A 54,364-nucleotide genomic window follows, 5' to 3' on the forward strand; every position below is an offset into this window, starting at 1 on the left:
TTTTCTATTCTGCGCTCCCAAAAACTATTTTTTGACTTATCATTAAAAATCTTCCCACCATTCCCATTGTTATAACCAGCACTCCACATCTCAGCATGACATTCTTCTTTTGATGCTCCATAATATATTGTAGAAAACGCTCCTCCGCATATACCGGACCATTTATCTGGTTGTGACCAACCCACTTGCAAATCATTTAATACCCATGCTTCATACTCTGGATCATTCTTCATTGCTTCAAAACCCGCCTCTGAAATTGTAACAGATATTGACTCGCCTGCTCTTGTGGGGTGCATTGGAATTTGAGATATTTTATTGTAAATGTACTGCTTGTATTCCACCATCGTCATATCTTTAGCAGACACAGAACCTATTTTTGAATTGCCCACTATACTTCCACTAGCTTCGCTCTTTTCTCTTACACTATCCGCAAACCTTGTATCTTCCTTCTCCTGATCTTTAGCCGCATTTTTCTGTTGGTACTGATTGTAAGCCCGTGTCATATAGTTCACATTAATTGTATTACTCATAGTAACCTCCTTTGCTTTCTTTATCGGATAAAATAACCTGTTCTCCTAGTCCCATATCATCAAACGACCATATTACGCATACAAAGACCATCTCTTTACAAGATGACCACTGCCTTAAATTCATTTTCATCGCAGGAAAGCACCATATCACCGCCATATTTATCCACAACTGCTTTTACATTTAACAATCCAATGCCGTGATGATCCCCTCTTTTGCTCTTTATTGTGTCATTTTCAATTTCCACCTTTTCTGTCACCGGATTTCTCACCGCAAATATCAGTTTATGATCTTCGCACTCTAATTTCAGATGAATGACCGCTTTTCCGGTATTTTTCAGTACTTTTTCACTCTCCCGGATTGCATTATCCAGTAAATTGGAGAGCAGGATCACGATCTCTTCCTCCTCCAGACAGATCTCCTGCAGATCCCCTACTTTTAGGATCACTGCTATGTGTTTCTCCTGCATGCTGCGGTACTTCTGATTTAAAACAGCATTGACCACCGGATGGTTCGTGTTGATTGCCGACATCTCGACAGCTATGCTCTCTGTCAGCTTCTGCGTAAATGAAAGTGCCTCATCTGTGTATCCATTCTTTATCAATGTCTGGATTGTGGAAAGCTGATTTTTATAATCGTGCATTTTTCTTCGCTGACGCTCATAGATTTCTTCCCGGTCCTGATAATCTGCAATACGATTTTTCTGATTTTGTTCCGTAAGTACCGCAATTTTTATTCTCTCTTCTTTTTCAATGGTATTCTGCATGAACTCCATAAGGATAAGGTTAATCGCAACCAGTCCCACCGAAAGAAATAAAAATACATTCTGCATGTCATCGTTTTCTGAATAAAACATAAGAATGAAACCGACCACCGTAAATACAGGAACACAGAAAAACTGAAACCACTCTTTTCCTGTAATCAGACCGTAGCTTTTTCTTGTCTTGCTAAATCTTCTGATAAACAACATCAGAATGATAAAAGCCGTCTTTGATATCAGTGCCTGTAAAAACCATTTTTCTTGGATTGAACCTCCTCTTCCCAGCAAAACAGTCACATAATCAATCAATACAAGCATTGTATAGTTGATGATTGAAAATAAAAAACTCTGCCGGAAGGAAACTTCATAATAAGCCAGATTCAGGAAAGACATAACCAGTATAATCGGGATACATTTTAACATTCCGATCCATGCCCCTGTGACTGTTGCCAGATAAAGCGCTCCGCAATAAACAAAAAATCTGTATCTGTTCCTATACCTGCCATCTCTTTTTTCCATAAAAGTATCAAAAAAGTATAGCGTTCCTTTTACTTCCAGCATTTCCGCAATAAATGCCAATACCCAGAATGTCATGTTATTCTTCTCCCTTATACAGCATATATTCCCTCTTCACCTGTGCATATCGTGCCTTGGGAACCGGAATCTTTTTTCCCGTGGTAAGTGTCATCACATAACCGCTGATTTTTGTGATGTACCTCATATTTACAAGAAAACTTAGATGTGCCCGCACGAATCCCATATCCTTGAATTCATTTTCCAGTTCATCCAGTTTTTTATAAATCTGAAATGTCCCTTTTTCTGTATAAAATACATTTTTGTGAAGCTCTGTTTCTATATAAATGATGTCATCTGCATAAAGTTTTATCGTTCCTTCCACAAAACGAAATTCGAGAATCCTACGGTTTTTATTAATTTCTGCTATCAAATCATCCATACATTCTTCTATAGTATCTGCAAGGTTATCTTTCAGCAGAAAACGGCTTGCTTTCACCTTATATCCATCCAGTGCGTAATTCATGTATGCCGTCACCAGCACAACCGGAAGTTTTGGATATTTTTCTTTGATCCTCATAGCTGTTTTCAGCCCATCCATCCCCTGCATATTGATGTCCAGAAATAATAGCTGACACGCTTCCAAAGCCGATTGTTCTTCGCATAACTGTTCTCCAGAATCATATTCTGTAATAGCAAACTCATAATTCTTTTTTTCACCACAGTCTGACAGCAAATCTGATAGATTTTTTCTGTCATCTATCCTGTCATCACAAATAATAATGTTCATATTTTTCATTCCTGTCTTTGATTGCTCTCATACCTGTAAACCATACAAGTCTCACCTAGCACTCTTTATTATATCAAACAAATCTTCCACTCGATCATTCTCCGCATCAAATGACTATTTTCCGCATAGAACGACTATCTCCTATAGAAACGCAGAAGCACTGTATCTCAAACTCTTTGAAATACAATGCTTCCCTGCATTTTCTATATCGTCATGTTGATATTATTACTTTACTATCCTGCACACTCTCTGGGAGTGACTGTATCTATCAAAAAAGAAGCCAGCAGTTTATTCACACACTACTGACTTCCTATATTATTCATTTTATTTACTTCGCTGCGTCTCAGACAAGTTTTCCATCTTTAAACACAATCTCTTTTATTTCTTAATATGCTTAAAAAGTTTCGTAACAAACAAGGCTTTCAAGCGCTTTTCTATCCTTTGAATGTCTGTCTGGTGATGCCTTTTCTGTGTCAGCATATCCCAACGCAATAATTGCTATTGGTTCAAGGTTACTTGGAATATTAAACTCATTTCTGATAATCTCAGGATCAAAATATGTAAGCCAACAAGAACTAAGTCCTAAATCCTCTGCTTCTAATACTATATGATCCGCAACTATTGTTGCATCAACACTTACCATATCCTTTTTATCAAACGGACGCACAAAAACATCTGAATGATCCCCACATACAATGATAGCCAACGGGGCGCCATGATAATTTACTCCTTTAGACAATTTTTCTTTTGCTTCTTGGCTACTAATTACTAACAGTCTCTGCGACTGAGCATTTGCTGCTGTTGGAGCAATTCTGGCAGCCTCCAGAATTTTGTCCAATTTTTCCTTTTCAATCTCATCAGTTTTATACTTTCTTACAGAACATCTCTGTTTTGCTAAAGATAAAAACTCCATAAAAATATTCCTCACTTTCATTTTTAATACATTTTTGTTGTGCCTGCTCAACAAGTACGCTATAATGCTATCACAGTATTTCTTTTTTACAAGTATGCACTTTTAAGTGCCATACTACCCAAAATGATACTATGGATTCAAATTTCAGGAGGTCGTATATAATGAAACCATGTCAATCTTTCCAATGTCCAGTAGAAGCAACCCTTCAGCTTATAGGTGGTAAATATAAGTCACTTATCCTATGGCATCTCATTGGAAAAACACTTAGATTTAATGAATTAGGAAAGCTCATTAAATCTGCAACTCCCAAAATGCTTACCCAGCAACTTAGAGAATTAGAAAATGACGGATTAATCAACAGGGTCGTTTATCCTGTAGTTCCTCCCAAAACCGAATACTCATTAACACCTTTTGGTGAAAGCATCATTCCTGTTTTGGAAGCTATGTGTAATTGGGGAAATTCCTACTTAGAAGGAACTGCTACATGTGTCAATTCTTGTTCTTCTATATAAATATCGTCTTTCTACCTAATTATACCTTCATTGTCTTTGCCAATGATGTAAGTAGCGCAGCCATCTCCGGATTTCCCAACACTTTCATCAACAACTCTGCATCCACTCCATCCGGCACCGTAATCGTACTGTTTCCTTCATCCTGCGCTTTCATCTGCGGATTGAGATTTTCCTTATTATAAAAGGCATTCTCCATAAGCTCCGCATTCTTCCTTCGGTCTTCATCAAGGATATGACCATACACTTCCGTTACCATATCTGCCTGAGCATGGCCGGAATCTCCCTGGACTGCTTTAATATCTCCTCCACTGAGTTTCAACTTGTAGGTGACACTGGTATGACGCAAACTGTGAAACACTACATCAGGCAGTCCCAGTTCATCTATGATGTCCTGCATCTTCGTCCTCAGATAGCTGTCCCCTATAGGAAGTCCGAAAGTTGTAGCCATAACCAGATTATAATTCTGATACTCATTTCCCAGTGCTTCAATGATTTCTTCCTGATCCTTTTTCAGATCGATCAGACATTGTGCCACAGATTTCGGAATGAACACTTTTCGCTTGCTGCTATCCGTCTTTGGTGATTTTAACACCCGGACTGTTTTATTATTTTTCTTCTGGCTTGGAAATATCATGATAATTTCTTTTGAATTGAGTGCTTCTATTGCATCCTTTGATACTCTCTCTACCTGTTTATTGATGATGACATAGGCTTTGTTATCTGCAATCGCCTCTTCCGAAATATCCATATCATCCCAGGTCAGTCCCAGAAGTTCACCGATACGAAGTGTTGCCGTAAATGCAAGATGAAATGCTATTTTGAGCATTTTGTTATCACAGGCTTCCAATGCCTGCATAAGCATCTCTGCTGTCCAGATCTCACGCTCCTGCTTCTTTGCTTTTGGAACGGTTGCATCCACAGCCGGGTTCTTTTCCATCATATCCCACTTTACCGCCTGGCGGAAACAGCTCCTTAATACCTTATGTATCTCATTTACTGTACTTTCCGTGATTGTTCCTGTACCATCCGGATTCTTTGTACTCTTTACCGCCGGCATTTTAAGAAGATCCTTATAATACTTCTCCATAAAATGTGTATTGATGCTTGCAAGCTTGGTATCTCCGATTGTGGGAAGAATGTAATTATTTATCAGAGCCACATTACCAGAGTAAGTGGAAACACCCCACTTGTCATGTCCATATATCTGCACATATTCTTCAATCAGTTCTTTCAATGTTGCACACTTTTGAACCTCAAATTTTCCGATAGACTGCTTGTACTCAATTTCTTTTTTCCGTTTATCTGCTTCTTTCTGCGTAGCAAATGTTTCAGATGTTGTATGTTCTTCTCCATTCTCATCCAGGATTTTATATACCACAGAGTATGTCTTTCCCCGGTGCCTGATAAATGCCATGTTATATCACTCCTTCCCTGTGCTCATTCAACCAGTTCAGGAACTGCTGTCTGTGAACCCTCAGAACCTTTCCGGCTCCGACACACTGGAATTCTCCTGACTGCATGACTAATAGTGACAAACGCGATACTTATCAAAAACTAATATTTGCATTTTAGAAAAAGTTCCCACAAAAATCATCATCTATATTAACCTCGGTTATTTCACTTTTTTATAGACGAAATAACCGAGGCTATTATTATGTTTCCAGATTAATTTTTCTATTAAAACTCAAACTTCGCACATAAATTTTAGCTATGCACCTTGAAAATTCAATACCTGGCAGATATTCAGTTGTCAATGTTCAGTCCTTAAGCGGTTTGGAGTTGCGTTTTCAACAATGCAGGAAGCGCATTCATAAATGCATCCACCAATTCAGAGATTTTTTCATCTGATAGCTCGGTGCTTTCCGTAAGCATGGATCTGAACATTTGGAGCAGCATTTGGAAAGCCTGTATCCATGTGATATCAGACATTTCGTCAGAAAAGTATAAAAATAGCTTCCCAAGTGACCGGTTATCATTGGATTCACGGCTTTCCAGTGACAACATCATATATCGGGTAAAGACAACTGCGGTATGTGCAGTCATTGCATCATAGGCCGTAAGTACGTAATCATCTGTACCTTGCCTTTTTAAAAAACATGCCGCCCATCAGGGCGACACGTTTTATTTCTTCTTTTTGGTTCGAAATCCTTCCGGTAATTCATTTGACCATGGCAAAAGCCGATTTAGATCATCCGGATTTAGAAAAGGTCCCATTTTACGAAGCTCGTCTAATACATAGGAAAGATATACATACGGCTTCAGACCATTCAGCAGGGCTGTTTCTGCGATACTATAAACAACAGCACTGGCATCTGCACCACGGATACTCTTGGCAAACAGCCAATTCCGGCGGCCTACTGCAAAATTTTTGATTGCACGCTCCGCACTATTATTATCAATGCTCAGATGCCCATCATCCAAGTACCTGCGAAGATAGTTTTCCTGATTCAGCGTATATAAAATGGCATCACCAATAAGGGAAGATCTGTCTACAGAATCTTCCATCGAATGCAGCCATTCAAACAGGGCTTCCACTACTGGACGCGACTGCTTCTGGCGTTCCTGATACCGTTCTTCCGGTGTCTTATCTTTGATCAGTTATTATTGAATTTTCAAGGTGCATAGGCACTTATTCAAGTGCGAAGTTTGAGTTAAAACCTATAAATAGCTTACTTGTTATTGTGGTCATACGGAATAGTGGATTCTGCAACCTTTGCGGTATTTACCAGTATATCGTAGCACAATTTATTATCTTGCTCTGGAATATCGTTACCACTATAATAAACTCTATTTCCTGGTAGTTTAATATTAGGAATCCAAATTTTTTGACCATCCCACCCTTTATTTCCCGTAACTTTATAGAGAGTTAGTACAACCTCATCATCATATTGATCCCCCAATTTTCTGTCATTCGGTGATAACAATGTTCCTGTTCCTTTTGAAATATCTCGATCTCTTCTAACAATTATTTTACCTTGTTCCGAAGAATTCTCTGCCAACATGGAGTTTATAAAACCCTTAAACACTTTTGCATTCCAATCTGTTGTTTCTGAGTCTACTAAATCTAGTACTTTCGAAATCAACTTTAGGCTTACGGTATATACCTCATCAGCAAATGCTGCTAATATTTCATCTATTGCAACAATATCTTTATTAACTGGATAAAATGGAAAATAATTTACTCCTCCCGAATATATACCAACCGCCTTTTTATCAATCACATTTTTTCTTGTTGGATTTAACCCTGTTGAATAAAATATCTTTATATCGTTTCCATTATTCGATTTTTCTATTTGGCTTATTATAATATTATTAGTCCTATTTATATCTGAAAACAACTTGAATAATTTAGGTGGCATAAATACTCGCATAAGTTCCGAATCTCTATCATATCCAAACATTCTCGCATGCTGCCACATAGTATCTGCTTGTGGACTTTTGGCAACTCTGCAATAATAAATAGTCTGTAGCTGAGGAAAGGTCACTCCTCGTCCAAGGCTATTTCCTCCCACTAGAATATTAATGCCACTTTCATACTGCGCATTTTCTTCATATGAAGAAAACGAATTTAACACTAGTATACTAATTTTATCGTTTTTCATTTGATCAATTATATACTTATATGCTTTACTAAAATCAATCATATCATGTTTTGTTAATTTTAATCCGTCATATATTGATTTAAAATAGCCTCGCGTTACTTCTTCATCATATGAATATATAATTTCATTCAAATATTCTCCTATTTTTTCAGCAAACCCTGTATGTTGATCCGTCTTCATACTTGGATGAATTAGAAAATTGCATACACTTCCCCCACTTAGCATAATGTGCGCAGATGTTAATAAATGTGTCACTAATGCTGTTTTTAATCCATTTTCTGGAAATTCTTCGTCATTTAATATATCAGTTGCCTCATCATTATCAGTTAGCACTATATATGGTGGCACCTCTGGAGGGAAAAAAAAGTTTCCTCCTAAATATCCTTTACCCGGTCTAAAGTAATAAATAAAATATGGTTTCCAACCACTTCTTATAGTCTGTAATAGAATTGATTGAGGTGTTCCAGTTACTTCCATATAGATACTACTGGTTGTTGTTTTTTTAATTTCCTCAAGATTCTTGTTAATCGTACTTTGAGCATTTTTATTCACTTTCGTATTTAAACTTGCTGCATCTGCCTCATCATCAATAATAAATAAAGGATTTCCTGCAACAAAATTTGTAGAAGAAAGATTATTTTTCCATTGTTTTAAAATTCGTCCGTTCTTTTTCAAAACAATTACTGCTGGTTTTCTCATATTGTTTTGAACAAATTTTAAATAATCATTTTCATCACATATACAGAAATCACATAAATCAGCTTCTGCTCTCTTGAACGTCTGTTGTTGCAATAATATATTATCTGTTGTAAGCAAAATAAAATTCACAAATCCCTCATCAGCCGCTGCGCACATAAGTCCAAACATATGACTTGTTTTTCCGCTCTGCACATCTCCTACCAATAAACTTACAACATGCTCTCGAAACGAAAAGTTAGAAATGTACTGCGGTACAACATCTGATACTGTCTTAGATATCGCATCTGCTAACGTTAAATTTCCTTTTCTTTTTATTCGTTCTAGATAATTTTCTAAATATCTCATCTTACTACCCCAAAATCAAGATACCAAATACCCGGTCTAATTGTTTTTGTTAAAGTAAACGTATCTCTGCCATATAGTTCTAAAGTTTCTTTAGTAACAGGATCTCCAACTTTCAAAACACCCGCATTCTCTAATCGTCCTTTTAACCATTTTCCTAAAATCTTCAAATCGCCTTCTGATCTGAAATTTTTACTATAATCGCCACTTACTTTACATTTAAATGACCATCCATCATCTGTAATCACATCGAAAATAGCATCATCCGTTTTTGCCTTTGGATATCCATTTTGTTCCGTAATATTTTTTGGAACAATAAGTTCAACCTCATACCAATGACGTGGTTTTACCAATCCATTTTTTGCTTCTCTGCCTTTTCCGAAAAAAGCATTAAGATTACTTTGTGGGGATACCTCATAAGGCTTTATGGGGATATCAAATGAAATATTCGTTCGCTGTAACATTACCTCAGCAACTTCATGTGGATCTACTCTTTTTACAAATTCATGTCCTTCTAATAGCGGATTTACCTCACGAAAATTATCTATATGTAAATCTCGGATATTTCCTGTAGACGTTTGTACAAGTTCCCTAATGAAATTATTAATTTGACATGCCATATTTTTATCGTCTAAAAAAACAGCACTTTCATATACCCTCGTTCCACCTTCAACTATACTGCTCAAATTGTTTGAACCTATAATTCCTGCAAAAGCACCTTGCTCATCGCTGTATGAATATAATTTTCCATGATATCTAAATGGTGTTACCAATCTCACCTCACCACATTTATTTTCTGTCAAAAAATCATTTAACTTTAATGCAGCATTATATTCAACTTTTGTAAAACGTTCTAAATAATGCATTCCAATAGTTAAATTCAACGCTTTTAATGTGTTTAGCTCAACTATTCTTTGTAGTTCCATCAATGAATCTGATGTTATATATCCGACCGCAATATCCAATTCCGTTGATTTCGGAACCATGCTATAAAACATATCTGAAAATGTACGACATTTTGTTTTCATAGGTGGGTAATTAGACAATAATAATTCCATAGTTATTTCCTCCCTAATTCATCTGAGAAGTTACATACTCTAATCTTTCTTTAACCGTCATTTTTTTCATTTTTTCATACTCAGGAATTAAATCAACTGGCTCATATTCCCCTGTAAATAACGGAAGTAATCTCTTTGCAACCAGTCTTACTCCTTCTGGTGGAACAGCATTTCCAATTTGTCGTCTAACTTCTGTAACACTTCCCTCAAATAAAAAATCATCTGGAAATGATTGTAGCCGAGCCCTCTCTCTGTTGGTCAATGGTCTCGGTTCTGGATAATGATATCCCCAAGTTCCACCACCGCCAGCAGCAATAATTGTTTTTGCCGGTTCATCTAACTTAAGTCTTCTATAAACATGACTAATCATTCCCTTTACATGATAAGGACTGTCTTCTGGTATATCCCTAAAATTTCCACCTTCTGGAATCATTTCCAGCATTTTTTTTGTTTTCTCTTTTATATTAATTAATTCATTATTATAAGAAACATCTTTAACCCCAACCAATGCTTCTCCAGCTGTAACATATGGTAATTTACCATTTGGTCCATGTGTCGGTAACGGATGATTAAAATTAAATCCAGTGTCTATTCTTACGCCAACAAATAATATTCGTTCTCTAAATTGTGGAACTCCATATTCTGCAAAGTTATATAGATGTGGTTTTACTACATATCCTGGAGCAATACTCTCAAAATCTTTTATTATTGTCTCTATTGCTTTTCCTTTATTAGCAGTTATTAAGCCTTTAACATTTTCTGCAACAAACGCTTTAGGGTTTTTTGCATCCACAAATTCTGCAAAATGTCTAAAAAGACCTCCTCTGGTTCCATTTAATCCAGGCTGCTTCCAGATTATAGAAAAATCTTGACATGGAAAACCTCCAAGAACAATATCGCATTTTGGAATAGTTTTATCCGTATATGGATTAATCTTTGTTATATCTTTAAGATGAATAACTTTTCCAAAATTTTTTTCAAAAGATTTTACAGCCCATTCCGCAAAATCATTTGCCCAGATAGTTTCATATCCTTCCAAGTGAAATCCTAGATCAAGCCCTCCACATCCAGAAAAAATTGAAACTACTTGAGGTGAATAACCTTTCTCATCTGTATTGCCCATTGTCGTCCTCCAAATTTGTTTTACCTTTCAGTTCTTTCTTTTCAAAAGTTAAAAGTGTTCCTACCTCACATCCAAATAGCTCACATAATTTAGTAATTGTTTCATAATCTATTCTCGATGCACGATCGTTATATAAACTACTTATTGTACCTCTTGATAATCCAGTCATTTTATGTACGTCTTGAATAGAATATCTTCTGGATCCCATTAAAGTAGATAAATTACATCTAAGCTTCATCCTCTTAAAATCCTCCTAGATTCAAAACAGCATTTCCTATTTTTAATAAAAGTATATCATCTGCTCTTCTTTATGTAAACAACATCCTGTTCATTTCAAGCATTAAATAATGTATTTTGTTCATAATAGCATATAATTTAATCTACTTTTTCAGACTAGATTATCTATATATTTTTTTAAGCTAATGAGCTCAATGCTTTTCTTTCCCAAATTATGGTCTACCTGACCACATTTTCTTCTTCCTGCCTTCCTTTTGATTGCTTCATACTTCATTTTGTAAGCAAATGCTTTTTCGCTTGGACTAATCATTTCCCGTTGTAAATTTGAATCAACCATAGATACAACCGCTTCATCATCTTTTAATACGCGAATGATCACAGGTACCTTACGATAACCAATCTTTTCAGCTGCAAATTTTCTTCTGTGGCCTGAAATGATCTCATAAGTTCCATCCTGCCTAGGTCTGACTATCAGAGGATTTAATATTCCATACTTCTTAATACTCTCCTGCAATTCAATCATCTGACTGTTCGCCTGAACCTTGAATGGGTGGTTTACAAATCCCCGAAGTCTTTCCAGCTCAATCTCTACAACTCTTTCATCCTGATCCAGCAATTCCTTCTTTTCTTCCATAGGCAACTTCCTTTCCCTGAACGCAAAAAAGCCCGTCCAGAATAGATTGTTTTTATCTAATCTGAACGGACTCTTCCGACAGGCCTGATATCACAGGCAAGAATATAGTGTTTTGTCTCACTGCTTTTCCTAATTTTACACCCCAAAACTCATCCTACACTGTAGTTAATCCCTTTGGGTGACAGACCGAAAAATATGAATCGGTGACAAGCATCCATCCCCGCTGACAAAATCAGTATTTTCAGCCTTGTTTCGCTGACAAATTTGTCACTGAAATTACAATTCTGCATGAAAAAAGCGGCAATGAAACTATCTTCATTACCGCTAAAAATGAGCGTCTCCTATAGGAATCGAACCTACAATAGAGTCTTAGGAGAGCTCCAACCTATTGTCACTCTCTGTCAATCTGAGGTAAGGTAAACCCATATGGGACACTATATAAAACTGTTTCCGATTCAATTTGAGTTATTCTGAATACCCCCTCTGTAAAGCTCTGAAAGTTAGCTGATTGTTTGCTCCAGCTAATAATCGGGGAATGCCTTGATATTACCATCGACATCTGTTATATGACCACCATGCTTCGTACGTTCGATCATGGTAAACAGTATTCAATTAAACTTCCTATCGTAAGTACAAGATATTTTCTTGTCTACAATTAATATACCGCATACGAGACGGTTTGTCCATGCGTTTTTGACTGGCAAATTTTATATTTTATTACGATATTTTTTTCAAAATCTTTTTCGCATTTGTCTTTGAAAAATCACTTAACCGATAAGATCGGACTCTTGTCTTTACAATGATTGGAATTAACAAACCATTATTTACTAGCTTTGCACATCGATTAATAATCGTTTTGTTGGTTACACCTAGCATTTTGCTGACTTCAATTGGTGTAAACTCATATAATCGCTTTTTTAACAGAAATGCTAAGAATTCCTTTTCTTTTGTATTTAAATAAGATAGACTTCCATCTAATTCATCGTTTTCGGATGTTTTTGATAATTCATATACCTTTTTAGAATACAATTCCATCATTCTCAAGAAATAATTGATCCAAATTTCCGGATGAGGAGGATTTTCTCTTCCTGAATAATATAATGCCGGTAACCCCATTTGCAGTGATGCATAATACTCATCTGGATCATAAGCAAAATATTCTTCCAGAGAACCTATTCCATTAAAACCATATCCATAATAATCAAGAATATATCCTGACATTAATCTGGCGGTTCTTCCATTTCCATCTTCAAAAGGATGAATAGTAACCAATTGATAATGAACTACAGCAGCAATAATCAGCGGATGATCATCTGTAGTATTTACATATTCAACAAGTTCATCCAACAAGTCTGGAATATCAATATACTCTGGTGGAATATATTCCGCTGCGCCTGTTTCGGAATCATATACTGCAAATAACATTCCAGGCGGCATAGGGCCTCTTAAGCCTATCTTTTCTTTTGACGCACCTTTTTCAACCATTGCCTGCACTTCTAAAATCATTTCTTTTGAAAAAGCTTCTTTCTTTTTCAGTTTTTCTTCTAAAAAATTTAAAGCCAAAAAGTAATTACGAACTTCCTGTTCTGGCTTTAAAAAATGTTTGTGAGGATCACTATCAATAGCCTCATTTGCCTGTTTTTCAGTTAATGGATTTCCTTCAATCTTATTAGAAGCATAGGAACTTTTTTTCTTAGAGTTTTTTCTAAGTCTGTTTTTTATAACAGGTGGCATTTCTATCGTACTAAGAGAAAAACGCTTTTCGTCTATTTTCGATATTTTTTTTAAAATTTCATTTGTTAACGTAACCTTAATCACATGATCCACCTCCATTTCATCCATATATTATATCGTTTTATGAATTGTTTTTCCACTAAAATTACACTATTTTTTCACTATTTTTCATTACTTCATCGTCTTCGCCAGTGAATTGAGCAATGCCCGCATCTCTGGATTAGCCAACACTTTTGCCAAAAGTTCCGGATCGACTTCATCAGCAACAGGTGCATTATTATTTTCCTGCTGTACATGCATCTGTGGATCCAGATTTTTTTTCTCATAAAATGCTTCTTCAAAAAGCTCTGCATTTTTCCTTCGGTCATCATCCAGAATATGAGAGTACAGTAGAAAGTAAATCCCAGAAAGTCAAATGTTTCCGGTTTATGTTCCCCTTTTGCCCTGCAATTCTGCTCTGCAAATCTTCCAAATTCAATCAGTCTGCTTTTACTACTCTCAAGTTCCAGACCAAACTTTTCCATTCGTTCTTTTAACTCTTTATAGTATCTTTCAGCTTCTGACTTATATTGAAATCCTGCAACAAAATCATCCGCAAAGTTGACAAGAAAACACTCTCCCTGCATTTCCTTCTTCACTACATGTTTGAACCACAGCGTCAGCACATGATGCATGTATATATTCGCAAGCATCGGACTCATTACGGAGCCTTGTGCCGAACCTTCCTCTGTTGGTTCAAATTTACCTTGTTCCATTATTCCTGCTTTAAGATATTTACGTATCAGCCACAGTAAGTTCTTATCCTGTATGTTCCATTCGAGAAACTTCATCATCCACTCATGGTCGATATGGTCAAAGAACCCTTTGATGTCAGCATCTACAATATAGCTGATTTTCCCATAACTTATCCGTTGATATACCTCTTTTATCGCTTCGTGACAACCTCTGTTCGGTCTGAATCCATACATACAGTTTAGGAATCTTGGCTCATAAATAGCACCCAATATTTTCTTCACTGCCATTTGTACAATCTTATCCTCATAAGAAGCTATCCCTAATGGTCTTTTCTTTCCATTTGCTTTGGGAATGTATACCCTCAGCGATGGAAGTGGCTTAAAGGATTTGTTTTTCAGCCTTTGTACTAAATCCTTGATATTTCTGTCAAGGTTCTTCCCATACTCATCTTTGGTTACCTTGTCGATTCCGACTGCTTTGCTCCCATCTAATTCCTTATGACATTGCTTTAGCATATCTTCATTTATCAAGTGGTACACTGATGTAAATATAGGATGTTTTGATATTGCCTATGCAAGATGATACACTCTATAACATGACAGATAACACTGAATACCAGGCCAATCTATTCGCTGCCGATCTTCTGATTAATGATGAGGAGATCAAAGATATTGTTCAGAACGAAGACCTGGATTATTTCGGACTCTGCAGTTCTCTGAATGCAACTCCGGAACTCATGAGCTTTAAACTATACAGCCTAACAAAACGAGGCCAGGCTTATCATATGCCAATGGAGATACAGAGTAATTTCCTGGCAAAATAAATACACAAAGATCCTGTTCTTTATAGCATAGTTTGAACAGGATCTTTTTATAATGCTTTATTTTCTATCTAAAATTTTATTAAACCGACTAAAGAACGTTGAAGTTGTTATTATCGCTGCCAAAATATCACTGATTGGCTCAGCCAAAAATACCGCAAATACTTTATTCTGGATAAAATGCGGTAGGATAAAAATCAACGGAATCAACAGAATCAATTTTCTTAAGCAGGCAAGTAATAAACTAACTTTTGCTTGGCCCAATGCCATGAAACTCTGCTGACAAGCAACTTGGAATCCAAGAGAAAAAATACCTGCCATGTAAATTCTTAACGCCCATGCCGTATACGTGATTAATTCTGTATTATTTGAAAAAATACCTGCAAACATCTTCGGAAATAGAAGCATAATCAACCAGAAGCATCCCGTAAAAATTGTACAAACTGTAAATTGAGTAAAAAATGCTTTTTTTACTCGATTTCTATTTCCTGCACCATAGTTATAGCTCATGATTGGCTGTCCACCCTGACAAATTCCCTGTAATGGTAATGTTGCAAGCTGGCTAACACTGGTAATAATTGTCATAGCCCCTACTGCGAGATCTCCGCCATATCTTGACAAACTGGAAGTAAAACTGATAGACAAAATACTTTCCGTAGATAACATGACAAATGTAGATATACCAAGAGCAAGGCATGGTAAGATGATTTCTTTTTGCAGTTTAAAGTTTTCTTTTTTAAGATGCAGAATCGTCTTCTTTCCTGACAAGAAACGAAGGATCCATATTGCCCCTACAGCCTGACTCAAAACAGTTGCGAGTGCAGCTCCCTTTACTCCAAGATGAAATACGAAGATAAAAATCGGATCAAGAATGATATTGATTACAGCACCAATCACTGTTGTCATCATGTTGATCTTCGCAAATCCCTGTGTCGTAATAAATGGATTCATTCCCATCACGATCAAAACAAAAATACTTCCAAGAATATAAATCCTTGAATAATCCACGCCATAAGGAAGTGTCTTATCGCTAGCACCAAACATCGTCAGTAACTGTGGCGCAAAAGTAAAGAATATCACCGTCAAAGCTGCGGCCATAAGCATGAGGATTGCAAAACAATTTCCAAGAATCTTTTCAGCTGTCTTATTATCTTTCTTTCCCATAGAAATCGCTGCACGCGGTGCACCTCCGGATCCTGCCAGCATGGCGAAGGCATTGATCAGCATGAGAATTGGCGTAAACAATCCAACACCTGTTAATGCTGCGGCACCGACACCTGGAATATGTCCGATATAAATACGGTCAACAATATTATATAAAAGGTTGATGATTTGAGCCACAACAGCCGGTATTGCAAGCTGGGCCAAAAGACGTGGTATTTTTTCTGTTTCCATAGCTTGTGCGTTTGACTTACTGTTCATGTCTGTGTTCTCCTAAATATTATCTAGTCATCTCAATATAATCAAATTGCTTATGCAGTCTCTCCCCTAAGTGTTCTGGTATTCTTGATAATGTACAAAACAACTGATACAACCATCATTATAGCACACAAACCAATTAACAGATCTGACACCATTGGTGTAATGTGGAACCATATAATATGCACAGCCACAGTTCCATATAATAAAAAGGTTACTATTTTTCCATGCCAGTCTGCACCATGCACTTTTCCTGTTTTTCGTATCACAAGGCATCCACTAATCGCCATATAAAGTTCCTTAACTGCCATTATAACGATCAACGGGAGCATATGTGGAAAGCGAGTAAACGAGCAAATCAACATTGCTGCCTGTGTCAGCTTATCGGCAACCGGATCGAGAATCTTTCCTAGATTGCTAATCATATGAAATCTTCTTGCAATATATCCATCAGCGAGATCCGTAAGACCGGATAGCAATAAGATTTCTCCTGCTAACAAAGGATTTTCCTTTACACAATAACTCCATATAATTACTGGAATCAGACAAAACCGAAAAAAAGAAAGTAAATTGGGTACTGTAATAATTCTATTCAAATTTTCTTTCTGACTTCCTTCACTCTGCATGTACAGTCACATCACTTTCCTTTTGTTTTGACATAAACCAATAAAATACAGCACAAAATGCCAATGCAAATACAACACCAAAAACATTCTGAATCACTCTAAGACTAACTGCTCCTTTTAATCCATAACTTTCCGCAGCAATTGCGAGAGCGCCAAAGGTATTAAATACAGCCTGCCAGCCGTATTGCGCTGAAAATCCTACACCAATTCCACCAAGAATTCCTATATAAGCATAGATGGATGATGGAAGCAGAAAATATAATACGGTGAAGCATATAACACCTACAATATTTCCGACAATCCTTTTACGGACTCTGTATTGCATGTCTTCCACAAACGGCAAAATTGCTGACATAGCTGCAATACCTGCCCACATTGCACGTGGCATATTGCAAAGTTCTGCAATGCAAAGGACAATTGGTACACATATAATCTGGCATAACTGCCATTTTGTTCTCGATGAAGTGATATCAAATTCCTGGATTAGATCTTTCAAATTTCTTTTAAAAGTTCTATTTTTATGATTTCGATAAAATACAAAACAGGTAAGAACTGCGCCTAAAGCCATTCCGACTAATCGCATCTGATAGCTTTTTCCCGTAACATCATAACCATATAGCAGTAGATACCCAAGAACCAATGTAGATTGGTTAAACATGAATGGATTATGACATCCAAAAAATATCAACACTGCCAGTGCAGCAATATTTAACAGCATTCCCAGTACCGGTGAAAGCTGATTTGCAAGATGCGGACATACGACCATTATTACAAAGAACATAGCCAAAAGCATCGTAGATTGTCCAGTGTGGATTCCCAAATCCGCATTTCGAAATACCATAAGACATAATAAAACTACCACACCAACAATACTGTTTTCATTTCCAAACAGGATGCTGAAAACAGTAACAAATAAAAAACAAAAAACCATTGTAACAGCTATCTTAATCAGATATACCAGTATATGATACATTTTTTCTTTCGTGGTTTCACTCTTTTTCAACAGGTTTTTCGATCCTGCCTGATTTAACTGTAATTCCTGATAAAATGTCATATAAATCCTCCCATCTTCTACTTTTATATTATATTCTCATTTGTCTGTATCGGAAGTTCTACAACAAATCTACATCCGCCATATTCCCGGTTTTCTGCTTTGATCGTTCCTCCCGCACTATCTACAATCCGCTTTACAAGTGCAAGACCAAGACCGTTTCCTTCTGCCTTATGAGAACCATCTACCTGATAAAACTTGTCGAATATTCTAGTCTTTACATCTTCCTCGATTCCTGGTCCTTCATCCTCCACAATGAACTTCACAGAATTCTTTTCCTGTTTCAGAAACATCGTAATTGTTCCCTTTGCCGGACTAAACTTGATTGCATTATCTAAAAGATTCATCCAGATATGCATAAGAAGTCCTTCATTTCCAGTATATTTGACTTCCTCCAATTCTACCTGGAAGCCAATTTCTTTTTCTGTCCATTTTGATTCCAAAGAAAGAAATGCCTGACGAATCTGTTCATCCAGTCGATATTTCGTTTTTTTCATTGGTATATTCTGATTCTCCAATTTAGACAACAACAAAATATTTCCAACCAACCCAGAAAGCCTCTTCGTGTTAAATAAGATTTTTTCTACATATCCCTCTTGCTCCTGCGATAATTCTTCTCCCTGAAGAAGCATTGTATAACCTTCAATGGCATTGATAGGGGTCTTAAACTCATGAGAAACATTAGATACGAAATCCATCTGCAGCACTTCTGTTGCACGAAGCTCTTTTGTCATCACGTTGAAACTTTGGTAGGATTCACCAACCTCTGCTATACGACTGTTCGTTTCCAAATGCTGTTCAAAATCTCCTTGAGAAACTTCCTTCATTGCTTTACTGAGTCTGGTAATTGGCTCCAGTAACTTTGCATTAATAAAAGAAGTAATGAGCCCTGCGATCAGTGTATTAAAAATCAAAAGCCAGCCAAGCACAGGTATACTCCCCGGTAGCTTAAAGAAATGATTTAAAAATGCAAATAATAAAGCAGATATCACTGTTGAAAATACGAGAGACAGCCAGATTGCACCAGTCAGACAGGATCGGATCCGCAATCCTTTTTCTTTCTTTTGTTCCATTATTTTTTCACCACCTTGTATCCAATTCCACGCATTGTTACGATTTCAAAATCAGGGTTATCTTTCAAACGCTCTCTGATTCTTCCTATATGTACCTCTATCGTATGTGGGTCTGCCTCCGTCTCGTATCCCCATACTTCATCCATCAACTGTTGTTTTGTAAATGTTCTGCCTGGCGAAGCTGCAAGCTTATATAAAAGCAGGAATTCTTTTTTAGGCAAAACAAGACTTTCCTTATCAGTTGTAACCGTCATTGCATCATAATCAAACTCTGTTGAACCGATCACAATTTTGTGTTCATTCAGTATCTGTGCACGGCGAAGCAGTGCTCCGACTCTTAAAACCATTTCATTCACATTTACCGGTTTTACCATATAATCGTCACTTCCCGAAAGAAATCCCTGGCGCATATCATCAAAGGAACCTTTCGCAGTGATCATAAGCACTGGTATCTGATATCCTGCTGAACGAAGTTCTGACACCAGTTCATAGCCATCCATAACCGGCATCATAATATCAGAAATGATCAGATCAATATATTCCTTATCCAATACTTCTAATGCCTGTGCTCCATCCGATGCACTTTTGACCTGATATCCATTCTTCTCAAGCACTTTTTGGAATAGCTGGCTTAATTCTTTATCATCTTCTACAATCAATATTTGAAACACGTTTTCCTTCCTCCTTATTAAAACAGATACCTTGCCCATCCAAGCAGATGCTGTACCAAAAATATTTTTCTCTGACGTTTCTTTGTTAATTCGATTGGCTCTACATGATATGGATCACGATAGGTTCCATCTTCCAATACCTGGCGGGACACTCTTTCATATTCCATCATGCCCTCTTCCAACTGTTTATTAATATCTTTACTGCGAATTACAAGCATCAGTTCCGTATCCAGATATGCACTTCTCATGTCCATATTAAAGGAACCGATTACAGACAGATCATCGTCAATCAGAATACTTTTTCCGTGGTATGAATAACCGCCTTCATATTCCCAGATATTAATTCCTGTACTTAAGATTCTATTTCTGTTTTTCGCATAATCGGCAGCCCCAAATGGATTCCCATTATTCGCAACTGAATTTGTCATGATAGAAAAATCTGAAATGTTCTCTGCAATCTCCTCCCATGTATTATACATCATATCATTACAGATAATATATGGCGTGTGGATCTTCACACGATTTTTTGCATTTTTCATCAATTCTCCCAACTGATACCACACTACTGGTTCTTTGGAACCTGTGTGAATAGGATTTGACACTAATGCAATCTTTTCTGTCTCAAAAGTTTCGTCCGTGTAATCGGTATCGCAGATTCTTTCCTTATTCTCTTCAAAATATTTCTGATAGCCGTTCTGCAGCTCTAAAACTGCGTTCTTTACAGATTTTCTATTTGCCAGTTTTTTATTGTCATGAAAATAACCACTGTCTTCTTGTTCCCATATCGTTTCAAAATACTCTAACAACTGGTTAACTGAATTTTCTTTCTCAGGTTCATCGCAAACCACTAACACGTCTCTGTCATAGTTCTTATGTCCCGGAAAATCACCCAGGAAATAATTGTATGTATTTCTTCCTCCAAGAATATATCTCTTTCCATCTGCAATCAAATATTTATCATGCATTCTACCCATCATCTTCCATGGTTTCAACGGATTGGCCTTATTATATAGTTTAATTTCAACATTCTCATGGGAAGATAATCCATAGAAATACGGATTTCCTTCCATATCAATCCAGCTCTCCATTCCATCTACTAACAGACGAATATGTACACCTCTGTCTGCCGCATCATGCAGTGCTCCTAAAATCAATTTTCCACTTTCATCGGATTGAAATGCAAAAGTAGAAAGAATAATTTCCTTTTTTGCATTCTTGATCAAACGCACTCTTTGTAAAAGCGCTTCTGGATTCTTTTCTATGATTACTGCCCGTTCTGTATTTTCACTGCATTCGTTCCATAACCCATTTTTTGTTTCTTTTTTGGTTGTATTGGACACTTCCGGCTGCTTTTTATATGCAACGCAGATTCCGAGCAATTCATAAAAAGCCACACATAAAAAAATTGCCAGTATAACAAGAAGGATTTTACATATTTTATACTTTTTCATTGTACATCACCTGATTTCTTTTTATTTCATACTTATACAATACAAAGTCAATCTCAATTTAACCTCAACAAGGTTTGTTTTTTCATCCATGCAAAATCTTCTTTGTACAACAGACTGTTAGATATAGCAAAAACGGCCTTTCAAAAACAGTTAACTTCTAAATCAACTGTTTTTTGAAAGGTCGTTTCATCAGATTCTTATAGCAATCCAGCAAATAATCTCATAAATAATTGTCCTAGTCGCAAATATGCACTTCGTCCGGTTTGATATTGGTCTGTCACATCACGACATTCTCCCATCGTTCTTATCAGATCATTCTTTATTTCCACAACTGCCTGACAATCTGCCATAAAACAGCCGTTTTCAAAATGGTGATATAAACTTCGATAATCCAGATTAATTGTTCCACAAGTTGCCATACAGTCATCTGCCACACTCATTTTTGCATGACAGAAACCAGGAGTCCACTCATAAACACGAACACCATGTTTAACTAATCCATGATAAAAAGAACGCGTTATATTATAAATGAATTTTTTATCAGGGATACCAGGTGTGATAATTCTTACGTCTACCCCTCGCTTAGCAGCCAGACATAACGCATGCGTCATTTCATCTGTTATGATTAGATATGGAGTCATAAACCAACAATATTTTTCAGCTTTATTTATCATACTGATATAAACTTCTTCTCCTACCTGCTCATTATCCATAGGGCTGTCTGCATAAGGTTGAACAAACCCAGTTTGCTGTGCCGCATAATCATAGTGGAAAAGGTATTTACTAAAATCAGGATCATTAGCATCCTTAGCACTTACTGCATTCCACATTTCCAAAAATGTCACCGTAAGCGACTGAACAGCATCTCCTTCTAAACGAATACCTGTATCTTTCCACTGTCCATACGGGTGTGTGTAATTAAAATATTCGTTTGCTAGATTATATCCACCTGTAAATCCGACTTTTCCATCAATAACTGTTATTTTTCTATGATCACGATTGTTCAAAAACAGATTTAAACCTGGCATAAACGGATTGAATACACGACAATGAATTCCTATTGCCTCCATCTTTTTCACAAAATCTGTGTTAATAAAGCCTATAGAACCCATATCATCGTAGAATACTCTAACTTCCACACCTGCTTTTACTCGCTCTTCCAGAACATCTTGAATCTTATGCCATGCTTCAGCGTCTTCTATCGCATGATATTCCATAAAGATAAACTTCTGTGCTTTCTCCAAATCCTTAAGCTGTGCCTCTAATCCTTTCACTGCTTCATCAAAATACACAATATCCGTATTCTGATAGATTGGATACTGCGAATTTCTTTGTATGTAACTTGCTATATTTCCTGCTTTCGGAATTGTTTCTTTTATTCTGCTTAAACACTCCTGATTATCGGAAAGCATTGGTAACAATTTGCTATCAATTTCTGCATATCGCTCACGCATTTTATGTGTGCCACCATTCAAACCAATCAATAAATATAGGCCTACACCCATAATTGGGAAAATTAAAATTAATATAACCCAAGGCATTTTCATGGAAGATGTCTTATCTGATGCATACAATCTCAAAACTAAAATTCCACTTAAAATCCTTGTAAATAGATTTATGATTTCTGCATATTCATTTAAGCATGTTACAATAGTAATAATAAAAACTACTTCTAGAAGAATGCAGATTATGGAAAAACACAATCGTTTTACTCCGTTTTTTGTTTTCGCTTTTCCTTCTAAAGTATCTTGTTTCATATATATTCCAACCTTTCTACTCAATCAAATTTCTGCTTAAATTTCGTGGAACATACCAATTTTGTCTTTTATTCTCTGCATTTCATTATCTGCTTCAATGACAACTCTTGCAGAATGAAGTAATTCTTCACTGATCTCTTCATATCCAGGCATTTCTTCAATGCCTTTTTTATAACCAAGCTGATGTTCCAACGTTGCCCAGAAATCCATACCATTGGTTCGAATCTGTAATTCTACACGCATAGGTGTTTTACCCTTAGCAAAAAATACTGGTATTTCAACAATCATATGATAGCTTCGATAACCATTCGATTTTGGATTTTTTATATAATCTTTTATTTCAATAACTTTAATATCATCCTGTTGGGTAATCAAATCTGATATCATATAAATATCGTCAATAAACGCACAAACTATTCTAACGCCTGCTACATCATTGAGATATGTCTGTATATTTTCTGTTGTAAATTCATATCCCATCTTCTGCAGTTTATCGTAAATACTATTGGGCTGCTTAATTCTTGTTTTTATAAAAGAAATAGGATTTCGATTGTTCTCAACTGAAAATTCATCATCCAAAACCTCAAGTTTAGTTTGTATCTCCCGAATAGCACAACGATACATCATCATTAAATTATAAAATTTTGTAGCATTATTTAAAAACTGTAGTGATTCCGGACTGTTCATCCTGAGTTTTTTTACTTCATCTTTTGTCATGGAACTTTCCTTTCTACCCATCCCTGATTTCAAAACATTATTTATTTTGATAGTTGATTCGTTCTCCTTGAATTACTGGATAACAAATCATTTTATCACTATCCAGATTTTCTACATGCATATCTACTGCACTGATCTGATGGTTTTCATAAGTATTGTAATAATAAATACCTTTTGTAACATTACAACACGACGTATACAATGTGATTTCATATTTTCCATCCGCTACTTCGCAACATCCTCGTTGCTGATCCACAGATCCGAGAATGTGGAAGAATTGGCTAACGCTTTCTTCCTCTGATTCACCTGAAATTGCATTTACCTTTGTAAAAGCTACACGTACAAAGCGTGAGGAAGATGAGAGATCTCCCGGAAGACCTAATCCTCCCATACCTCTACTATATGCATCAAGAGCCAAATTTTCGCAGAAAGTATTTCTGGGCTGTTTAGGAGATAAATACATATAATTATTTAGTTGAAACATCTGCTGTGGAAATGGCGGATTATTCGTAAGCACTCCTACTGGATTGTCATAAATATGCAAACCATCTGACATAGATTCTACCGTAATTGACTCATTCTCATCAGAAATGATCCAGTGTAATTGTGCTAATGGTAATTGCTCGCTGAAAGGAGTATTAACAATATTAATTCGTTCAAGAAGCTCGCGAACTTCAACTAAAGAAGAACACTGACTTAAAATCCACGGAATAAATTCAAACTGTGCAATATTTTCCACATCTGGCTTAATCGCGGCATAAACAGCATTTCCGACAAAATTCAGTCCTGCCATTGCCACTCCTTTTTCATTCATAGCATCATAATACAAAGGATAATCTTCTGCAACATGAGCCATTCCAATAATTGCATAATGATTTTTCATATCGCCAACATGGCGAAAATTAAACGCATAATTACGTGGTGTAATTACTATCTGATCACCATAAGAGAATTCATAATCGAGGGTTCGTCCAAAGTAAAAATCTTTTGTTTTATAAGTTGCTGCTGTACACATGATCGTTTATCCTCCTAAATAGATTGAAATATGTCAATGAGTTTTTTTCTTGAACAATATTATAGCACAATTCTTTTATTTTGTTCCAACTTCATACATGATCATAACATGTAAACTTTAAACTATTTTCCTAGATTATTTCTCCATCAGTTTTTCAAACCAGGTATCCATAGCTAGGATGAATTGACCTACGTCTGGCAATTCTTGCAGCATTTCGTTTAGGGTTTTGTGCTTCACATATTTCTGCACATACACCCAACAGGCAACGCTACTGGCTTCTGATACAATGTCAGCTATGGTTTGGCGCATAAGCTCTTCAAATTCAGCAATTTCTTCTTTCGGAACAACATCATACAGTGTTGGTGCCTGATGACTTATTTTTGCTCCATTTTCATTTGCATCTTTAAGCAGATTCTTAACTTTTTCTCTTGAATCCTCCGGTACTTTCATGTATTCCCACATAAATGCTACCACATCGTCTGGTGTGTCTTTTTTAAGTGGTGGTAGCTGAATATAATCATTGTTTTCGCTCATTTTCATATCCTCCTCACGATATAATAAAATCAATAATACAGTCTCTTGTCATGTCCAGTACAGTATCTACGAACACTCCTGCAAACAGGATCAGATATAGAATAACACTCAGCGCAAACAGGAATGCAACCTGTACCCAGTCATGGTAACAGTATGCAGTTGCTATAATCAACAAAGTGAATATAAATCCAAGGATTCCTCTGACAACCGCATAAGTCTGTACTGTCATCTTCACTGCCAGGCCGATCACAAAAAGGATCAGCCATACCGGCAGTAATAATATCTTCCCAGCAAGTTTTAAAATAAACATGTGCACCTCCTATCTTACCAGTCCTGGCATATCATGGTTCACCTCTGCCTGATAATACCCGTTCATCGTTGACGGTGCATTAAACAGGGCTGCTAATAAATATTTCTTGATGTTCTTCACTTTGGTGGTGTTACTACGCATACAGTGTAAGACATACTCGATATGTGAATAGGTCAGCATCAGAAATTTTTTCTTCACCAGTGATGCCGGATACCACTTGCTGGCAATCAATATTTTGTCATTTTTACACATCACAGTCTCTACGATCAGGTTCACGATTTCATCTACCTGTCGCATATCGTCATGATGGGTTACTTCCAGTGATTCATAATCAATGGTCTCTTTGACAAGGTTTTCATAAGCCTGATAATCCTCAGAGCGATTATCGCTATCAAATCTTTTCTCATCCACAGATATGATAGGATTAGATTTATTATCATTCATTTCAGTATCACTAAGATTAGTATTATTAGGGTTTGAAATGTAAACTTCTTGAAGTTTGTTTTCGGGACTTCTAGAAGTTTGATTTTGGGACTTCATGAAGTTTAAATTGTAAACTTCTGCAGGCTCTTCATTTTCCACAGAAGTTTGTTTTTTAAACTTCTCTAATCCCTCTCCAAATTTTTTCTCATCTGTTTTCTCAGGCATAAAGGTTTTCACGTAGATAACGTTCACCTTTCCAAATCCCTGCCTGCGTTTCTCAATCAGACCAATTCCTGTTTCGTCATCCAGTTCTCTCATGGATTTGATGGCTTTATTTCTGCCACAGTTCAGTAATTCCATGATATCTTCGATGGAAAAGTAGATATATGCTCTGTTTTTGTCGTCAAACCACTGATTTTTGATGGAAAGAGACATTCGATCCAACATCAGTCCATATAAAATTTTAGCATCGCTTGATAAATCTTTAAAGTAACTGTCTGTAAATAATGCTTTTGGTATGCGGTAGAAGCTGAACTGATCAGCTTCGGTACCGTAAAAATAATTAAATGTCATTTTTTTCTCCATAACTGCCTCCTTTCGTTTTCTGCTAAGAAGTCCTCTTTTTAAACTTCTTTGACTTTGTTTTCTTAACTTTTTCTATCCTTAACAGGACTGTTCCTGCATCCGTTTTTCTAATAATGATTCAATCACCTGCTCCATATCTTTGGCTGTATAATCATCCGGAAAATACTTTGTCAGTTTCTTTTCTGAGAAAGTGAGAGACCGGGATACTTTCTTTGCCATCACACAGTTATTGAAAATTGATAACATCTGAATCTGATTAATTGGCCCATCATTCAGTTGATTTCTAAGTGCTGCAATCTGTTTGGGCTTGATAAATCCAGTGTCGCTGATATATTCGTAGATCCATTCCTGTACTTCCTTATCGATGTAGGAGATATCAATAGCAACTGTAAATTGGAGCTTTTTCTTATCTACCAGATCTAAAAGTTCTGGTATTAATTCCGTGAGACGAATATATCTTTGAACCTGTCGTCCACTTTCTCCATTATCCTTTCCAATGAGATCTGCCGTCTCATAATTCCCGACATTTTGTCGGGGATTTTCTTTTGTCGGACGACCTGCTGTTCTTCTCATAGCATCCATTTTCATCTTATATGCAAATGCTTTCTCACTCGGTAACAGTTCCTCTCGCTGAATGTTAGCGTCCACCATCGCAATCACCGCATCATCATCCGATAATTCTCTTACGATTGCCGGAATTGTCGTCAGTCCTGCAAGCTGTGCTGCATGCATTCTTCTGTGACCGGATACCATTTCATATTCTTCATTTTCATCCATACGTAGCAGTACCGGAGTCAGTACTCCATTGATCTTTACACTTTCTACCAGGTCCTGCATCTTTTCATCATCCAGCACCTTGAACGGATGATTCTTAAACGGATGGATCTTACTAATTTCTATCTCCATTGCTGACTCTTCATTTACCACACCAAGCAGTTCATCAATACTTGCCAGTTTAATCTTTTCGCCACTTCTATTTTTCATTATTCAAAACCTCCTGTGTCAATTTCATATATGCCTCGGCAACTTTTCCTTTCGGACAGTGCATGTAAATACTTTTTCCCTCTGCACTGGTCTCAGCCGCTTTTACAGACATCGGGATCACATTTTCAAATACTTCAATCTGGCTTCCGTAGGTTGTATGTACTCTCGATGCAATGTCTCTTGCGTAATTGGTTCTGAAATCTACCATAGTCAAGAGAATGCCCTCAATCGCCAGTTTCCGGTTCAGTCTTTTCTTTACTGTGAGAATGGTCTTGATCAGCTGCTGAAGTCCTTTAACAGGCAGATATGCGGCCTGTACAGGTATCAGCACGGAATCAGAGGAGACCAGTGCATTGATTGTCATCATACCAAGGCTTGGCATACAGTCGATCAGGATATAATCGTATCGGCATCTTATCGCATCGATATATTCCTTCATGATCATTTCTCTGCTCATAACATTTCCCATCGTTACTTCCAGGGCAGAAAGCTCAATATTTGCCGGAAGTAAATCTACATTTTCCTGGTGATGTAAGATACCATCTTTCAAGGAGATTTCTTCTTCATTGATGACATCCATCATGATCGTTGCCAGTGTAATGCGAAGATCATCCGGTTCCTCATATCCAAGACTTGCTGTTAAACTTCCCTGTGGATCCGCGTCGATCAGCAACACTTTCTTACCTTCTCGTGCCAGTCCAATGCCTACATTTACGGTTGTGGTGGTCTTTCCAACGCCGCCTTTCTGGTTTACTACGGATATAACTTTACACATGATTTCTTTCTCCTTTAACTTTCCCATGATTCTTTTTTCCATAATTTCAACAATGCCAGTATTTCCCACTTCATCATTGCCGGTGTATAAGAATTTGGAAAATACTTGTGTAACTGCTCGTTTGTAAATGCCACTCTTGTGATCTCACCCTTTTTCACTTCACACGTGATTTCTTCCATCTTTTCCAGTGACAACTGTTTTTCTTTACTCAGTTGCCGGATTCTCTGTGCCTGTGAGAGTGACGGGATCGCCTGTGCATACTCCATTGCTACAAGCAATTCCTTTTGCTCTTTTTCACTTAATGCTGCTATCTCTACAGCCGGACAAAAAGAAATAATCTCATCATCCAGTTTCTGCAGCATTTCCGGTATCAGTTTTGTCAGTGAGATATAACGCTGCACTTGTTTTGGACTATCACCACAATCCTCGCTGATGATCTCTATCGCTCACTTTCTTGGTGTTTTGTGGTCAACTTGGCTCTTTTTTCGACCACTTTTTCTTTTCAATACGTCATTCTTTAATTTGTAAGCAAAAGCTTTTTCACTGTAGCTGATCCGTTCTCTGTGAAGATTGGAATCTACCATGCTTAAAATGGAATCATCTTCACTTAATACCCGGATGATCACCGGTACTTTACGGTATCCAAGTTTCTCCGCAGCATGTTTTCTTCTGTGGCCGGATATGATCTCATAGTAGCCATCCGGTACTGGTCTGACGATCAGCGGATTTAATATTCCATACTTCTCAATGCTTTCCTGCAGAAGAAACATTTCCTTATCATCTTTCACCTGAAACGGATGCTCTTTGAACGGTCGAAGACGCTCAATCTCAATTTCTATGATTCTTTCTTCGTTTTCTCCTGATTGTCTGTTTGGCTCAGTCATCTTGACTCCTTTCCTCCAGGATTCAGGAAATAAAAAATGCCTGCCTGGAACTTTTATAGATAGTAAAGTTCCAAACAGACATTGCTGTTTGACCATTAGCTGTAGCTAATAGAATTGAATACTGTTTCAGCTAATTTATGTTTGCAGGTTTGGGAGAGATTGTTTCTTTTCCCGCCTTTTCTCTGATTTACATCCCCAAATAAGGGGTGACAACAGAGTGGAACCCAAATGTTAGCTGGACTTCTTAAAACCCATGTTTGCAAAACGGTAATTTTGATTAGCGGTCAGCTAACAAAAATCGGATTGCGTTAGCTGGAAATTGATCATTTTGAATGGAAAATCATGTCACGAACGTGATTAGAAAATAACAAAAGCGTTCGCTGTCAGCTAATCCAGCTAACATTTTCGAACGCTTTGAAGCCCGTCGCCAAGAGGATTTGAACCTCCGACCCCTCGCTTAGGAGGCGAGTGCTCTATCCAGCTGAGCTATGACGACACATGCCGTAAACCCTTGATTTTACTGGGTTTCTGGGATTTTTCCCTTCGGCCATATATAAGATTATCAACTCTTTTTTGAGTTGTCAATCTACAGATTTTTTCGATTTGGTAACATTAGAACGTTCCCCAATTTGGGGAATGCTTTGTTGTCACCTTTGACATTTTTCAGAATAGATTCGAACTGAAAGTTGTTTTTCATTTTTTCCCTTTGGGGAATGCCTCGGCTTTCTCTTAGGAGGCACTTGTTATATCCATTTAACTATGAGAACAAAATATTGGCAGCTTAGTTCATATAGCGGATGCATCCCTGCATCCAAATATTCCCTTTGAACCTTCTTCCAATCTGAGGCTCTCCAAGTAAATCTTCTTTATTAATACAAACATCATAAACCAGACCATTTGTATCAATCTTCATAATGTAAATTTCTTCTTCTGTTATTTTATTCACAGTCTTTTTGTAATCGAGGATTTCTCCTATTACGGAATACTGGTCACTCTCTACACCATATGGCATAAAACAGGTGTCCACGATAGACAGAACATCTTCATAAGCGATCCGGCGTGATAACATGGAATAAGTATCCATATCTTCTAAAGTCAGATTTTCGATTGCATCCTCATCCCCATCTCTTGCTGCTGCAATCAGGTGGTTCCGGTTCTGCATATTTTTCTGGATCGTTTTTTTCTGCTTTTCATTTTTCATCATCGGAAGAATAATCTTACCGCTGATGGACAATGCAGAAAGTGTAACACTTCTTCCGACGATTCTTGGAAAATGTTCCTCGTTTAAATACTCCGCTACATTTTGCAGATAAAAGATTAGGGACACACCTAAACGAACCTCATCACAGATTCCGGCATAAGATTCTTTTTCTGCATGCTTTTGTACTTCTGTCTGTTCCTGTGAAGTAATTCCATGTCCGTAAAAATACGGAATGTAATATTCAATTCTGAAATTGTCGTGGTCAGTAAATTCTCCACGAACTATAATTCCCATGGAATCCGCAAATTCTTTTGTGAATTCTGCGTACTCGTTTCCTTCCGAATCTCTCGCTGACATATAGTTTGTCGGAGAGGATACAATGCTCTGGAGAAGTTCGTCTAACTCTTTTTGATCTTTTATATTTTTAAATCCAACTGCTCTTAAAAAATCATGCATAGAACTCCTCCTCACTTCTTTTGAAATTAATCTTATTATATTATATGTTATTACTTTTTTCTAGGTATAGATTGCAATTTTTATTTTTTATTAGAATTTAATGCCGTGTCCAATGCTTCCTGCTCTTCCTCGGAAAGAGTGATCACAGAATTTCCATCAATAATTTCTTTGATGTATGTATAGCATCCTTCACGGCTATGCATTGCATTGATGATAAATCCATCGTTGGTCTGACTTAAGAGTGCAAGTGAAAAACTCAGCTTTCCTCCCATTTCGTTAAAAGCATCGTATTTTACAAGTCCCACTTTTTGGAAGGTATATTTCATGTTTGAAAAAATACGGTTGATGTTTTTCTCATTTTTCTCATTGGAGTCCATCAGCTGCTCTACCTGATCCAGTCTTTTTAAAATGGTGTCCTCTAAATTTTTCGCATCTTTTCCTGTCATAAAATTGTTGTATGCTTTTTTCAGGGAATGCATTTTTGCTGCATTCACGATCATTACGATGATCAGTATCAGTACAAGTGCTGCCAATCCGATCACGATATAATCAGAATCAATTCCTAAGTATTCAGATATCATATTTTCTCCTTCCAGAACGTCTGTTCTATTTTAATATCATGTCAATTAATCGGTCTAAATCTTCTTTATTATAATACTCGATCTCGATTTTTCCCTTATTTTCATCTTTTGCATTGATGGATACTTTTGTTCCCAGAATCTGTTTCATTTTTTCTTCCAGATCCTGATATACGATTTCAAGCTGTTTATCCATCTTTGTTTTTTCTACTTCTTCTTTTTCCTTCTGTACTTTCTTGACCAGCTTCTCTGTTTCTCTTACGGAGAGTTTTTCATCGAAGACTTTTTGTGCCATATTATACTGTTTTTCTAAATCTTCAATTCCAAGAAGTGCTCTTGCGTGTCCGGTTTGTATCATATCATCAATGACCATCTGCTGTACTTTTTCATTTAATTTTAAAAGACGTATAGAGTTGGTAACTGCAGTACGGCTCTTAGACACACGCTCCGCTACCTCATCCTGTTTCAGATTGAATTCTTCTAATAATCTCTTATAAGCAAACGCTTCTTCAATCGGATTTAAGTCTTCACGCTGGATATTTTCAATCAAGGATATCTCTACAATTTCCTGCTCTGTATAGTTCTTTATGATAACAGGTATCTTTTTCAAACCTGCCTGCTTTGCAGCTCTCCATCTTCTTTCTCCTGCAATGATCTCATAATAACTATTTCGATCCTGAACTACGATTGGCTGGATAATTCCCATCTGTTTGATGGATTCGGATAACTCTAAAAGTGCATCCTCATTAAAATGTTTTCTTGGCTGCTCCTTATTTGGTTCTACCTTATTAATAGGAACCATAACTGCCTGATCTTCTGTCGGTGTAAGTGAAGCATCTTTTGCAGCCCCCGGTTTATTCACTTTGTCTGTAATCAGAGAATCCAGACCTTTGCCAAGTCCTCCTTTTTTTGCTGCCATCTCTTACACATCCTTTCTATTGATTACTTCTCTTGCAAGATCACGATAACTTTCCGCTCCTGCTGATTTTGAATCATATAATGTAATTGGAAGTCCGTGTGAAGGAGCTTCTGCAAGACGAATGTTTCTCGGAATAATTGTCTGGTAAATAGTTGTGTCTAAGTTATTTTTTACATTTTCTACAACCTGAGTTGAAAGATTGGTGCGGGCATCATACATAGTAAATACTACTCCCTCCATCTCCAGATTTGGATTCAATCTTTCCTGTACCAGATGAATCGTATGCATTAACTGGCTCAAACCTTCCAACGCATAATACTCACATTGGATTGGAACTAAGATTGTATTTGCTGTTGTCATGGAATTGATCGTCAGCATATTCAAGGATGGTGGGCAGTCAATAATAATAAAATCAAAATCGTCCTGGATATAATCTACAGAATTTTTTAATACATATTCCTTTTCTTTTACATCCAGTAACTCTATTTCTGCTCCTGCTAAATTTACATTTGCCGGTATGATTGTCAGATTTTCTATATCTGTTTTCTTCATACTTTCCTTAATGCTGCATTCATCCAACATTAATTCATATACTGTATTTTCTAATTCATCTTTATCAATACCCAGTCCACTTGTTGTATTTCCCTGTGGATCTAAGTCAATCGTAAGTACTTTTTTTCCGGCTTCCGCAAGACAAGCTGACAGATTAATTGCTGTTGTTGTCTTACCTACACCGCCCTTTTGGTTAGCTATTGCAATAATTCTTCCCATGTTTTTTCCTTTCTACTATACACTTATCCTCTGTACTTTTCCTGTAAATCTATGTAATTTTGGTACTTTGTACAGATATAATTCTACATTTTTCAGTAATATAGAATACCTAGAACATTATAACATTTATTCTTTTTTATTTCTATAGTAAAAAATGTTTCACGTGAAACATTATTGCTGATTTGCTTTAAAAATCACAATTTATAGATGTTACTATATTTTTTTAATACAATATCTTGTAAAAAATTTTATAAAAAAATAGAAAATGTTTCACGTGAAACATTTTCTATTTCATACTTTTTATCTTATGTGATGTAGTAAGTGCAAACGAGTTAACATCTTACATGATTAATAGGTAATAAGCGTTTATTATGTAATGGTTTTGTACATAACACAATGAATGCAAGTGAGTTAATATGCTCGCATAATTAACAAGCGACAAACGTTGATCATATGCTGGTTTTGCGTATAATCTAATAATTAAAAATATATCAAAGAGAAATTTCTTATTCTTGACGAACAGTGAAATTATTAAGTAAGTGATACTTATGATATAGTGAATGCAAGCGACTTAATATACTTACATACTTGCATAATTAACGGGTGACATATATTGAGCATATGCTGGTTTTGCACATAATAATAAATACTTTATTTACAGAGAATTTGTATGACCGCCAGTAATCAAAGTAGAACAAAACCGGGACTACTTTTGTGACTTTGGAAGAAAATTAGTAACCCCAACTCAGGCAGACTTAGATTTTCTTATTTTCGTACAACGGAACAAAATAGACCCGGCTTTGTATATTACCAATCAAAAAAGTTCAAAACTTCATTACATAAATTTATCATAATATTTATTTCAAAAACTCAATCTATAACAACCCAATAACATTATAAAGACAATCCAAAGCAGACTTCATCTCTTTTTTGCACTGCATATTACTAGTACTCTTTTCTTCATCCATTAATCTCATACACTTATCTATAGATTGAACAGCATGATTCAGTTCAGAAATAATCATATCATAAGTATCTTTTGGAATCGATACCTGATCTGTACTCTCACTCTGCTCCACAATTTTTATAATATCTGATATCTGTGTCAAACGATAATCTACATCTTTCAATTCTGCTTCTACTTTTTTCTGTTCACCCAAAAGACTTTTCTGTTCTGATTTTAAATCTGATATTCTTTCTTTATGATGCGGATATATCGTTCTGGGTGTAAACGGTTCACAATCATTTTCATCTTCTTTTTCTAAATACAAAATAAATTGTGTTGTCTCACGGATTCGGATATGTAATTCATCCTGCTTATTTTGCAGCATTTTTTTCTTTGCTTCTTGCTCACTTTGATAATTTTTTAAAAATTCTTTTAACATAATAACCTCAAGAACATATGTTTGTAATTTATTTACTATCTTTATTTTATACTAATTTTTTGCAAAAGAAAAGGCGGATCTTTTTCTTTAAATTTGAATTGTATAAAAATAGAATTTCGTCTATAATAAACTTAGATAATAAAACAAGGGGGTCATTATATATGAAGAAAAACATCAAACATTTTCTGTTTCTTGCAGCAGCAGCCGGAACAGGAATTCATCTTATGAACCGAACTGTCAACAGAACTGCATGTATGAAAGAAATTCTTTCTTCTCATCCGGGTCATTACTATGATTGGAAACATGGAAGAATTTACTATACCAAGACAGGAAGTGGTGCACCGCTTTTACTGATCCATGATCTTCATCCGGCAAGCTCTTCTTATGAATGGTCCAGAATGATGAAGAAACTCGAAAAAACAAATACGGTCTATACCATTGACCTTCTTGGATGTGGACGAAGTGATAAACCAAATATTACCTATACCAATTATCTGTATGTACAGTTAATTGATAATTTTATCAAAGATGTTATTAAAGAAAAGACAGATGTTGTAGCAACCGGAAGTTCTGTTTCTTTTACTGTGATGGCATGTAATATGGAAAAGAATCTTTTCAAAAAAATCATTTTGATCAATCCAGAAAAAATGAGTGTATTAAACAGAACTCCTGATAAGAAGAAAAATGTTGCAAAGTTCCTGCTTGATTTTCCTGTCATCGGAACCTTCTTATATAATACAACGGTACACGAATTAAAGATCAACCGGATGTTCCGTGAAAAATATTATTATAAGAAACAACTGATTTCTACCAAGGCACAGGATGTCTATTTTGAAGCTGCACATTTAGGTGAAGGTGCCGGCAGATATCTCTATGCAAGTATCATCAGTGACTATACAAACATCAGTATTACTCATGCTTTAAAAAATATTGAAAATAAGATTTGCATTATCGGAAGCAGAGAACGTCCTCACTCCGTAGAGATTTTAGACGAGTATACAGAATGTAATCACAATATTGAAACAGCTTACTTATCCAATTCCAAGTATCTGCCTCAGTTAGAGACACCGGATAAAGTAAATGAGATTCTTCAGGTTTTCTTAAATAACCAGTAATCTCTTAACTTAAAAATACCGACCTCTGATTGTTAGATCTATTCTAACTTTCAAGGTCGGTATTCTTATCTTATTATTTTCATTATCATAAAGGTTTCTTCGATGGTGTTCCTGCTTTTCTTGGATAAGTTGCAGGTGTCCTTTTTTTCTTTTCGATAATAACAAATGCACGGTTCATCTCTGAATCAGGTAATTGAAATTTCTGGATATCCACACATGCCCCACCTAACACTTCTAAAGCATGTTCTGCCTGCTTTGTCTCTTCTTCCACTTCATTTGCCTTATAGGAGATAAACTTTCCACCTACTTTTACAAACGGCAGACAGTATTCACTTAAAGTTGATAAATTTGCCACGGCACGAGACACGCATAGGTCAAATTGTTCACGATATCCTTTTTGTCTTGCAAGCTCTTCTGCCCTTCCATGTACTGCAGATATTTTTTTCAATTCCAGTTCTTCTATGACTTCATTTAGAAAAAGAACTCTTTTATTCAAAGAATCTGCAAGACAGATTTCTAATTCAGGAAAAGCAATCTTCAATGGGATTCCCGGAAATCCTGCACCTGTGCCTAAATCAATAATTGATATATCTTGATTTAATTTTTCTACTTTTATTAAAGAGATACTGTCTAAAAAATGTTTTTGGACTACTTCTTCGAATTCCGTAATGGCAGTCAGGTTCATTACCTTATTTTTTTCCACCAACATCTCATAATAAGTATTAAATTGCTCTAATTGCAAATCTGACAATTCTATTCCCATCTTCGCAGCAGAGTCCTTGAAATACACAATCTCTTTTTTCATAAATTCTATGATTCCTTTTTGCTGTTCTTTTGTCGCATCTGTTCCATATAAACTAAAAGCACGGAAATATCCGCCGGTGATACTCCTGAGATTCTCGAAGCCTGTCCGATGTTCACCGGCTGGTACTGTTTCAACTTTTGTCTTGCTTCAATGCGAAGGCTGTTAACATCATCGTAATCAAAATTTTCCGGTATTTTCTTTACCTCTAACTTTTTAAAGTTTTCAACCTGTTTAATCTGACGTTTAATATATCCATCATATTTAATATTGATGTTTACCTGTTCCGCAACTTCATCCGGAAGCTCCGGTCTGTCCTCATCAATTGGTGCTAAGACTTCATAATTCAATTCCGGTCTTCGGATTAACTCTGCCAAAGAGGTTCCTGTATTTAAAGGTGTACTCTCATACTCTTCCAGTAAAGCCTGAACTTTTTTGTTTGCTCCAATGTTTACTTTTTCCACACGGGCAATCTCTTCTTCAATTAATCTCTCTTTTTCTAAAATCCAGTCATATCTTTCCTGAGAAATCAGTCCTACACGATATCCTTTTTTAGAAAGACGTAAATCTGCATTGTCCTGTCTTAATAAGAGGCGATATTCCGCTCTTGAGGTCATCATTCGGTAAGGTTCATGGTTTTCTTTTGTCACCAGATCATCGATCAATACTCCGATATAGGATTCTGAACGGTCTAAAATTAAAGGTTCCTTTAACAAAACTGACATTGCTGCATTGATTCCGGCAACCAATCCCTGCGCTGCAGCCTCTTCATAGCCACTGCTTCCATTGAACTGACCACCACTGAAAAGTCCTTTTATTTTCTTAAACTCCAGACTTGGATATAACTGATTTGGATTGATACAATCGTATTCAATTGCATAGGCATTTCTGACAATCTTTGCATTTTCCATTCCCGGTAAAGTCCGGTACATCCGATACTGTACATCTTCCGGAAGAGAACTTGACATTCCTCCGACATACATTTCATTGGTATTCAAACCTTCCGGCTCAATAAATATCTGATGTCTGTTCTTATCTGCAAATTTTACAACCTTATCTTCTATCGAAGGACAGTATCTTGGTCCTGTTCCCTCGATCACACCGGAATACATTGGTGACCGGTCTAGATTTTCACGAATAATTTTATGAGTCTCTTCATTTGTATAAGTCAGCCAGCAGGAAACCTGTTCAATCTGAACATCCTCCGGATTTGTTGTAAAAGAAAACGGTACAATCCTCTCGTCTCCTTTTTGCTCAATCATCTTAGAAAAGTCAAGAGAACGTTTATCCATTCTTGCCGGAGTACCGGTTTTAAAGCGGAACATTTCTACTCCATGTTCTTTTAAAGAATCCGTAAGGTGCGTTGCAGCCTGTAAACCATTCGGTCCTGTATAATTGATGACATCTCCATAGAGACAACGTGCATTTAAGTAAGTTCCGGTACAGAGAACCGCAGCTTTACATTCATAAGTCGCACCGGAAAAAGTTTTAACTCCGGTAATATGATTTTCTTCATCGGTTATAATTTCGGCAACCTCTGCCTGACGGATCGTAAGATGTTCGGTATCCTGCAAAGTTTTTCGCATTTCCATACTGTAAGCAGCCTTATCTGCCTGGGCCCGAAGAGAATGTACTGCCGGTCCTTTAGAACGGTTCAGCATCTTTGACTGAATAAAAGTCTTATCAATATTTTTTCCCATCTCTCCACCGAGTGCATCGATCTCACGGACCAGATGCCCCTTGGAACTTCCCCCGATATTCGGGTTACAAGGCATCATTGCAATACTGTCCACACTGATCGTAAATAAAATTGTTTCAAGTCCAAGTCTTGCACAGGCAAGTGCTGCCTCACATCCGGCATGTCCTGCACCAACTACCACTACATCATAGTTTTCCTTTACAAAATCCATAACAATCCTTCTTTCCTACTTTCCGGTACAAAATTTTGAAAATATCTCATTGACCAAATCTTCTCCTAAAGATTCCCCTAAAATATTTCCAAGTTCTTCATAAGTGTTCATCAGATCAATCGAGTAAAAATCTTCCGGCATCTCCATCGCAATACTGTCAAGCACCATATTCAGGCTGTCCTTTGCATTACTTAAAGCTGCCTTATGTCTCGCATTTGTAATGTAGACCTCATCATTCAACTCTACTTTTCCATGGAAAAATAATTCTTTGATCGCATTTTCTAATTCATCGACTCCCTGATTCTCTTTCATCGATACTTTAATGATCTTCTGGTCTAAATGAGAAGCGATCATCTCTTCCGTCGTTACCGTATCTAAATCAGATTTATTCAAAAGTACAAGAGCTGTACGATCCTTTATCATCTCCATGATCTTTTCATCATTTTCATCTAACGGAGTGGACGAATCTACAACATAAATTATTAAATCAGCATTTACTAAATAATCTTTTGCCTTATCTACTCCTATTTTTTCTACTATATCTTCCGTATCACGGATTCCGGCAGTATCAATAATATTAAGAGTGATCCCATTCAGGTTCATCTGCTCTTCTAAGACATCTCTCGTTGTTCCGGCAATATCCGTAACAATTGCCCTCTCTTTTTTCAAAAGAACATTCATCAAAGAAGACTTTCCTGCATTCGGCTTTCCTACAATGACCGTATCAATTCCTTCTTTTAAAATTTTTCCATTGTCGGCGGTATCTAGGAGATGTTCAATTCTTTCTTTACACTCTTCTGCTACTGTTTTTAATTTCTGCCCATACCCATCAATATTGATATGTTCAGGATCATCCAAAGCAGATTCAATAAAAGCAATCTCATAAATGATCTTTTCCCGCAGCTCTTTGATCTCTTTTTGCAAAGAACCCTGAAGCTGGGAAATTGAACTCTTTAATGCAAATTCATTTTTAGAAGAAATGACATCCATAACTGATTCCGCCTGTGTCAGATCAATCCTTCCATTTAAAAATGCACGTTTTGTAAACTCTCCCGGTTCTGCAGGTCTTGCTCCATGGCAAACCACAGTATCTAAGATTTTTTGCATAACAAGTACGCCGCCATGACAGTCAATCTCAACCGTATCTTCCCTGGTATAAGTATTTGGGGCACGCATGATCAAAACCATTACTTCATCAATGATCTTATTTTCCTTTGTATCATCCACAATATATCCATAATGCACGGTATGGCTTTTTTCTTCTGATAACTTTTTCTTACCATTCTTCGACTGATAGATCCTGTCAATCACCGTAAAAGCATCTTCACCACTGATCCTGATAATACCGATCCCTGAATTTGTCATTGCTGTGGCAATTGCTGCAATTGTATCTGTTTTCATAATTTCATACTCCTTTAAGTACGCTTTGTGTCATAACATAAAAACAAAAAATTTTTATCCTTAGGTTATCATACAAATCAATTAGTACAAAAGAGAGTGTTCTTTAGAACACTCTCTATGTATCATCGTTATTTTTTCAAAGTAACAACTACATGTCTGTAAGGTTCTTCCCCTTCACTGTGTGTTGTTACATATCTGTCATTCTGCAAAGCAGAATGAATAACTCTTCTCTCAAAAGGATTCATTGGCTCTAAAGAAACCGGATGTTTTGTTCTCTTTACTTTATAAGCAATATTCTTTGCTAAGTTTTCAAGAGTTTCTTTTCTACGCTTTCTGTAATCCTCTGTATCCATCTTTACACGATAGTAAACATCAGATTTTTTATTTACTGCAAGATTTGTAAGCTGCTGTAAAGAATCCAGTGTCTGTCCGCGTTTTCCGATCAGAATTCCCATGTCATCGCCCTTTAATTCAATCTCGATCACACGGTCGGAATCATTGACTTTGATCAATATCTCCACTTCTAATTTCATTGCCGCAAATACATTATTTAAGAATTCTCTTGCATAATCTTCTACAGAAGATTTTTTACGAGCCTGAATCACTGCCGGCTTGCTTCCAATTCCAAGAAAACCGCTGGTTCCTTTTTCAAGGACTTCATATTCAATTTCATCGGTTGTAGCACCGAGAGCAATCTTTGCTTCTGTAAGAGCATCTTCCTCTGTTTTTCCTGTAAATTTCATAAATTCCATGAATCCTGCCCCCTATTTTTCCTGCCTTTTACCTTCGTTAAATTCGCGAACTAAATTTGCTTTCGCTGCCATACTGTCTGCTTTTACATGTTTCTTCTTCTCATCAGCTTCTTTTAACTTCTCTTCTTTTTCTTTTGAAGAAGCCTCATAACTGATATTCTTTGTTTTGATCTTAGCAGCTTTCTTCATGTCTTCCTCAGAAATTCCGAGTTTTTCACGTTTCTTCTTCATCTTTTCCTGATTCTTGGCAATAATGTCATTTAAATCAATTTTTTCCATATGTTTATTGATGAAGAACTGCTGTACTGCACGAAATACTGCGGCTGAAATCCAGTAAATACCAAGACCTACAGGAACCGTAAAACACATAACAAATGAGAACAACGGCATAATGATATTCATTGTTTTCATCTGAGCTGCCATTGCATCGGTACTAGAATCACCTGTCTGTGTCTGCTGTGGCTGAGGCATCATCTTAATGTTAATCACCTGTGTTACATAAGAGATAATCGGGATCAATAAAGCTCCGATCAACATCAGCCATGAATGGGATGCAAAACTGGACTTAATTGTGGATAATGGTGAATCCGCAATATTTAAACCTAAAAAGGTAACCATTGGCTCTACCTGATCATGTGTTGTCTGGATCAGATCTGTTAAAGAACCGAATTTGTCCTGTAAAAAGTTCCATCCGTCAGAAGGCATTTTATAAAGAACATCTACGATATTATTCTTTACAGCCGTTGTGTCCTTTGCAGAAAAATCAACCATCTTGGATGTAAGATTGTTAATTTTTCCGGCATCCACATAATCTGTTAAAATTTTATCAAATCCATCCGTCGTATAAATTGCATTGACCAGATTTGAAAATACACCTTTTACACCGTTTACATAAGCCGGTACGTTAATGATTACACGATATAATGCTAACAGGATCGGGAATGTAATGAATAACTGTAAACAGGTTCCCGAAGGTGATACTCCGTATTTGTTATACACTTCCTGAGTCTCTTCACCCATCTTCTGTCTTGAAACAGCATCTGTTTTATTCTTATACTTCTTCTGAATTGCCTGAAGCTCCGGCTGCATCTTCTGTGACAGCTTTGAAAATTTCTGCTGCTTGATCGTCAGCGGAAGCATACACAGGTAAATGATCATTGTCAAAATGATGATCGTCAGACCAATATCCTGGATTCCTATTTTATCCAGCACGATATAAATACCGTTCATTACCCAGCCTAACAGCTTTGCGATTGGTCCGAGGATTGCACCTGAATATTGTGTTAAAATAATATCCATGAAAAACCTCCTACGCTATGGAACAGGATCATATCCACCTTTTGAAAAAGGATTACATCTCAATATTCGCCATGCCGCTAAAGCACCGCCCTTAAAAGCTCCGTACTTTTCCACTGCTTCTAAACCATAAGTAGAACAGGTCGGATAATAAGGACATTTTGTTTTCTTTAACGGAGATAAATATTTTCTATAAAATTTAATTAAAGTAATTAAAATTTTTTTCAAAATGATTCCATCTTCTTTTTCGTTATTTTGTGAAGACCTCCAAGATGCATCAAAGCACTCTCTATCTGATGAAACCCAACCTCTTTTGCCGATGCCCTTGCGATGATTACAATGTCCCAACCACTATGGAACATGTCTTCCTGCAATCTGTAACTTTCTCTGATTAATCTTGTTAAATGATGTCTTATAACACTATTTCCTACTTTTTTACTAACTGATATTCCAATACGGTTTCTTTCTGTATGATTTTCTAAAATGTACATGACCAGGTATTTGTTTGCATAAGACTTACCCAGCCTGTACACCTTTTGAAAATCTCTGTTTTTTTTCAATGACTCCGAAAATTGCATTGTCACATATCCTCTTAAAATAATTAAAATAAGAAGAAAGACCACGAAGCGTGGCCTATGCTGATAATTTTTTTCTTCCTTTTAATCTTCTTGCAGCCAATACTTTTCTTCCGCCTGCTGTGCTCATTCTTTTTCTAAAACCATGCACTTTAGATCTCTGTCTCTTTTTTGGTTGATAAGTCATCTTCATAAGTATCCACCTCCTCTATGTTAAAAAACATCTCTTCAATTATAACAAAAATGTGCTCTAAGTCAAGCTATTACGGCATTTTTTTATAATTAGAAATTTTTACCTACTATATATATAAGGAAGAAACTCATACCCACAAGATATAGTTATTCACTTTTTATCCAATGAATATCCACATGTTGAAAACCTGTCTATAAAATGTGGATATAAACTGTATAAGACGTTTATAACGTTCCCTGCTATCCCCTATACGCCTCCATTTTTTTCATTGATTATTTAGGCGATATAGTTTATTATAGTAAGTGTGGATTTTTTTAGGACAGACTTATTTCCTATTATATACATAATAAAATCCACAGACTAAAAAGTTATTGGAGATTTATATGGAACAAATAGAACAGATTATTGAAAAATGGGATGAAATCTTAAATACGGTAAAAGAAGAACATGAGATTTCCGAAGTTTCTTTCAATACATGGTTAAAACCTCTCTCTGTCTTTGCTGTAGAGAATAACAAATTATATATCTTAGTACCGGACGAGCAGATTGGACTTAGTTATATCACCAAGAAATTCCTGCTCCCGATTCGTGTGTCGGTTGCAGAGATTACCGGAACCGATTATGAGATTGAGTTTATTCTTCCGGAACAGACAAAGAAAATCAAACCTTATAAAGCAAAAAATATCGGGATGACAGAAAGTGGAGGAACCGGTTCTGCCTTAAATCCAAATTATACTTTTGATACATTTGTCGTTGGAAATAACAATAAGTTAGCATATGCAGCATCTTTAGCTGTAGCAGAATCTCCGGGCGAGGTGTACAACCCTCTCTTCTTATATGGAGGAGTCGGACTTGGCAAGACCCACCTGATGCATTCCATTGCTCACTTTATCCAGACGAACAATCCGAGCATGAAGGTTCTTTATGTATCTTCTGAGATATTTACAAATGAATTGATCGACTCTATTCGTAACGGAAACAATTCCTCGATGAATAAGTTCCGTGATAAATACAGAAATATCGACGTACTGTTGATCGACGATATCCAGTTTATTATAGGTAAGGAAAGTACACAGGAAGAGTTTTTCCACACTTTCAACGAGCTTCATATGGCAAAAAAGGCAATTATCATATCTTCCGATAAGCCACCGAAGGATATGGAAACACTCGAAGAACGTATCCGCTCTCGTTTTGAATGGGGACTGATCACCGATATCGGTTCTCCGGACTATGAGACGAGAATGGCTATTTTAAGAAGAAAAAAAGATATGGATGACTTTGAATTGGATGATGAAATCTTAGATTACATTGCAACCAATATCAAATCCAATATCCGTGAGCTGGAAGGTGCCTTAAATAAATTACTGGCATACTCTAACTTAGAACACAAGCAGATTACCATGGAAGTTGCAATTGAAGAATTACAAAACATCATTTCACCGGATAAGCCAAAGGAGATCACACCACAGCTTATCATTGATGTTGTCTGCGAACATTTTGGAATTACCTTAGACCAGATCAAATCCAAAAGCAGAAGTAACGATATTGCAAAGCCAAGACAGATTGCCATGTACCTGTCTAAGAATATGACGGATGCATCCTTAGATAGTATCGGTTCTCTTTTAGGAGGCAGAGACCACTCTACCATTATCCATGGAATTAATAAGATTACGGATGAGTACGAATCGAACGAAAATATCCACAATTCCATCGATACCATAAAGAAAAAGATCAACCCGAATTAAGTTATTCACAAATCATCCGGTTGGAATCTACAGAGTTTTCACAGGGTTATGAAGTTCATAATTTTCTTTAAGCCCTTGATTTTTCAAGCCTTAGAGAGTTATTCACTTATTAACACCCTCTACGAAGAAGACTTTTAATTATTAAATTATATTATATATTTATAGGCAGGAAGGAGTTATTCACAAAATGAAATTAATCTGTTCCAAATCGAATTTATTGTATGGTGTTAATACTGTATCAAAAGCAGTTCCTACCAGAACTACGATGGCAATATTAGAATGCATTTTAATAGATGCTTCTTCAAATGAAATTAAATTAACTGCAAATGATATGGAACTTGGAATTGAGACTGTAATAGACGGTACTATAGAAGAAAACGGAATCATTGCGTTAGATGCAAAGATCTTTTCCGATATCGTAAGAAAACTTCCGGATAATGATGTTGTGATCGAAACGGACGACAGCTTTAAGACAACCATTACCTGTGAAAAAGCAAAGTTCAATATTGTTGGTAAATCAGGAGAAGATTTTTCCTATATCCCATATATAGAAAGAAAAGAACCGATCACTATGTCTCAGTTTACCTTAAAAGAAGTCATTCGTCAGACCATCTTTTCTATTTCAGACAATGACAACAATAAACTGATGACCGGAGAATTGTTTGAGATCAATGAAAACCAGCTTAAGGTGGTATCCTTAGACGGACACCGTGTGTCTATCAGAAATATACAGTTAAACAGCAGCTACGATTATAAAAAAGTCGTTGTACCGGGAAAGACTTTACAGGAGATCAGCAAGATTATCCCTGGAACAACCGATGAAAATGTGGATATCTTCCTGACAGGCAACCACATTGTGTTTGAATTTAACCGGACAACCGTAGTATCGAGACTGATCGAAGGTGAATATTTAAGAATTGAGCAGATGCTCTCTTCCGATTATGAGACAAAGATCAAGATCAATAAAAGAGAATTATTAAGCTGTATCGACCGTGCAACCCTTTTAGTAAAAGAGGGAGATAAAAAACCGATCATCATGAATGTAACGGAAGGAAATATGGAATTAAAGATCCAGTCCTTTATCGGTTCCATGAATGAAGATATTGATATCGAAAAAGAAGGAAAAGACATTCTGATCGGATTTAATCCAAAATTCTTCATAGATGCACTTCGTGTAATTGACGATGAGGAAGTGACACTTTACATGGTAAATCCGAAAGCACCTTGCTTTATCAAAGATGACCAGGGAAGTTATATTTATCTGATTCTTCCAGTCAACTTTAACAATGTTGCAAATTAAGGAGCCTGTGAACAGATGGAAACAATAAGAATAAAAGATGAATATATAAGACTCGGACAGGCGTTGAAGTTAGCAGGTCTGGTGGGTTCCGGCGTTGATGCAAAGATGGTCATACAGGACGGGCTTGTAAAAGTCAACGGTGAGACCGAGTATCAGCGTGGAAAAAAACTCCACGACAAAGATGTAGTAACTTACGAAGGAGAATCTTTTCAAGTAGAGACATGTTTATAAAATCCATAGAGTTGAACCAGTTTCGCAATTATGAGAATCTTAATCTTCAGTTTGACAATGGAACCAATATTTTATATGGCGACAATGCACAGGGAAAAACAAATGTCTTAGAAGCAGTCTGTGTCAGCGGGACAACAAAGTCACACAGAGGAAGCAAAGACAAAGAGATGATCCGGTTTGGGATGGAGGAATCCCATATTAAGACAGTTGTGGAAAAGAAAAATATGGAGTATCAGATAGACATCCATATGAAACGCCATAAGACAAAGGGGATTGCCGTAAATAAGATTCCTTTGAAAAAGGCAAGCGAACTGTTTGGAATATTAAACATTGTACTTTTTTCACCGGAGGACTTAAACATCATCAAAAACGGTCCTTCCGAGCGTAGAAGATTCTTAGATTCCGAACTTTGTCAGTTAGATAAAATATATCTTTCTGATTTAGCAAAATATAATAAGATCTTAAATCAGAGGAACAAACTTCTAAAAGACATGATCTATCGTCCTGACTTAAAAGAGACACTTCCTATCTGGGATGAACAGTTACTGGAATACGGCAGGCGGATAATCAGACGAAGAAAGACATTTATAGACGAGTTAAACGAAATCGTCTATGAACTTCATAGAAATATTTCAGGAAGTAAAGAAACATTAATACTAAAATACGAACCAAATATAGATGATGCATTTTTTCAGGACGAGCTGAACCGTGCAAAAGAAAAAGACCTGCGTTACTGCCAGACTTCGGTAGGACCACATCGGGATGATATGTTATTTGATGTATCGGGAATAGATATCCGTAAATATGGTTCCCAGGGGCAGCAGAGAACGAGTGCGCTTTCTTTAAAATTAGCAGAGATAGAGCTTGTGAAAAAAAGTATTCATGAGACACCGGTTCTTTTACTGGATGATGTATTATCAGAACTTGACAGCAACAGACAGAATTATCTGCTGAACAGCATCCATGACATCCAGACAATTATAACTTGTACAGGACTGGATGAATTTATTCGTAACCGATTTGAAATAAACAAGGTATTTAAAGTAATAGATGGCAGTATTTTTGCATGTGAACAGGAGGATTTCAATGAGCACTGAATACGGAGCAGACCAAATACAAATTTTAGAGGGACTCGAAGCAGTCCGCAAAAGACCGGGTATGTACATTGGAAGTACCTCGTCCAGAGGACTTCATCATTTAGTGTATGAGATTGTAGATAATGCGGTCGATGAAGCCTTAGCAGGATACTGTGACAAAATAGAAGTAACGATCAACGAAGATAATTCCATTACAGTCGAAGATGATGGTAGGGGAATACCGGTAGATATCAATCACAAAGCAGGAAAATCAGCACTTGAAGTCGTATATACCGTATTACATGCCGGAGGAAAATTCGGCGGCGGAGGATACAAAGTATCCGGAGGACTTCATGGAGTAGGTGCATCGGTAGTAAATGCGTTATCCACAACGCTCTGTGTAGAAGTTTATAAAGAGGGAAAAATTTACTTCCAGAGTTATCATATCGGAAAACCGGATGAAGACGTAAAAGTGATCGGAACCTGTGAAGAAGATAAGCATGGAACAAAAGTTACATTCCATCCGGACCCGGATATCTTTGAAGAAACAGTTTATGATTATGATACCTTAAAACAGCGACTTCGCGAGACGGCATTTTTAACAAAGGGACTTCGTATCATCCTAAAAGATTTAAGAGAAGATCCTGTCAGGGAACATGATTTCCACTATGCCGGAGGAATCAAAGAATTTGTAACTTATCTGAATAAGAGTAAAGAATCACTTTATCCTGAGGTCATCTATTGTGAGGGAACAAAGGATAACGTCTATGTAGAAGTGGCAATGCAGCATAATGACTCCTACAACGATGCTTCTTACAGTTTTGTAAATAACATCATTACGCCGGAAGGTGGTACACATCTGACCGGATTCCGTAATGCTTTAACAAAAACCTTTAATGCTTATGCAAGAGATAATAAGATCTTAAAGGACAGTGATGCACAGCTTTCAGGAGATGATATCCGCGAAGGTTTAACAGCAATCATCAGTATCAAGATAGAAGAACCGCAGTTTGAAGGACAGACCAAGCAGAAACTTGGAAACAGCGAAGCAAGAGGAGCTGTAGACAGTATCGTCAGCGAGCAGCTTACTTATTTCTTAGAGCAGAATCCGGCAATTGCCAAAACAATCTGTGAAAAATCGCTGCTTGCGCAGCGGGCAAGAGAAGCAGCAAGAAAAGCCCGTGATCTGACCAGAAGAAAGACAGCATTAGAAGGCATGTCACTTCCGGGAAAACTTGCCGACTGCTCAGACAAAGATCCAAAGAATTGCGAAATCTATATCGTAGAGGGAGATTCCGCCGGTGGTTCAGCAAAGACAGCCAGAAGCCGTTCAACACAGGCAATCCTTCCGCTTCGCGGTAAGATCTTAAACGTAGAAAAAGCAAGATTAGATAAAATATACGGAAATGCAGAAATCAAAGCCATGATCACAGCATTCGGAACAGGAATCCATGAAGATTTTGATATATCAAAACTGAGATATCACAAGATCATCATCATGACGGATGCCGATGTCGACGGAGCACATATCAGTACGCTTCTTTTGACATTCCTGTATCGTTTTATGCCGGATTTGATCAAAGAGGGATATGTCTATTTAGCACAGCCGCCTCTTTATAAGATCGAGAAAAATAAAAAAGTCTGGTATGCATACAGTGACGAGCAGTTAAACAATATCCTCACGGAAATCGGACGTGACGGCAACAATAAAATCCAGCGTTATAAAGGATTAGGAGAAATGGATGCAGAACAGTTATGGGAAACAACCATGGATCCGGAGCGGAGAATCTTAAAGAGAGTCATCATGGATGATGAGACATCTTCCGAAATAGACTTAACCTTTACCACTCTGATGGGAGATAAAGTAGAGCCAAGACGTGAATTTATCGAGGCAAATGCAAAATATGTAAAGAATCTTGATGTATAGATAACAAGAGGAGTTATTAGAAAATGGATGATAAGATATTTGATCAGGTTCATGATATAGACCTGAAAAAAACAATGGAAACCTCTTATATAGACTATGCAATGAGCGTTATCGCTTCCCGTGCATTGCCTGATGTAAGAGACGGTTTAAAACCGGTACAGAGAAGAGTTCTGTATTCCATGATCGAATTAAATAACGGACCGGACAAGCCGCATCGTAAATGTGCGCGTATTGTCGGAGATACCATGGGTAAATACCATCCGCATGGTGACAGTTCCATTTATGGAGCACTTGTCAACATGGCACAGGAATGGTCGACACGTTATCCACTTGTAGACGGACATGGTAACTTTGGTTCTGTGGATGGCGACGGTGCTGCAGCAATGCGTTATACCGAAGCACGTTTGAGTAAAATTTCCATGGAGATGCTTGCGGATATCAATAAAGATACCGTAGACTTCATGCCGAACTTTGATGAGACAGAAAAAGAACCTGTAGTGCTTCCATCCCGTTATCCGAATCTGTTAGTCAACGGAACCACCGGAATTGCTGTAGGAATGGCAACAAACATTCCGCCGCACAACTTAAAAGAAGTCATTGCAGCAGTTGTAAAAATTATCGACAATCAGATATTAGAAGACAGAGAAACAGAATTAGAAGAAATATTAAATATCGTAAAAGGTCCTGATTTTCCAACCGGAGGAATGATCCTTGGAACCACCGGAGTGGAACAGGCATACCGGACAGGACGTGGAAAAGTCCGCGTGCGTGCCGTGACAAATATCGAGCCTATGGCAAACGGAAAGAACAGGATCGTAGTCACAGAGCTTCCATACATGGTAAATAAGGCAAGACTCATAGAAAAGATTGCTGAAATGGTACGCGATAAGCGGATCGATGGAATCACGGATTTAAGAGATGAGTCCAACCGTCAGGGAATGAGAATCTGTATCGAGCTGCGTCGTGATGTCAATGCAAACGTAGTATTAAACCAGTTGTTCAAGCATACCCAGTTACAGGATACTTTTGGAGTCATCATGTTAGCACTTGTCAACAATGAACCAAAAGTCTTAAATCTGAGTGAAATGCTCAACTATTACCTTCTTCATCAGAAGGATGTAGTGACAAGAAGAACAAAATATGAATTAAATAAAGCCGAAGAACGTGCACATATCTTACAGGGATTGCTGATCGCACTTGATAATATCGATGAAGTCATTCAGATCATCCGCTCCAGCCGTACCACACAGGAGGCAAAAGAGCGTTTAGTCGAAAGATTCGGGCTGACCGATGTACAGGCACAGGCAATCGTAGATATGCGTCTGCGTGCACTGACAGGATTAGAAAGAGAAAAATTAGAGACAGAGTATAAAGAACTCATGGAAAAAATTGCAGAATTAAAGGCAATTTTAGCAGATGAGAAAAAATTACTCGGAGTCATCAGAGAAGAAATCATGATTATTTCCGATAAATACGGAGATGAGAGAAGAACCAGCATCGGATTTGATGAATATGATATTTCCATGGAAGATTTAATTCCATTAGAAAATACCGTAGTAACCATGACAAACCTTGGTTACATCAAACGGATGAGTGTCAACAACTTCAAGAGCCAGAATCGCGGTGGAAGAGGAATCAAAGGTATGGATACCATAGATGATGATTACATCGAAGATCTGTTTATGACAACGACACATCATTACCTGATGTTTTTTACCAATACCGGAAAAGTATATCGTATCAAAACATATGAGATACCGGAAGCAAGCCGGACATCGAGAGGAACAGCAATTATCAACATCCTTCAGCTCCAGCCGGGTGAAAAAATATCAGCGGTGATTCCGATAAAAGAATACAAAGAAGACGAATATCTCTTCATGGCAACTAAGAACGGAATCGTAAAAAAGACTTCCATCGTAGAATATGCAAATGTCAGAAAGACAGGACTTGCTGCAATCAATCTGCGTGAAGAAGATGAATTGATAGAAGTTAAGATCACGGATAACCGGAAAGATATCCTGATGGTTACAAAATATGGACAGTGTATCCGTTTCCATGAGACAGATGTCAGAAAAACGGGACGTACCTCCATGGGCGTGATCGGAATGAACTTAACAGCCGGAGATGAAGTAGTAGCAATGCAGCTTCATACGCAGGGCGATTCTTTGATGATCGTTTCTGAAAAAGGTCTTGGAAAATGTACACTGATTTCCGAATTTACGGCACAAAATCGTGGTGGAAAAGGTGTAAAATGTTACAAGATCACAGATAAAACAGGAAATATTATCGGAGCAAAAGCAGTAAACAAAGACAATGAAGTTCTCCTGATCACAACAGAGGGAATCATCATTCGTATTTCCGTAGAAGGCACAGCACTTCTTGGAAGAGTAACTTCCGGTGTCAAACTGATGAATCTGGATGAAGGTGTTACGGTTGCAAGTATGGCAAAAGTAAGAGAAGATAAATCCATAATAGAGAATCAGAATGAAGAAGAGTCCGCAGAAGAGGAATATTCAGAAGAAAATAAGGAAGTTTCCGAGGAAGTTCCAAAGGAAGAGTAACATAAAAAAGTTCCTGCTTGAAAAGCGGGAACTTTTTGAATTTAAAAGAAATATATTTTTTTATAAAAATTTATAAAAAGGAGAAATTATGCCACAGACAATCTATGAAGTATTATGGATATTTATCGTATATGCAGTGATCGGCTGGTGTTCCGAAGTAGCATATGCTGCATTAGATACCGGAAAATTTGTAAACCGCGGATTTTTAAATGGACCATATTGTCCGATCTACGGATTCGGAATCTCATTGGTCATCGTAGTATTAACGCCGCTGAAAGAAAATTTATTGATCCTGTATATCGGTTCCGTGATACTGACCTCAGTCATTGAATACATTACAGGCTACTTATTAGAAAAAGTATTCCACAACAAATGGTGGGATTATTCCGATAAACCATACAACATCAAAGGATACATATGTTTAAAATTCTCACTATTCTGGGGATTTGCCTGCACCTTTATCGTATTGATCCTGCATCCGATCATTTATGGTATCATAAAAATCGTTCCGTTTCTGATAGGAGTTATCATCTTAACTGTAGTGCTTGTATTTTTTGCAATAGACTGCGGAATTACCGTTGCGACCATAATGAAATTTAATGAACGGTTAAAACGGATGAACGAAATAGCCCAGAGAATCCATCATCTGTCCGATGAGGTTGGCGAAAATATCTACGAAAACGTAACAGAAGCTCTTGAGAAAAAAGAAAAATTTGAGGAAGAGCATGAAGAGCAGATCGTAAAGATAGCGGAAAAGAAAGAAAATATCAGATTAGGAGCAGAAGTCCGCAAGATCGAAGGCAGAATGGAAATAGAGCGTCTGAAAGAACAGTACCGGAATATGTTAGAAGAAAAGATCAATGGACATAACCGTTTGATGAAAGCATTCCCGAAAATGACCTCTGACAACCATAACGAGACACTTCAAAGATTAAAAACATATATAGAAAAAAGAGGAAAATCAGATGATAAGAGAAGTTAATGTAAAAGAAATCACAGAAAACATCAAAGAAATGTGTATCGAAGCAAACTATACCCTGTCCCCGGATATGGACAAAGCCATGAAAAAAGCAGCAGAAGAAGAAAAATCCGAACTTGGAACAAAAATACTGAATCAGCTTCAGGAAAACTTAGTGATAGCAGACAGTGAAAAAATACCGATCTGTCAGGATACCGGAATGGCAGTTGTATTTGTGGATATCGGACAGGAAATTCATTTCACGGGTGGACAACTGGAAGAAGCTATCCACGAAGGAGTCCGTCAGGGATACACAGAAGGATATCTTAGAAAATCCGTTGTAAAAGATCCGATTGAACGTGTCAACACAAAAGACAATACCCCTGCCATCATTCATTACAATATCGTTCCGGGAGAAAAAATCAAAATAACCGTTGCACCAAAAGGATTTGGAAGCGAAAACATGAGTCGTATCTTTATGTTAAAGCCGGCAGATGGGATTGAAGGCGTAAAAAATGCAATTTTAACAGCAGTAAAAGATGCCGGACCAAATGCCTGTCCTCCAATGGTTATAGGAGTCGGAATCGGTGGAACATTTGAAAAAAGTGCAATTCTTGCAAAAAAAGCTCTTACCAGAAATTTAGAAGAGCCTTCCGAAATTCCATATGTCAGAGAATTAGAAAAAGAAATGTTAGAAAAGATCAACAGTCTTGGAATCGGACCGGGCGGACTGGGAGGAACAACAACCGCTTTAGCTGTCAACATCAATACCTATCCGACACATATTGCAGGACTGCCGGTAGCTGTAAATATCTGCTGCCATGTAAACCGTCATGTCGTAAGAGAAATCTAACAAATCTGAGAATCCAGTTTAGTATATATTATAGAAGAAAAATAATCAGAGAAGAGGTTGAAGATGGATAAAAGAATAACAACACCGATCACAGAAGAAATAACAAAAGATTTAAAAGCAGGAGATTATGTTTATATAACCGGAACTATCTATGTTGCAAGAGATGCAGCACATAAAAGGATGATAGAAGCCTTAGACCGGGGGGAGCAGCTTCCTATCGAAATAGAAAACGCTACCATATACTATATGGGACCATCACCTGCAAGAGAGGGACGGCCAATCGGTTCTGCCGGACCGACAACAGCAAGCCGGATGGACAAATATGCACCGACGCTTTTAGACCTTGGACAAAAAGCAATGATAGGAAAAGGAAAGAGGACAAAAGAAGTCATAGAAGCCATGAAAAGAAATCATGCAGTCTACTTTGCAGCAATCGGTGGGGCAGGAGCACTTTTGTCAAAATGTATCACAGAATCAGAGATTGTCTGCTATGAGGATTTAGGGGCAGAGGCAATCCGAAAACTGCAGGTCAAAGATTTTCCGGTAATCGTAGTCATAGATTCAGACGGAAATAATCTGTATGAAACAGCTATCCAGGAGTATTGTACATTAAAATTAAGATAAGCCGTATATTTTGGAAAAAACAGGATATTACTAAATAAGAATAAAAACATAAAAACTGTAAAAAAGGCAGCAAGAAAAAAATGTAAAAAAATATACAAAATAGGATTGACAAATAGAAGTTCCTTTAGTACAATAACCTATGCGTCATCAAAACGCAAAAGAAAACAATTTTATCATTGGAAAATGTAAATTCGGAGAAGTACTCAAGTTGGCCGAAGAGGTGCCCCTGCTAAGGGTATAGGTCGGGTAACCGGCGCGAGGGTTCGAATCCCTCCTTCTCCGCTCGGTTTTCTAAAAAATTGTTTTTTTTATGAAAAAACCTGTTGACAAACGCAGAAAGCTGTGATAGGATATAGAAGTTGTCGCGTAAGACAGCAGGACAGAGAACCTTGATAACTGAACAGTGAAATAACCTTGAAAGATTCAGAGAGAATAATTCAAAGAACAGCATCGAAAGATG

General features: G+C 37.0%; 50 protein-coding genes, 2 tRNA genes and 4 pseudogenes. 13 read left to right on the forward strand and 43 right to left on the reverse strand.

The genetic code is table 11. The annotated features are described in order from the left end of the window. From WMO43_RS12915 to WMO43_RS12930, 4 genes are all read right to left on the reverse strand, one after another. Positions 1-530, reverse strand: a 530-nt coding sequence (locus WMO43_RS12915; protein WP_353531458.1) for a hypothetical protein, incomplete at its 3' end; no start/stop codon positions are given. A gap of 95 nt (positions 531-625) precedes the next feature. After that, positions 626-1,882 (reverse strand): sensor histidine kinase, encoded by a 1,257-nt coding sequence (locus WMO43_RS12920; protein ID WP_353531459.1) that lies wholly within the window; start codon positions 1,880-1,882, stop codon positions 626-628. 1 nt (position 1,883) lies between these two features. Then, a complete protein-coding gene (locus tag WMO43_RS12925) occupies positions 1,884-2,591 on the reverse strand; it encodes a LytR/AlgR family response regulator transcription factor (protein WP_353531460.1) in 708 nt (235 codons plus the stop codon). Positions 2,592-2,985: 394 nt separating this feature from the next. After that, entirely contained in the window at positions 2,986-3,504 is a 519-nt protein-coding gene (locus tag WMO43_RS12930; RefSeq protein WP_151198930.1) for a nitroreductase family protein, read from the reverse strand. 161 nt (positions 3,505-3,665) lie between these two features. On the opposite strand from WMO43_RS12930, the gene WMO43_RS12935 reads away from it, so the two are divergent. Beyond that, on the forward strand, positions 3,666-4,016 hold the full coding sequence (locus WMO43_RS12935) for a winged helix-turn-helix transcriptional regulator (protein WP_109258667.1): 351 nt from the start codon (positions 3,666-3,668) through the stop codon (positions 4,014-4,016). 19 nt (positions 4,017-4,035) lie between these two features. Here the strand turns inward: WMO43_RS12935 and WMO43_RS12940 are convergent, their stop codons facing one another. The 10 genes and pseudogenes from WMO43_RS12940 to ltrA all read right to left on the reverse strand — a co-directional run bounded on the left by WMO43_RS12940 (position 4,036) and on the right by ltrA (position 14,719). Continuing rightward, positions 4,036-5,430 carry a site-specific integrase gene (locus WMO43_RS12940; RefSeq protein WP_178775403.1) on the reverse strand — a complete coding sequence of 465 codons (1,395 nt, stop codon included), beginning with the start codon at positions 5,428-5,430 and terminating at the stop codon, positions 4,036-4,038. A 350-nt stretch (positions 5,431-5,780) separates the two neighbouring features. Further along, positions 5,781-6,071: pseudogene (locus tag WMO43_RS14215) on the reverse strand (IS4 family transposase); the annotation flags it as partial. A gap of 66 nt (positions 6,072-6,137) precedes the next feature. Next, positions 6,138-6,614, reverse strand: a pseudogene (locus WMO43_RS12945) (IS66 family transposase); the annotation flags it as partial. A gap of 71 nt (positions 6,615-6,685) precedes the next feature. Further along, positions 6,686-8,662 (reverse strand): Z1 domain-containing protein, encoded by a 1,977-nt coding sequence (locus WMO43_RS12950; protein WP_353531461.1) that lies wholly within the window; start codon positions 8,660-8,662, stop codon positions 6,686-6,688. After that, positions 8,659-9,717: a restriction endonuclease PLD domain-containing protein gene (locus WMO43_RS12955; protein WP_353531462.1), complete on the reverse strand. Its 1,059-nt coding sequence runs from the start codon at positions 9,715-9,717 to the stop codon at positions 8,659-8,661. Before WMO43_RS12955 ends, WMO43_RS12950 begins: the two co-directional genes overlap by 4 nt. A gap of 13 nt (positions 9,718-9,730) precedes the next feature. Beyond that, complete coding sequence (locus WMO43_RS12960; protein ID WP_353531463.1) at positions 9,731-10,840, reverse strand: DNA cytosine methyltransferase; 1,110 nt, start codon at positions 10,838-10,840, stop codon at positions 9,731-9,733. Further along, on the reverse strand, positions 10,824-11,078 hold the full coding sequence (locus WMO43_RS12965) for a helix-turn-helix domain-containing protein (protein ID WP_353531464.1): 255 nt from the start codon (positions 11,076-11,078) through the stop codon (positions 10,824-10,826). Before WMO43_RS12965 ends, WMO43_RS12960 begins: the two co-directional genes overlap by 17 nt. Positions 11,079-11,258: 180 nt before the next feature. Continuing rightward, a pseudogene (locus tag WMO43_RS12970) lies at positions 11,259-11,711 on the reverse strand (ParB/RepB/Spo0J family partition protein); the annotation flags it as partial. Between the two features lie 717 nt (positions 11,712-12,428). Further along, the gene (locus tag WMO43_RS12975; RefSeq protein ID WP_353531466.1) at positions 12,429-13,529 is read right to left on the reverse strand and encodes a Fic family protein; all 1,101 of its coding nucleotides are present in this window, start codon (positions 13,527-13,529) and stop codon (positions 12,429-12,431) included. A gap of 92 nt (positions 13,530-13,621) precedes the next feature. Continuing rightward, positions 13,622-14,719 (reverse strand): group II intron reverse transcriptase/maturase, encoded by a 1,098-nt coding sequence (gene ltrA, locus WMO43_RS12980; RefSeq protein WP_434784189.1) that lies wholly within the window; start codon positions 14,717-14,719, stop codon positions 13,622-13,624. 32 nt (positions 14,720-14,751) lie between these two features. Between ltrA and WMO43_RS12985 the strand changes: the two genes are divergently transcribed. After that, a complete protein-coding gene (locus WMO43_RS12985) occupies positions 14,752-15,003 on the forward strand; it encodes an ImmA/IrrE family metallo-endopeptidase (protein WP_353531467.1) in 252 nt (83 codons plus the stop codon). Between the two features lie 57 nt (positions 15,004-15,060). Here the strand turns inward: WMO43_RS12985 and WMO43_RS12990 are convergent, their stop codons facing one another. From WMO43_RS12990 to WMO43_RS13090, 21 genes and pseudogenes are all read right to left on the reverse strand, one after another. Then, complete coding sequence (locus WMO43_RS12990; RefSeq protein WP_353531468.1) at positions 15,061-16,422, reverse strand: MATE family efflux transporter; 1,362 nt, start codon at positions 16,420-16,422, stop codon at positions 15,061-15,063. Positions 16,423-16,472: 50 nt separating this feature from the next. Further along, positions 16,473-17,045: a CDP-alcohol phosphatidyltransferase family protein gene (locus tag WMO43_RS12995; protein ID WP_353531469.1), complete on the reverse strand. Its 573-nt coding sequence runs from the start codon at positions 17,043-17,045 to the stop codon at positions 16,473-16,475. Continuing rightward, positions 17,035-18,099 carry an FUSC family protein gene (locus tag WMO43_RS13000; RefSeq protein ID WP_353531470.1) on the reverse strand — a complete coding sequence of 355 codons (1,065 nt, stop codon included), beginning with the start codon at positions 18,097-18,099 and terminating at the stop codon, positions 17,035-17,037. Before WMO43_RS13000 ends, WMO43_RS12995 begins: the two co-directional genes overlap by 11 nt. A gap of 23 nt (positions 18,100-18,122) precedes the next feature. Continuing rightward, positions 18,123-19,169 carry a HAMP domain-containing sensor histidine kinase gene (locus WMO43_RS13005; RefSeq protein WP_353531471.1) on the reverse strand — a complete coding sequence of 349 codons (1,047 nt, stop codon included), beginning with the start codon at positions 19,167-19,169 and terminating at the stop codon, positions 18,123-18,125. Beyond that, positions 19,169-19,879: a response regulator transcription factor gene (locus WMO43_RS13010; protein ID WP_005347237.1), complete on the reverse strand. Its 711-nt coding sequence runs from the start codon at positions 19,877-19,879 to the stop codon at positions 19,169-19,171. Before WMO43_RS13010 ends, WMO43_RS13005 begins: the two co-directional genes overlap by 1 nt. Next, positions 19,858-21,291 carry a phospholipase D family protein gene (locus tag WMO43_RS13015; protein WP_353531472.1) on the reverse strand — a complete coding sequence of 478 codons (1,434 nt, stop codon included), beginning with the start codon at positions 21,289-21,291 and terminating at the stop codon, positions 19,858-19,860. Before WMO43_RS13015 ends, WMO43_RS13010 begins: the two co-directional genes overlap by 22 nt. A gap of 197 nt (positions 21,292-21,488) precedes the next feature. Beyond that, positions 21,489-23,048 carry a cardiolipin synthase gene (gene cls / locus WMO43_RS13020; RefSeq protein WP_353531473.1) on the reverse strand — a complete coding sequence of 520 codons (1,560 nt, stop codon included), beginning with the start codon at positions 23,046-23,048 and terminating at the stop codon, positions 21,489-21,491. Between the two features lie 36 nt (positions 23,049-23,084). Beyond that, positions 23,085-23,765 carry a GTP pyrophosphokinase gene (locus WMO43_RS13025; protein ID WP_353531474.1) on the reverse strand — a complete coding sequence of 227 codons (681 nt, stop codon included), beginning with the start codon at positions 23,763-23,765 and terminating at the stop codon, positions 23,085-23,087. A gap of 37 nt (positions 23,766-23,802) precedes the next feature. Next, positions 23,803-24,780, reverse strand: coding sequence for a choloylglycine hydrolase (bsh, locus tag WMO43_RS13030; protein ID WP_005347230.1), 978 nt, complete (start codon positions 24,778-24,780; stop codon positions 23,803-23,805). A gap of 135 nt (positions 24,781-24,915) precedes the next feature. Continuing rightward, complete coding sequence (locus WMO43_RS13035; protein WP_353531475.1) at positions 24,916-25,320, reverse strand: hypothetical protein; 405 nt, start codon at positions 25,318-25,320, stop codon at positions 24,916-24,918. Positions 25,321-25,327: 7 nt separating this feature from the next. Next, a complete protein-coding gene (locus WMO43_RS13040) occupies positions 25,328-25,624 on the reverse strand; it encodes a hypothetical protein (RefSeq protein WP_353531476.1) in 297 nt (98 codons plus the stop codon). 9 nt (positions 25,625-25,633) lie between these two features. After that, complete coding sequence (locus tag WMO43_RS13045) at positions 25,634-26,632, reverse strand: DUF6017 domain-containing protein (RefSeq protein ID WP_353531477.1); 999 nt, start codon at positions 26,630-26,632, stop codon at positions 25,634-25,636. Between the two features lie 78 nt (positions 26,633-26,710). After that, on the reverse strand, positions 26,711-27,616 hold the full coding sequence (locus WMO43_RS13050; protein WP_353531478.1) for a ParB/RepB/Spo0J family partition protein: 906 nt from the start codon (positions 27,614-27,616) through the stop codon (positions 26,711-26,713). Continuing rightward, positions 27,606-28,391 carry a ParA family protein gene (locus tag WMO43_RS13055; RefSeq protein ID WP_178760644.1) on the reverse strand — a complete coding sequence of 262 codons (786 nt, stop codon included), beginning with the start codon at positions 28,389-28,391 and terminating at the stop codon, positions 27,606-27,608. The genes WMO43_RS13050 and WMO43_RS13055 overlap by 11 nt, the downstream gene beginning before the upstream one ends. Before the next feature lie 14 nt (positions 28,392-28,405). Further along, positions 28,406-29,371: pseudogene (locus WMO43_RS13060) on the reverse strand (ParB/RepB/Spo0J family partition protein). A gap of 326 nt (positions 29,372-29,697) precedes the next feature. Further along, positions 29,698-29,771 (reverse strand) — tRNA-Arg (locus tag WMO43_RS13065). 285 nt (positions 29,772-30,056) lie between these two features. Further along, a complete protein-coding gene (locus WMO43_RS13070; protein ID WP_353531479.1) occupies positions 30,057-30,932 on the reverse strand; it encodes a DUF3881 family protein in 876 nt (291 codons plus the stop codon). 80 nt (positions 30,933-31,012) lie between these two features. Beyond that, positions 31,013-31,513, reverse strand: a complete 501-nt coding sequence (locus WMO43_RS13075; RefSeq protein WP_353531480.1) for a DUF4446 family protein — start codon at positions 31,511-31,513, stop codon at positions 31,013-31,015. Between the two features lie 25 nt (positions 31,514-31,538). Next, positions 31,539-32,429: a ParB/RepB/Spo0J family partition protein gene (locus WMO43_RS13080; RefSeq protein ID WP_353531481.1), complete on the reverse strand. Its 891-nt coding sequence runs from the start codon at positions 32,427-32,429 to the stop codon at positions 31,539-31,541. Positions 32,430-32,432: 3 nt separating this feature from the next. After that, complete coding sequence (locus tag WMO43_RS13085) at positions 32,433-33,200, reverse strand: ParA family protein (RefSeq protein ID WP_353531482.1); 768 nt, start codon at positions 33,198-33,200, stop codon at positions 32,433-32,435. Between the two features lie 875 nt (positions 33,201-34,075). After that, a complete protein-coding gene (locus WMO43_RS13090) occupies positions 34,076-34,585 on the reverse strand; it encodes a hypothetical protein (RefSeq protein WP_353531483.1) in 510 nt (169 codons plus the stop codon). Between the two features lie 161 nt (positions 34,586-34,746). Here WMO43_RS13090 and WMO43_RS13095 point away from each other — a divergent pair, with 161 nt between their 5' ends. Continuing rightward, entirely contained in the window at positions 34,747-35,700 is a 954-nt protein-coding gene (locus WMO43_RS13095; protein ID WP_353531484.1) for an alpha/beta fold hydrolase, read from the forward strand. Positions 35,701-35,785: 85 nt separating this feature from the next. Here the strand turns inward: WMO43_RS13095 and rsmG are convergent, their stop codons facing one another. The 8 genes from rsmG to rpmH all read right to left on the reverse strand — a co-directional run bounded on the left by rsmG (position 35,786) and on the right by rpmH (position 42,629). After that, positions 35,786-36,505 (reverse strand): 16S rRNA (guanine(527)-N(7))-methyltransferase RsmG, encoded by a 720-nt coding sequence (gene rsmG, locus WMO43_RS13100; RefSeq protein ID WP_353531485.1) that lies wholly within the window; start codon positions 36,503-36,505, stop codon positions 35,786-35,788. 5 nt (positions 36,506-36,510) lie between these two features. Next, complete coding sequence (mnmG, locus tag WMO43_RS13105; protein WP_353531486.1) at positions 36,511-38,412, reverse strand: tRNA uridine-5-carboxymethylaminomethyl(34) synthesis enzyme MnmG; 1,902 nt, start codon at positions 38,410-38,412, stop codon at positions 36,511-36,513. Between the two features lie 15 nt (positions 38,413-38,427). Beyond that, positions 38,428-39,813 carry a tRNA uridine-5-carboxymethylaminomethyl(34) synthesis GTPase MnmE gene (mnmE, locus tag WMO43_RS13110; RefSeq protein WP_353531487.1) on the reverse strand — a complete coding sequence of 462 codons (1,386 nt, stop codon included), beginning with the start codon at positions 39,811-39,813 and terminating at the stop codon, positions 38,428-38,430. A gap of 128 nt (positions 39,814-39,941) precedes the next feature. Continuing rightward, positions 39,942-40,565: an RNA-binding cell elongation regulator Jag/EloR gene (jag, locus tag WMO43_RS13115; RefSeq protein ID WP_353531488.1), complete on the reverse strand. Its 624-nt coding sequence runs from the start codon at positions 40,563-40,565 to the stop codon at positions 39,942-39,944. A gap of 12 nt (positions 40,566-40,577) precedes the next feature. Next, positions 40,578-41,864, reverse strand: coding sequence for a YidC/Oxa1 family membrane protein insertase (locus WMO43_RS13120; protein ID WP_177962257.1), 1,287 nt, complete (start codon positions 41,862-41,864; stop codon positions 40,578-40,580). Positions 41,865-41,879: 15 nt separating this feature from the next. Then, entirely contained in the window at positions 41,880-42,089 is a 210-nt protein-coding gene (gene yidD, locus WMO43_RS13125; protein ID WP_353531489.1) for a membrane protein insertion efficiency factor YidD, read from the reverse strand. Further along, complete coding sequence (gene rnpA, locus WMO43_RS13130; protein WP_353531499.1) at positions 42,086-42,439, reverse strand: ribonuclease P protein component; 354 nt, start codon at positions 42,437-42,439, stop codon at positions 42,086-42,088. The genes yidD and rnpA overlap by 4 nt, the downstream gene beginning before the upstream one ends. 55 nt (positions 42,440-42,494) lie before the next feature. After that, positions 42,495-42,629 carry a 50S ribosomal protein L34 gene (rpmH, locus tag WMO43_RS13135; RefSeq protein WP_353531490.1) on the reverse strand — a complete coding sequence of 45 codons (135 nt, stop codon included), beginning with the start codon at positions 42,627-42,629 and terminating at the stop codon, positions 42,495-42,497. Between the two features lie 392 nt (positions 42,630-43,021). Here rpmH and dnaA point away from each other — a divergent pair, with 392 nt between their 5' ends. The 10 genes from dnaA (at position 43,022) to WMO43_RS13185 (ending at position 54,186) form a co-directional block, all read left to right on the forward strand. Further along, positions 43,022-44,374 (forward strand): chromosomal replication initiator protein DnaA, encoded by a 1,353-nt coding sequence (gene dnaA / locus WMO43_RS13140; RefSeq protein WP_353531500.1) that lies wholly within the window; start codon positions 43,022-43,024, stop codon positions 44,372-44,374. Positions 44,375-44,561: 187 nt separating this feature from the next. Then, the gene (gene dnaN / locus WMO43_RS13145; RefSeq protein WP_353531491.1) at positions 44,562-45,674 is read left to right on the forward strand and encodes a DNA polymerase III subunit beta; all 1,113 of its coding nucleotides are present in this window, start codon (positions 44,562-44,564) and stop codon (positions 45,672-45,674) included. 15 nt (positions 45,675-45,689) lie between these two features. Then, on the forward strand, positions 45,690-45,905 hold the full coding sequence (locus WMO43_RS13150; protein WP_177963623.1) for an RNA-binding S4 domain-containing protein: 216 nt from the start codon (positions 45,690-45,692) through the stop codon (positions 45,903-45,905). After that, the gene (gene recF, locus WMO43_RS13155; RefSeq protein ID WP_353531492.1) at positions 45,896-47,002 is read left to right on the forward strand and encodes a DNA replication/repair protein RecF; all 1,107 of its coding nucleotides are present in this window, start codon (positions 45,896-45,898) and stop codon (positions 47,000-47,002) included. Before WMO43_RS13150 ends, recF begins: the two co-directional genes overlap by 10 nt. Further along, positions 46,992-48,908 (forward strand): DNA topoisomerase (ATP-hydrolyzing) subunit B, encoded by a 1,917-nt coding sequence (gene gyrB, locus WMO43_RS13160; RefSeq protein ID WP_353531493.1) that lies wholly within the window; start codon positions 46,992-46,994, stop codon positions 48,906-48,908. The genes recF and gyrB overlap by 11 nt, the downstream gene beginning before the upstream one ends. A gap of 23 nt (positions 48,909-48,931) precedes the next feature. Then, positions 48,932-51,469, forward strand: a complete 2,538-nt coding sequence (gyrA, locus tag WMO43_RS13165) for a DNA gyrase subunit A (protein ID WP_353531494.1) — start codon at positions 48,932-48,934, stop codon at positions 51,467-51,469. Positions 51,470-51,557: 88 nt separating this feature from the next. Next, entirely contained in the window at positions 51,558-52,451 is an 894-nt protein-coding gene (locus WMO43_RS13170) for a putative ABC transporter permease (protein ID WP_353531495.1), read from the forward strand. After that, positions 52,435-53,280, forward strand: coding sequence for a fumarate hydratase (locus WMO43_RS13175; protein ID WP_353531496.1), 846 nt, complete (start codon positions 52,435-52,437; stop codon positions 53,278-53,280). The genes WMO43_RS13170 and WMO43_RS13175 overlap by 17 nt, the downstream gene beginning before the upstream one ends. Positions 53,281-53,343: 63 nt before the next feature. After that, complete coding sequence (locus tag WMO43_RS13180) at positions 53,344-53,904, forward strand: Fe-S-containing hydro-lyase (protein WP_353531497.1); 561 nt, start codon at positions 53,344-53,346, stop codon at positions 53,902-53,904. Positions 53,905-54,097: 193 nt separating this feature from the next. Then, a tRNA-Ser gene (locus tag WMO43_RS13185) sits at positions 54,098-54,186 on the forward strand. Positions 54,187-54,364: the final 178 nt, after the last annotated feature.

The organism is Maccoyibacter intestinihominis (assembly GCF_040096355.1).
Classification (GTDB): Bacteria; Bacillota; Clostridia; order Lachnospirales; family Lachnospiraceae; genus Maccoyibacter; species Maccoyibacter intestinihominis.

Excerpts from the sequence above, each read along its gene's own strand:
- WMO43_RS12920 (WP_353531459.1), bottom strand. The coding sequence starts at position 1,882 with ATGACATTCTGGGTATTGGCATTTATTGCGGAAATGCTGGAAGTAAAA.
- WMO43_RS12925 (WP_353531460.1), bottom strand. The coding sequence starts at position 2,591 with ATGAACATTATTATTTGTGATGACAGGATAGATGACAGAAAAAATCTA.
- WMO43_RS12930 (WP_151198930.1), bottom strand. The coding sequence starts at position 3,504 with ATGGAGTTTTTATCTTTAGCAAAACAGAGATGTTCTGTAAGAAAGTAT.
- WMO43_RS12935 (WP_109258667.1), top strand. The coding sequence starts at position 3,666 with ATGAAACCATGTCAATCTTTCCAATGTCCAGTAGAAGCAACCCTTCAG.
- WMO43_RS12940 (WP_178775403.1), bottom strand. The coding sequence starts at position 5,430 with ATGGCATTTATCAGGCACCGGGGAAAGACATACTCTGTGGTATATAAA.
- WMO43_RS12950 (WP_353531461.1), bottom strand. The coding sequence starts at position 8,662 with ATGAGATATTTAGAAAATTATCTAGAACGAATAAAAAGAAAAGGAAAT.
- WMO43_RS12955 (WP_353531462.1), bottom strand. The coding sequence starts at position 9,717 with ATGGAATTATTATTGTCTAATTACCCACCTATGAAAACAAAATGTCGT.
- WMO43_RS12960 (WP_353531463.1), bottom strand. The coding sequence starts at position 10,840 with ATGGGCAATACAGATGAGAAAGGTTATTCACCTCAAGTAGTTTCAATT.
- WMO43_RS12965 (WP_353531464.1), bottom strand. The coding sequence starts at position 11,078 with ATGAAGCTTAGATGTAATTTATCTACTTTAATGGGATCCAGAAGATAT.
- WMO43_RS12985 (WP_353531467.1), top strand. The coding sequence starts at position 14,752 with ATGCAAGATGATACACTCTATAACATGACAGATAACACTGAATACCAG.
- WMO43_RS12990 (WP_353531468.1), bottom strand. The coding sequence starts at position 16,422 with ATGAACAGTAAGTCAAACGCACAAGCTATGGAAACAGAAAAAATACCA.
- WMO43_RS12995 (WP_353531469.1), bottom strand. The coding sequence starts at position 17,045 with ATGCAGAGTGAAGGAAGTCAGAAAGAAAATTTGAATAGAATTATTACA.
- WMO43_RS13000 (WP_353531470.1), bottom strand. The coding sequence starts at position 18,099 with ATGACATTTTATCAGGAATTACAGTTAAATCAGGCAGGATCGAAAAAC.
- WMO43_RS13005 (WP_353531471.1), bottom strand. The coding sequence starts at position 19,169 with ATGGAACAAAAGAAAGAAAAAGGATTGCGGATCCGATCCTGTCTGACT.
- WMO43_RS13010 (WP_005347237.1), bottom strand. The coding sequence starts at position 19,879 with ATGGGCAAGGTATCTGTTTTAATAAGGAGGAAGGAAAACGTGTTTCAA.
- WMO43_RS13015 (WP_353531472.1), bottom strand. The coding sequence starts at position 21,291 with ATGAAAAAGTATAAAATATGTAAAATCCTTCTTGTTATACTGGCAATT.
- cls (WP_353531473.1), bottom strand. The coding sequence starts at position 23,048 with ATGAAACAAGATACTTTAGAAGGAAAAGCGAAAACAAAAAACGGAGTA.
- WMO43_RS13025 (WP_353531474.1), bottom strand. The coding sequence starts at position 23,765 with ATGACAAAAGATGAAGTAAAAAAACTCAGGATGAACAGTCCGGAATCA.
- bsh (WP_005347230.1), bottom strand. The coding sequence starts at position 24,780 with ATGTGTACAGCAGCAACTTATAAAACAAAAGATTTTTACTTTGGACGA.
- WMO43_RS13035 (WP_353531475.1), bottom strand. The coding sequence starts at position 25,320 with ATGAAAATGAGCGAAAACAATGATTATATTCAGCTACCACCACTTAAA.
- WMO43_RS13040 (WP_353531476.1), bottom strand. The coding sequence starts at position 25,624 with ATGTTTATTTTAAAACTTGCTGGGAAGATATTATTACTGCCGGTATGG.
- WMO43_RS13045 (WP_353531477.1), bottom strand. The coding sequence starts at position 26,632 with ATGGAGAAAAAAATGACATTTAATTATTTTTACGGTACCGAAGCTGAT.
- WMO43_RS13050 (WP_353531478.1), bottom strand. The coding sequence starts at position 27,616 with ATGAAAAATAGAAGTGGCGAAAAGATTAAACTGGCAAGTATTGATGAA.
- WMO43_RS13055 (WP_178760644.1), bottom strand. The coding sequence starts at position 28,391 with ATGTGTAAAGTTATATCCGTAGTAAACCAGAAAGGCGGCGTTGGAAAG.
- WMO43_RS13070 (WP_353531479.1), bottom strand. The coding sequence starts at position 30,932 with ATGCATGATTTTTTAAGAGCAGTTGGATTTAAAAATATAAAAGATCAA.
- WMO43_RS13075 (WP_353531480.1), bottom strand. The coding sequence starts at position 31,513 with ATGATATCTGAATACTTAGGAATTGATTCTGATTATATCGTGATCGGA.
- WMO43_RS13080 (WP_353531481.1), bottom strand. The coding sequence starts at position 32,429 with ATGGCAGCAAAAAAAGGAGGACTTGGCAAAGGTCTGGATTCTCTGATT.
- WMO43_RS13085 (WP_353531482.1), bottom strand. The coding sequence starts at position 33,200 with ATGGGAAGAATTATTGCAATAGCTAACCAAAAGGGCGGTGTAGGTAAG.
- WMO43_RS13090 (WP_353531483.1), bottom strand. The coding sequence starts at position 34,585 with ATGTTAAAAGAATTTTTAAAAAATTATCAAAGTGAGCAAGAAGCAAAG.
- WMO43_RS13095 (WP_353531484.1), top strand. The coding sequence starts at position 34,747 with ATGAAGAAAAACATCAAACATTTTCTGTTTCTTGCAGCAGCAGCCGGA.
- rsmG (WP_353531485.1), bottom strand. The coding sequence starts at position 36,505 with ATGAAAAAAGAGATTGTGTATTTCAAGGACTCTGCTGCGAAGATGGGA.
- mnmG (WP_353531486.1), bottom strand. The coding sequence starts at position 38,412 with ATGGATTTTGTAAAGGAAAACTATGATGTAGTGGTAGTTGGTGCAGGA.
- mnmE (WP_353531487.1), bottom strand. The coding sequence starts at position 39,813 with ATGAAAACAGATACAATTGCAGCAATTGCCACAGCAATGACAAATTCA.
- jag (WP_353531488.1), bottom strand. The coding sequence starts at position 40,565 with ATGGAATTTATGAAATTTACAGGAAAAACAGAGGAAGATGCTCTTACA.
- WMO43_RS13120 (WP_177962257.1), bottom strand. The coding sequence starts at position 41,864 with ATGGATATTATTTTAACACAATATTCAGGTGCAATCCTCGGACCAATC.
- rnpA (WP_353531499.1), bottom strand. The coding sequence starts at position 42,439 with ATGCAATTTTCGGAGTCATTGAAAAAAAACAGAGATTTTCAAAAGGTG.
- rpmH (WP_353531490.1), bottom strand. The coding sequence starts at position 42,629 with ATGAAGATGACTTATCAACCAAAAAAGAGACAGAGATCTAAAGTGCAT.
- dnaN (WP_353531491.1), top strand. The coding sequence starts at position 44,562 with ATGAAATTAATCTGTTCCAAATCGAATTTATTGTATGGTGTTAATACT.
- WMO43_RS13150 (WP_177963623.1), top strand. The coding sequence starts at position 45,690 with ATGGAAACAATAAGAATAAAAGATGAATATATAAGACTCGGACAGGCG.
- recF (WP_353531492.1), top strand. The coding sequence starts at position 45,896 with ATGTTTATAAAATCCATAGAGTTGAACCAGTTTCGCAATTATGAGAAT.
- gyrB (WP_353531493.1), top strand. The coding sequence starts at position 46,992 with ATGAGCACTGAATACGGAGCAGACCAAATACAAATTTTAGAGGGACTC.
- gyrA (WP_353531494.1), top strand. The coding sequence starts at position 48,932 with ATGGATGATAAGATATTTGATCAGGTTCATGATATAGACCTGAAAAAA.
- WMO43_RS13170 (WP_353531495.1), top strand. The coding sequence starts at position 51,558 with ATGCCACAGACAATCTATGAAGTATTATGGATATTTATCGTATATGCA.
- WMO43_RS13175 (WP_353531496.1), top strand. The coding sequence starts at position 52,435 with ATGATAAGAGAAGTTAATGTAAAAGAAATCACAGAAAACATCAAAGAA.
- WMO43_RS13180 (WP_353531497.1), top strand. The coding sequence starts at position 53,344 with ATGGATAAAAGAATAACAACACCGATCACAGAAGAAATAACAAAAGAT.